Here is a 47,722-nt window from a genome sequence, read left to right as displayed (position 1 = left end):
ATCGTCCCTGCCGGCTGGGCGCGGGAGTTGATCAAGCACGGCCCCGACAACGACCCGGCCACGCGAGCCGGGCAGGTGGCGGGCGGCGACCCGGCCACACGTGCCGGGCATGAGGTCAGCGACCCGGCCACACGCGTCGGGCGGGAGGCCGGCAATGGTCCCGAAAGGCCTCCCGGGCCATCCGGGTCAGCCGGGTTTGCCGGACGGGAAGCGGTCGGCGGTAGGACTGTAGGCGACTGCCGGGAAGCAGCCGGTGCCGGGCAAGGGGCCGGCAACTGGCCACCCGGGTTTGCCGGGCTTGGTGTGGAAACAACCGTGGACGGCCCGGACGTCGGTGGTCCTTCAGGCCTCCAGTCCGATTTCTATGTCTGGATCCGGCGGCTTTACACGGCGCCGGGAACCAATGAGCTGCTGGCCACTGATTCCAGGGCCAGGTTGTTCCCGCAGGGGATGCGCAGGTTCATCCAGACCCGTGATGACACGTGCCGCACACCTTACTGCGACGCGCCCATCCGCCACTACGACCATGTCCTGGCCTGGCACTCCGGTGGAAAGACCACCCTGGCCAACGGCGCAGGGCTGTGCGAAGCCTGCAACCACACCAAAGAAAACCCCGGCTGGAACACCACCCCAAGCGATCAGGGACCACGAAGTCTGGAGGTCAGGACCCCCACTGGACACCGCTACCAATCCGCAGCCCCACCACTCCCCGGAACCGGCAACCCAGCAACGGAACACGCTGACGGGTCACCTGTTAACGGGTCCGTTGTGGCGGGAGACCCGGGAGGGCTGCTGGTCGACGGGAACCTTAGGGCGGGAGACCCGGACGGGCGGCTGGTCGACGGGAACCTGGGGGCGGGAGACCCGGAGGGGCAGACAGGAGACCCGGAAAGCCGACCCGAAGCCAGGTTTGGGAAGCAAGCCCGGCCGCGGGCAACAGCATCGGCGACGGCTCGCTAGAGGGAATACCTGACGATCGGAACCACAGGGTCCTTCCGGCCCACCTGAGTCATACCCAACACCTCCGCCGCGGGTCGCGAACAGCCCTGTCGTGGGCCGCGAACAGCCCTGTCGTGGGCCGCAAACAGCGTTGCCGTGGACCGCAAACAGCCAAGCCGAGGCATCCAAAGAAGCCCACCAAAACGCCCGCCAAAAAACTTCTCAAAAAACTTCGTACCCCGCGTAACCCTTTGGCGTCCCCCAACGATTACCTCTTTGAAAGGGCCGAGCTGGAATTTGTCCCCCATCATGTTCCAGCTCGGCTCTTCTTTCGTCTCGAGGCGGTTTCCGGATTCAACGGAGATTCCGGGGGACATGCAGGGTGTCCTTTGGGCCGCCCGGCAGAACAGATAACCTAGGTGAGGTTGTGCGCCCATCGACGGCGGACAGCTTGGCTGAAAGCCGCGGACCTGCCACCGATCGAAAGTCTCTTCTGTGACCGACGCATTGACCGATGAAGCGCTGCACGCGCTGAAGGGCAATAACGCGGAACTGTTCAGCGCCGTTTACCAGGCCTACGCGGGCCAGGTCCTCGGTTACTTGACGGCCAAGGGTGTACCCGATCCCGAAGCCGTCACCCAGGACGTGTTCCTGGCCGTCCTGCCCAGGCTTGATGATCTCAGCGGTGGCGTCAGCGGGCTGCGGACTTTCGTCTTTTCGGTGGCGCACGCCCGCATGGTTGACGAGCATCGGAAGCAAAGCCGGGCTCCTGAGCAGCACGAGTTCGAGGCTGACCGGGACACCCGCGCTTCGGAGTCTGCCGAATCGGCGGCCATGGAACTGCTGGGCCCCGGCGAGATCCTGAAGCTTCTGGACGGCTTGGGAGAGGACCATCGGGAGGTCCTTGCCCTCCGAATTGTCGCGGGACTGACGGTGGAACAGGTTGCCGACATCATGGGGAAATCGGCCGGAGCAGTCAAGCAGCTGCAACGGCGGGCATTGATCACGCTCCGTGAGCACTCGGTGGTAAAGGAATACGTGTCGTCATGACATATAAGGATGTGGAACGCAGGGCTGTGGTTGACGAGCTCCTGCTTGACGCCGACCTGGACGGCGACTCCGATCTTCGGACAACACTGCTTTCCGTGGGCTCGTACGCCAGCCTTCCGGCTCCCACCCCCAACGCCGAACTCGCAGCGATGTTGGCCGGTCCTCACGACGAATTGAGCAAGCGGCGCTGGAAGCGCAAGCACCGTGCCGCCGTCGTCAGCGTTGCAGTGGCGGCTGCCATGGGACTTGGCGTCAGCGGCGTGGCGGCGGCGAGCTCCGGGTTCACGCGGCATCCGGCCTTCATCGACGAACTGTTCGGGAACCTGGCACCGCATGCAACGGCCGGTCCGACGGCGCTGCCCACCCCTGATGCCCCGAAGGTGGCCACGGAGGAGGGCCGTCAGGTGGACCCGGCGGCGATTCCGGCTCCGGCGATCACGGGAGACCCGGTGCCCACAACGGTGCCCGCCCCGGTGATTTCAGCTCAAAGCACTCCGGCAGCAGACCCGGCGGCGCAAGCGCCTGCAGCCCAGCCGGCAGCCCCACATACCGAGGCGACCCGGGGCCCGGCGGCCAAGCCCGCCGAGACCAAGCCAAGCGACCCGGCTGCCAAGCCCGGTCCGGTCAAGCCCAGCAAACCGGCCAAGCCGGAGCAGGACCCACAGGACAAAAAGCAAGGCAACGGCCACACGAAAGCCAACGCCGACGGACAAAGTCAGGACGGCGACGAACTTGCCGGCCGTTTGCCCTCGTTCATGGACAAACTGAAAGAGTGGTTCACGCCGTCAACGCGCTGATCCGCGGACGCGCCGCGCTCGACAGGTAGGCTGGAGCGATGATGCAGGTCAACGACCCGGCCGTCGTCGAGCGGTTGATGCGGACAAAAGGCACCTGGGCCATTGTGGGCCTCAGCAACAACGAGTGGCGCTCGGCCTACGATGTCGCGCTCTACGTTCGGGACAAGATGGGCATGGAAATCATCCCCGTGAATCTCAAGGGCGAGGAAGTCCACGGCGAAAAGGGCTATCAGACCCTCGCCGAGATCCCTGCCGAAAAGCACCCTATCGACGTCGTGGATTGCTTCGTCAATTCCGAGCGCGTCGGCGCGGTCATAGACCAAGCGATTGCGGTGGGCGCCAAGGCCGTCTGGCTTCAGTTGGGCGTGTTCGACGACGCCGCTTGCCAACGCGCGCGGGATGCCGGACTCGATGTGGTAGTCAACTCCTGCCCGGCGCGCGAAGGCTGGCACTACGGCTTGTAAAGAGCGCGCCGATTCTCCTGCTAATCTGCGACTGAATCATTCCTTAGTCCATGGGGGACAGCCGTGTGTGAGCAGCATTCTGCGGTGCAATTTTCTGCGCCCAGCAGGCGGGCCATGTTGGGGGTACTTGGCGCATCGGTGGTCGCCGGACTGACGGCATGCAGCGTCGGCGAAAGTACGACGACGGGGCTGCCGCCGGCTACGCCAACTGCCTCGCCCGACCTGCCCGCCGGCAACGGCGCCCTGGCCGCGGGTGGCGAGATCCCGACGTCGTCCGCTCCATCGCCGACGGCGACACCGACACCGTCTGCCACCAAGCGGATCCGCCGCACGTTCATCCCGGACTACAAGTTGCCGCCCATCGTGGGCGGTCTCGCCCCGGTGATCACCAAGATTCCCACGCAGCATCCTGTGGTGTTCCTGACCATCGACGACGGCAACATCAAGACGCCGGAGTCGGTGAAGCTCATGGCCGAGTATGACTACCCGGCGTCGCTGTTCCTCACCAGGGACACGATCGCCGACAACCCGGCGTTCTTCAAAGCCTTCCAAGCCCAGGGCAGCCTGGTGGAAAACCACACGGTAAGCCACAACATCAACATGGTGCGGCAGTGGGGCTACCAGCAGCAGCTCAATGACATGGTGGGGATGCAGGACTACGCCGCGGAGCAGTACGGCCGCAAGCCCACGCTGTTCCGTCCGCCGGGTGGAGCGTATTCCAGCGTGATGCGCCAGGCCGTCGCGGCCGCGGGCATGAAGGCGATCGTCACCTGGGAAGCCAAAGCGAACGCCGGCAAGATGGACTATCAGGTGGGGAACTCGCTGCGGCCAGGCGACATTGTGCTCATGCATTTCCGGGCCGAATTCGCCGCCGACCTCGCCGCGTTCCGTGCAGCCCAGCTCGCCGCGGGCTTGGAAGTGGTGCTGCTGGAGGACTTCCTGGGCGTCGCCTAAGGGTGCGCATAGGCGGACTAGTACCCTCGAACCATGGACGTTCCCAGCCTTCGCGAGATTTGCCTCAGCTTTCCCGGTGCGTTCGAGGACTTCCCGTTCGGGCCCGAAACGTCGGTATTCAAGGTACGGTCGGCCGTTGCGGGCGGTGCCCGGCACGAGGCCAAGATGTTTGCGCTTTCGGCCATGAATCCGGACGACTGGTCCGTGAGCCTGAAGTGCGAACCAGCGCTGGCGGAGCAGCTGCGGGCAGCCCACCCTGAGATCACGGGTGCGTGGCACATGAACAAGACGCACTGGAACGGCGTCCGCCTGGATGGTGGCCTGCCGGATGACATGATCCGGGACATGGTTGAGGATTCCTATGACCTGGTGGTTGCGATGCTCAGCCGCAAGCAGCAGGAACAGCTTGGTTGGGCACGGCTGGCCAGCCCTCGAAGGGACTCCAGCGCCGGGTAAAACGCCCTGTTCAAGCACTCCCCACGCCGCCATGTTGGGTCTAGATTGAGAGTGCACACCGGCAAAACCTGGTTCTTACATTTGATCACGCTTTGACAAATCTTGATTGAAACTGCCAAGAAATATTGATTTTCGATCATTCGTGGTGAAGTATGTCACACGAAGGTTGGCGTCCCAGAGCGCCAGCCCCAGACTGTCCCACCCTCCGGCCCCAGCTGGATCAGGTGGACATAACGAGTCACTAAAGGGGTATTGAAATGACCATTCAGCACCAGTCCCTTGGCCGCCGCGGATTCCTGCGCGGAGCACTTGCTGCAGCTGTGCTCGTCCCCATGGGCGGGACCATCGCGTCGTGTGCAGCCGGCGGTGGCGGAACCTCCACCGGACCCACGGGTACCGTCTCGGACACCAACCCGTTTGGCATGGCGGACAAAGCCACCGTTGACGCCGTGATCTTCAAGGGCGGCTACGGGATCGACTATGTCGAGTTCGCCGGCAAGGCCTTCGAAAAGGCGCATGACGGCTCAACCGCCAAGATTGCCCCGTCCACGGATATCGCCCAGGAACTCCAGCCGCGCTTCGTCGGTGGCAACCCGCCGGACCTGATCGACAACTCCGGTGCCAAGGCCATCGGCTTCAGCACCATCCTGGCCCAGCTTGAGGACCTCAACAGCGTGGTGGAGGCCAAGAACCTGGAGGGCAAGGTCATCAAGGACACCCTTTACACCGGTGTCCTGGCACCAGGGACCTTCGATGGCAAGCTTGCTGCCCTGAACTACGTCCTTACCGTTTTCGCCGTGTGGTACTCGGACGCCCTCCTCAAGGACAACGGCTGGACCGTTCCGAAGACCTGGGATGAGATGTACACCCTCGGCGAGCAGGCCAAGGCCAAGGGCAAGTACTTGTTCGTCTGGGGCAAGGAAGCCGCCACGTACTACCAGGAAATGGCCATCGCGTCGGCCATCAAGGAAGGCGGCGACGAGGTCCGCCTGTCACTGGAGAACCTGAAGGCAGACTGCTGGTCGCACCCCGCCATCCAGTCCGTGTTCACCGCACTGGACAAGATCGTCAAGGCCGGCTTCTTCAAGCCGGGCGGTTCCGGAACACAGTTCACGGCAGCCCAGGCGCAGTGGAGCAACGCCCAGGAAGCCGTGTTCTACCCGTCCGGTTCCTGGATCGAGAACGAAATGAAGGACCAGACCAAGGCAGGCTTCAACATGACGGGTGCGCCCGTGCCGTCGGTCAGCGCCAGCCCGAAGATGCCGTACGCCTCCCTCCACAGCGCAGCCGGCGAGCCGTTTGTTGTTCCGTCCCAAGGCAAGAACGTGGCCGGTGGCAAGGAATTGCTGCGCGTCATGCTGTCCAAGGACGCCGCAACCAACTTCGCCAAGACCAAGCTGGCCCCCACCATCGTCAAGGACACCGTTCCCGAAGACGGCTTCGGCTCCACGGCACTCGTTTCGCAGACCAAGCTGCTCAAGGACGCCGGGGACAACATCTACACCTGGAACTTCATTGACCTCTACGGCACCAACAAGGACCAGCTGGTTGTGTGGAACACGTTCCTTGACGGCAAGTCGGACGTGGCGACGCTGACCTCGGCGCTGCAGAACATCACGGACAAGGTCCGCAACGACAGCTCGGTCAAGAAGATTGAAGTGAAGTGACAGCAGTGAAAACGCAAGCGAGCCGGAACGATGACGGCACGGCCGCCGTCGTTCCGGCCACGGCTCCACCACTAATGGTCAAGCGGCGCCGCAAGCCGCTGACGTGGGACAAAGCCAGCTTCTTCCTGGTGTTCCTCGGACTGCCGCTGGTCATTTATCTCGTGTTCGTGATTTGGCCCTTTATCCAGGCCTTCGGCTACTCATTGACCGACTGGTCCGGCTTCTCGCCCAACCAGAACTTCATCGGCCTGGATAACTACGCCAAGATCTTTACCGACGACATCTTCATGAAGGCCATGGGCAACAACATCCTCCTGGTCATCTTCCTGCCGATCATCACGATCATCCTGAGCCTGGTCCTGGCCACGCTGGTGACTGTGGGCGGGAGCAGCAAAGGTCAGATCAAGGGCCTGCGGAACTCCAGCTTCTACCGGGTGGTTTCCTTCTTCCCGTACACCATCCCGGCGATCGCCATCGGCATCATGTGGGGGCAGATCTACGATCCCTCCGGCGGACTGCTCAACGGCATCCTCAGGGGTATCGGCCTGGAGCAGTTCAAGGACTTCGCTTGGCTGGGCAATAAGGACACGGCGATGATCGCCACGATGTTCGTGATTGTCTGGGGCTTCGTTGGCTTCTACATGGTGCTGTTCGTAGCCGGCATCAAGGGCATTCCGGCCGAACTCTTCGAGGCTGCCAGGATCGATGGGGCCGGCCGGTTCCGCACCGCAGTCTCCATCACCATCCCGCTGATCCGGGACAACATCCAGACCGCCTACATCTACATGGGCATCCTGGCCTTGGACGCATTCGTCTACATGGCCGCGCTCAACTCGGGCGGCGGCCCGGACAACTCCACGCTGGTCATGTCCCAGCAACTGTTCTTCACGGCCTTCAGCAAGGGCCAATTCGGCTTGGCCAGTGCCATGGGCGTCGTCCTGGCAGTGACCACGCTGATCTTCTCCGGCCTGGTGTTCGTTGTTAATAGGCTCACCGGCGGCGATAAGGATGTGAGCAACTGATGACTACCAAGGTCGCACCTCCGGAAATGAAGTCCTTGCACTTCCAACCGCGCACCCCCGCCACCACGCCCGGCGACAAAGTAGTTGGCGCCATCTCGCACACGGCGCTGACCATCTGGTCGCTCATCGTGATCCTGCCGCTCTTGTGGACGTTCATGTCCTCGTTCAAGACGTCCAGCGAGATCTTCGCCTCCCCGTTCGCCTTGCCGTCCCAGTGGCGTTTCGACAACTACGTCAAGGCGTGGAGCGAGGCCGGAATTGGCAGCTACTTCCTCAATTCCGTGATCGTGGTGGGTTGTGCGCTGGTGATCGTCATGGTGCTTGGCGCCATGTGTGCCTACGTCCTGGCCCGCTACACCTTCCCGGGCAGCAAGGCTATCTACTACCTGATGCTCGCCGGCCTGACGTTCCCGATCTTCCTGGCCATGGTTCCGTTGTTCTTTGTGATGCGGAACATCGGGCTGCTCAACACCCTGCCCGGCCTGATCCTGGTGTACGTCGGCTTCGCGCTGCCGTTCACGGTGTTCTTCCTGTTCTCCTTCTTCAAGTCGCTTCCCCACGAAATCACGGAGGCCGCGGCGTTGGACGGAGCAGGGGAGTGGCGGACGTTCTTCCAGGTCATGCTGCCGATGGCCAAGCCGGGCCTCGCCTCGGTTGCCATCTTCAACTTCCTGGGCCTCTGGAACCAGTTCCTCATCCCGGTGTCCATCAATGCAGCCGGTCCACGGGTGCTGTCTCAAGGCCTCGCCGCCTTCGCCGGCCAGATGGGCTACGCCGTGGACTTCGGAGCCTTGTTCGCGGCCGTGACAGTCACCGTGGTGCCGGTGCTGATTGTCTACATCATCTTCCAGCGCCAGCTGCAGGGCTCTGTTTCACAGGGAACCATGAAGTAAGACGGGGAACCATGAAGTAGCGCAAGCCAGCTAAAAACGCCCGACGGCGGTTCGCACCTTGGGTGCGGACCGCCGTCGGGCGTTACTTCTGACAGGATGGAAGGAAACCTACCGTCCACCGAAAGGCCGAAGCCCGTGATCTTCATCGTCGTTAAATTCAACGTCAAGCCCGACTGGTCGGAACGTTGGCTGGACCTGGTGGCCGACTTCACCGAGGCCACCCGCGCCGAGCCCGGCAACCTGTGGTTCGACTGGTCCCGCAGCGTGGACAATCCCAACGAGTTCGTCCTGGTCGAAGCGTTCCAGGATGACGCCGCAGAGGCCCACGTCACGAGCGATCACTTCAAGAAGGCCATGGCTGACATGCCCCAGGCCCTCGCCGAGACGCCGCACATCATCAGCCGCCAGCTCGAAGGCAGTGGCTGGGACCGGATGGGCGAGCTGACCATCGAGGCATAGGCGTACCGCCACCAGGTGGCAGCTAGTCCTCGCTGTGGAGTTCCCTCTGCCGCGCGCTGAGCAGCTCAAGCTCAGGCCGGGACGCCACGAACCGTTCAACGGCGTCGAGCACTTCCCTCAGGTGCGCGTGATCCGAGGCGACCATCGCTGCACCCACCATGGCGCGGCGGTGTTGGTCCTGCAGGCCCGTTTCCGAAGCCGAGACGTCGAAGCGCCGCTTCAGCTCGGCGACCAAGGGCCTGATCAGGGAGCGCTTTTCCTTCAGGCTGTGCACGTCGCCCAGGAGCACATCGAATTCGATCCAACCGATCCACATGGTTCAAGTATCCCGTGGCCGGCACCGGCTATCTTGATCCAATCTTGAGGAAATGCCGCAGGGAGGTTGAGCCAACGGGATCACACTGAAACCACGGATCACCCAGGGGGGAGATGAGTGGACATGGGCAATATTGCTGGCCGGTGCAACACGTGGGCAGGTGCTGCTTTGACAGGAACCCCGTCATGGTAGAAATTGGCGTGGGACCAACTGGCAGGAGCTAACCATGGTGCTCGACGCTTTCTCGGTGAGGGTAGCCCTCGGTGTGGTCACCCTGACCCTCTTTGTGCTGTTCTTCACCTCGTACCGACGCACCAAATCGCCATATGCGGGCTGGTGGGGCATTGCCTTGCTGGAATACATGCTCGGCAACGCGGCCTTCCTGCTCAACGGCACTCTCCACCAAACCTGGGCGAACCCCTTGGGTAACGTCCTGGTGGTGGCCGGTTCCTACAGCGTTTGGGCGGGAGCCCGCACGTTGCGGGACAAGAAAGCAGCTCCCTGGCAGCTTGCCATCGCACCTTTGATTACGGCCGTGGCCTCCGCCCTGGAGAATCCCGCCACCAACGTGTGGTCCGGAGGCTTTGTGTACCTGGGCATGATGACTATTGGCATTGCGTTGGCCGCCAAGGATCTCTGGTTCATCAAGGCCTCGCTCTCGCAAGTGCACAAGGGTTTGTCCATCGCGGCAGGCTTGCTGGCCGTCTACTATCTGGGCCGGTGGGCCGTGTATGCGGTGGAGGGGCCCGCCAGCCCAATGTTCCAAACCTACTTCGGTCCGGCACTGTCGGGCCTGGTATCGCTGGTGCTGCTGGTCACCGTGTCCTTCAGCATGACGGCACTCAGCAGCGACCAACTGATCAAGGGACTCCGTGAACGCGCCAGCAGGGACCACCTGACGGGGCTCCTCAACCGCGGCACGTTCCTGGACCTGGCCGGCACCGAACTAAACCGCCTGCGGGGCACCGACTCGAGTGCCGCCGTCGTGCTGGCCGATCTTGACCACTTCAAGGCGGTCAACGATGAACACGGCCACCGCGCCGGCGATGCCGCCCTCAAGGCGTTCGCCGAGGCCTGCCGCGCCAGTGTTCGTTCCACGGATCTTGTGGGCCGCTACGGCGGGGAAGAGTTCGTCCTCTTCCTGCCCGGTGCCACGCAGGAGCGTGCGGAAAACGTGGCGGTGGAGATCAGCCGCCGCATGTCCACCATGGAAGTGCCCGGAGGCGGCACCTTCCCAACAGTCAGCTACGGGGTCACATCCAGCACTCCGGCCACCGCGGACCTCACCTTCATGATCGAAGTTGCGGATGCGGCACTCTACAGCGCCAAGGCGCAAGGACGAAACAGGATTGTCGGAGCAGACCGCCTCGGGGCGGCCACTATCGCTGATGAGGCACGATCATGACCATCAATGGACTGACCACCAGGATCCAGATCCAGCACACCCAGGAGCTGAACGCGTTCCGGCAGGACATCACCAGCCCGCCCTACCAGGCCGGCACCGCCACGGCGCTGAACACTGCCCGCCGGTCGGTCCGGATGAATCCGGTCCAGTCGGTGGAGGACGGTAATGCGAGCCTGACCATCGTGGCCGACGTCCAAGGCCTCGCGTGGTTCACGGCGGACAAGGGCCTGCAGGGGAGCTGCATCACCCTTTCCATCGCGGGACACCGCCGCGCCACCGGCACGCGTCTTTCCTTGCCGCTGGCCGAATGCGACGCCTGGATCGAGGCCATCCTCGGCGGCCCCTGGATCACCCACGTGTACCGCTCGGGAGCGAGTCCGGAACCGGGTGGGAAACTGGATGTTGCGTCCTACCGGCTCTTCCTGGACGAGCGCAGCAACCCCGTTGCCAAACCGAAGTCCGTGGTAGACGACAGCTTGCGCCGCTTGGAATTGTCTTGAACGCCAAGGGCGAGCTTCACCCGGCCCGCCAGTCCGAGGGACGCGAGCCGCGTACGGACCCGTTGACCGGGCTCGGCGACCGGTTTGCCTTGGAGAGCGCCCTGGTGGAGGTACAAAAGGCCGAGGGCGGCTTGCCCGCAGCCTTGCTGTTGCTGGACCTTGATGGCTTCAAAGCCCTGAAGAAATCGGTGGGCCATGCGGCCGCGGACCAGGTCCTGATGACCGTCGCCATGCGCCTCCGCGAAACGGCGGGGGAGAACGACGTCGTCACTCGCCTGGGTGGCGACGAATTCGCCGTGCTGTTGCGCGCCACCCCTCTTGCCAGGGCTACCGCCGCTGGGAACCGCATCCTGGCAGCGCTGGAACCCGAGATCGACCTCGGGACCGAAAGCGTCCAGTGCAGGGCCAGCGTGGGGCTGCGGATGGTTGAACCGCACCACTCACCCAGCGAAGTGCTCCTTGAAGCGGACATGGCCATGGAGGAATCCAAAGCCGAGGGCCGGAACAAGGTCAAGAACTTCGATCCCGCCACACTTCTGGCCCGCCAACTCCAGCGGCAAATCGTGGGGGACTTGGCCCACGCCATCGACTCCGACCAGTTGGTGTTGTACTACCAGCCGATAGTTGAACTGGCTACCGGACGCCTCCAAGGCAGCGAAGCCCTTGTCCGCTGGAACCACCCCGAGCACGGGCTCATCATGCCGGACCGCTTCATTCCCATCGCCGAGTCCTCCGGCCTGATCGCGAAGCTGGGCCGCTGGGTACTGCGGACCTCCGTTGCCCAGTTGGCCGTGTGGAGGCAGGATCCGGAGACCGCTCAGCACGATTTCACCATGCGCATCAACGTTTCCGCACCGGACCTGCAAAGCCTGGAATTCGTGGACGACGTGCGCGAAGCCTTGTCCGGGGCCGGGCTTCCCCCGGAGTCGCTTGTCCTGGAACTCACGGAGAGCGCCATCATCCAGAACAACGAACTCGACCGGTACACGCTCATGAGCCTGCACCGCCTGGGCGTGGGCCTGGAGATCGACGATTTCGGCACGGGGTATTCCTCCATGGGGTACCTCCGGAAACTGCCTGTGGACCACGTGAAGGTGGACCGGGAGTTCGTCCGGGACCTGGGGAAGGACGACACCCAGTTGACGTTCCTCGCCGCCATCCAGCAGGTGATCCGGTCCTGCGGGCTGGACGGGATCTGGGAAGGGATCGAGACGGCAGAGCAGGCCGAGGCCCTGCGGAGCATCGGATGCACCAGCGGCCAAGGCTACTATTTTGGCCGTCCCGTGCCGGGGCCCGAGTTCACGGAGAACCTGAAGCGGCAGCAGACCTGGCCTGCCTGAACCTTGGCCCGGAGAACCTTGGCCCGGAACGCCGCGATAAACCCTGGCCCGGAACGCGCAAGGCCCCGGCACTCTGCGAGTGCCGGGGCCTTGCGACGTTAGCCGCTACTAGCCAAAGTACTTCGGCAGCGTGCCTTCGTGTGCTTCGCGGAGGGCGTCCAGCGAGAGTTTGTCAACGCCGTTGATCTCCAGCTTTCCGCCGGCGGCGTCAACAACGCCGATCCGGAGGTGGGCGAAGCCGCGGGCCGTGCACATGTCCTTGAAGCGGACTTCCTCGGAGCGCGGCACGGAAACAATCGCACGGGCCTGGGACTCGGAGAACAGGGCCGTGAACAGGTCCACGCCGTCGCGTTCCATGAGTTCCTCGAGGGCAATGCGGGCACCTACGCCGTAGCGCAGCGAGGACTCCACGAGCGCAGCCGCGAGGCCACCTTCGGAGAGGTCGTGCGCGGCGTCAACCATGCCATCGCGGGAAGCGTTGATGAGGATCTCACCAAGTTCGCGCTCTGCTGCCAGGTCCACCTTCGGCGGCTGTCCACCGAGGTGTCCGCGCAGGTTGGACCACTCGGAGCCATCCAGTTCAGCTGCGGTAGTGCCGAGCAGGTAGATTGCCTGCCCGTCCTCGCGCCAGCCCGACGGCGTGCGGCGGGCGACGTCGTCGAGCTTGCCCAGGACTGCCACCACGGGGGAGGGGTGGATGGGCGTGGTGCCGGTCTGGTTGTACAGGGACACGTTGCCGCCGGTCACAGGAACGCCCAGTTCCATGCAGGCGTCAGACAAGCCGCGGATGGCCTCGGCGAGCTGCCACATGACATCCGGGTCCTCGGGGGAACCGAAGTTCAGGCAGTCGCTGACGGCCATGGGAACGGCGCCGGAGGTGGCGACGTTGCGGTAGGCCTCGGCCAGCGCGAGCTGTGCACCCTGGTACGGGTCCAGGTAGGTGTAGCGGCCGTTGGCGTCGGTGGCCAGGGCAACGCCCAGGCCGGTCTCTTCGTCAACGCGGACCACGCCGGCGTCGTCCGGGAAGGCCATGGCAGTGTTGCCGCCAACGTAGCGGTCGTACTGCTTGGTGATCCAGGACTTGCTGCACATGTTCGGGGAAGCAACCAGCTCGGTCACGGCTGCAGCCAGTTCGGACGGGGCCGACGGGCGGCCTGCATCTTCCACGGAACCGGTGAAGGAGTTGGCCTGGACGGAATCCTGCCACTCCGGGCGGGCGTACGGGCGGTCGTAGACCGGGCCGTCGTGCGCGACGGTGCGGGGATCGACGTCGACGATTACCTCGCCTTCCCAGGTGATGATGAGTCGACCGGTATCGGTCACTTCACCCAGCCACGAGTACTCCACGGCCCACTTGTCCATCACAGCCTCGAACGCTTCCACGTTCTCCGGGGTGACGATTGCCATCATGCGTTCCTGCGACTCGGACATGAGGATCTCGCCCGGGGTCAGCGTGGGGTCGCGCAGCAGCACCGAGGTCAGCTCAACCTGCATGCCGCCGTCGCCGTTGGAAGCGAGCTCGGACGTTGCACAGGAGATGCCTGCGGCGCCGAGGTCCTGGATGCCTTCAACCAGGGAGCCCTTGAAGAGCTCGAGGCAGCACTCGATGAGCACCTTCTCGGCGAAGGGGTCGCCCACCTGTACGGCGGGGCGCTTGGAAGGCTTGGTGTCGTCGAAGGACTCCGAGGCCAGCACCGAAGCGCCGCCGATGCCGTCGCCACCCGTGCGGGCACCGAACAGGACAACCTTGTTGCCCTTGCCGGAAGCGTTGGCCAGGCGGATGTCCTCGTGGCGCATGACGCCAACGGCCAGTGCGTTTACCAGCGGGTTGCCCTGGTAGACGGAGTCGAAGACCATTTCGCCGCCGATGTTCGGCAGGCCAAGGCAGTTGCCGTAGCCGCCGATGCCGGCAACGGCGCCGTGCATGACGCGGGCGGTGTCAGGGTGGTCGATCGCGCCGAAGCGCAGCGGGTCCATCACGGCAACCGGGCGGGCGCCCATGGAGATGATGTCGCGGACGATGCCGCCGATGCCGGTAGCGGCACCCTGGTACGGCTCAACGAACGACGGCGAGTTGTGGGACTCGATCTTGAACGTCACGGCCCAGCCGTCGCCCAGGTTGGTGACGCCGGCGTTCTCGCCGATGCCCACCAGCATGTCCTTCTTCATCTCCTCGGTGACCTTGTCGCCGAACTGGCGCAGGTGGTTCTTGGAGGACTTGTAGGAGCAGTGCTCGCTCCACATCACGGAGTACATGGCCAGCTCGGCGCCGGTGGGGCGCCGGCCCAGGACCTTGACGATCTCGTCGAATTCGTTCTGCTTCAGGCCCAGCTCGGCCCACGGAAGTTCCGTGTCCGGGGTCTTGGCGGCGTGCTCAACGGTATCGATGTTGAACTTCTTGGTGGTTTCCGTGGTCACTTGTCGCCTCCCACAATCTTGGTCAAAACGGAGGTGAAGAAACCGAGGCCATCGGTGCCGTCGTTGGTTGACGGGCCGAAGCCTGCCTCAACGGCGTGCTCGGGGTGCGGCATGAGGCCCACCACGTTGCCGGCGGCGTTGGAGATGCCGGCGATGTCGCGGCGGGAGCCGTTCGGGTTGAAGCCCACGTAGCGGAACACCACGCGGCCCTCGGCCTCCAGGGCATCGAGGGTCTTCTCGTCGGCAATGTACTGGCCGTCCTGGTTCTTCAGGGGCACAGTGATTTCCTGGCCGTCCTGGTAGTCCACGGTCCACGCAGTGTTGGCGTTCTCCACGCGCAGCACCTGGTCGCGGCAGATGAACTTCAGGTGGTCGTTCTTGATCATGGAACCGGGCAACAGGTGCGACTCGGTCAGGATCTGGAAACCGTTGCAGATGCCCAGGACGGGCAGCTTGGCGTCGGAGTTCGCGGCGTCGATGATCTTGGACATCAGTGGCGCGAAGCGGGAAATGGCGCCTGCACGGAGGTAGTCGCCGTAGGAGAAACCGCCGGGGACCACCACGGCGTCAACGTCGCCGAGTTCGGTGTCCGCGTGCCAGAGCGGAACCGCCGTGGCGCCTGCAAGCCGTACCGCGCGGGCGGCGTCGCGGTCGTCCAGGGTGCCGGGGAAGGTAACGACGCCGATCTTGGCGCCGGCCAAGCGGGGCTCTGCGGCGACGGCCACAGCCTCGCCAATCAGGGGGAGTGACGTCATCTCAGGCCTCGACGACCTCGACGTTGACAACATCCTCGATCACCGGGTTGGAGAGCAGCGTCTCAGCAGCCTCACGTGCCTGTGCCAGGATTGCGTCGGTCACCTCGCCGTCGACCGTCAGTTCGAAGCGCTTGCCCTGGCGGACTGCGCTGAAGCTGTTGAAGCCGAGGCGGGGCAGTGCACCCACGATGGCCTTCCCCTGGGGGTCCAGAATCTCGGGCTTGGGCATGACGTCAACGACGATCCGGGGCATCCGGTAACTCCTGTGCGTGAGTTGGGTGAACCTTTAAATAAGGCTGCCGCGGAGGATGCCGTCTCACGCCGTTCAGCCGCGTTCGAACTATGTCCCGAAAACGGTGTCCTGAAACGGTGTGGGGGCGCTCCGCGAGCTTGCACGTCTATCCTACCGGGAGGAGCGCACATACCCTATTCAGCGCGTTTGTGCGAGGAGCCCCCGCCGATTCGGGGGAAATTCCCTGCGATCAGGGCCCGACGGCGGTCTGGCAGCAGGTGCGTGGCGTCACTAGGATTGCGGCATGGCTGAGAAACCGAAGTCGATGGTGCTGGGCGTGATGGCCGTAGCTGTTTTCGCCGGGCTGGGGCGCATGGTCGTCCAGAAAATCAAGGCGGACAGGGCTGCCCGCGAAAACCGGTCCACGGGTCCGCTGGACAAGGAAACGCTGGAGAAGATCAGCCGCGCGGTCAGGACCCCTGGCCAATTCCTGCGGGCTCCAGGCAAATGAACGGATTAGGGAACGTACAAATGCGCTAATCAAACGGGTTAAACCCCCGGAATCAGGCGTAGTTTGGGTAGTACACCCGGGGTTCAGCCCCTTGGCCCACACCAGGAGGAACAATGACCGAACATGTTGCCGAAGTATCCGCCTGCAGCGTCGGAACGTGCGGGTTCAACCACAACGGTTGCACTGCCTTTGGAATCACCATCGGCGGCACCCAGGACCACGCATCCTGCGCCACGTTCATCGACACCACCACCATGGGTGGACTGCCCAAGGTCCTTGCGCATGTTGGTGCCTGCCAGCGTTCGGAGTGCGTCCACAACAACAACTTGATGTGCGAAGCCCACGATGTGAAGGTTGGCCCCGGCGCCGATTCCGCTGACTGCCTCACGTACGAGCACGCCTGATACCCACTCGCGAAAAGCGGGCACGTCCTTGACGGACGTGCCCGCTTTTTCGCGTGCCTAGCCGGCTACCAGGTTGGTCAGTTCCCGGCCTTCCTTGAGGGCTGCAAGGTTGGACAGGACCAATGCCGATGAGCCCTTGGGGCGGTTGCCGGCGACGTGGGGCGTGATGATCAGGTTGGGTGCTGACCAGAGGTCCGAGTCGGCCGGGAGTGGCTCAACCTTGGTGACGTCCAGCGCCGCCGCGCGCAGGCTGCCGTTACGCAGTGCCGTCAGCAGGGCATCCTCGTCCACGGTGGCGCCGCGGCCCACGTTGACGAACACTGCCGTCCTCGGAAGGGCATTGAGCACCTCGGCGTTGAGTGAGCTTTCGGTTTCCGGAGTCGCCGGCAGGATGGAGACCAGCACGTCCGTGGTCTTCAGTACCTCGGGGAGTTCGGAGGTGGCGACCACCGGGAACCCATACCGCTCGCCGACGGAATTCGCGACGCCCGTGACCTTGGCACCCAACGCGGCCAGCAGGGGAGCGAGCCGGCCGGCGATGGAGCCGAACCCCCAAATGGTGACCTTGGCGCCGTCGAGCGTGTAGAGCTGCTCGGTATCCGGCGACGACTGGGCCACGTTGTAATCGCGGTTCCAGGTGGCGGCTTTTTGCGACTCGACCAGCACGTCCAGGCGCCGGACCGCAGCCAGGACCAAGGCCAGGGCGTGTTCGGCCACGGGGCCGTCGTGGAGTGAGCGCCCGGAGGTAATGGCCACGTTCTCTGCGAAGCCTGCGGCGAGGACGGAGTCCGGGCCCGCGGCGAGTGTTTGGACGAGCTTGAGGTTTCCGAGTCGCTGCGCTGCGTCGCGCAGGTTGTCTGCGGTGTTCTGCCAGACCACCAGGACTTCGGCGTCCGTGTGCTCGTCAGGAATCGGCTGGTCGACCTGGTACGTGGCGACCGTTTCCCCTGATGCGCTCAGGTCCAGGGCGATGGTGTGGGGGACGAGGATTTTCACTGCGCAGCTCCATTACTGAGGGTTTGCCGGTATGTGTTCGACGTTAGTGCCTGCAGGCAGACGGACGCATTCCACCGGTTCATCTCTGGCAATGTGACGACCAACACTCTATGGTTGTAGGACGTTCGACGTGGCACGTAACACCAATGGTCATGTTGGATCGATCCCGCCGTTTCGAAAGGACACTGGATTTGAGATCCCCCGCACTCTCGTTCGCCCGTTTATCCTCCGTAGGTGCCGTGGGCTGTGCCTTGGCCGTCAGCCTGGTGGCTGGCTTGGGCTTGCCTGCCAATGCCGCCCCCATTCCTGCCAACGACCCCACGCTGGCCCCCGGAAGTTTCAGCGAAACCAACCTCGCTGCCGACCGCACCACGGCCAACTTCTTCTACCGGATCCCCGCCCTCACGTACCTGGCCAATAACGTGGTCCTCGCTGCGTGGGACGGCCGGCCGGGGTCGGCAGCGGACGCCCCCAACCCCAACTCGATCGTGCAGCGCCGCAGCACCGATGGCGGCAAAACGTGGGGCCCGGTTCAGGTCATTGCCGCCGGACACGTTGGCGATGCGAGCGGCCCGAAGTACGGCTACAGCGACCCTTCCTACATCTACGACGCCGAGGCCAACAAAGTCTTCGCCTTCTTTGTCTATTCGAAGGACCAGGGCTTCGGCGGCAGCCAGTTCGGCAACGACGACGCTGACAGGAACGTCATTTCCTCCGCCGTCATCGAGTCCTCTGACGGTGGCGTCACTTGGGGCCAGCCGCGGCTGATTACCAACGTCACCAAGCCCGGCACCAGCAAGACCAGCCCCGTGGCCGGGGATGTCCGCTCCAACTTCGCGTCCTCCGGCGCGGGCATCCAGCTCAAGTACGGGCAGCACAAGGGCAGGCTCATCCAGCAATACGCGGGCGATGTGCGCCAGGCCGACGGGACCAACAAGATCCAGGCCTACAGCGTCTACTCCGACGATCACGGGGCAACCTGGCACAAAGGCGCCAACGTGGGCGACCGGATGGACGAAAACAAGACCGTTGAGCTCTCCGACGGACGCGTCCTGCTGAACTCCCGCGACAACGCCAACCAGGGCTACCGCAAGGTGGCCATCTCAACGGATGGCGGCGCCACGTACGGTCCCGTCACCCAGGACACTGAGCTGCCGGACCCCGCCAACAACGGCGCCATCTCGCGGATGTTCCCCAACGCCGCCCAGGGTTCGGCCGACGCGAAGAAGCTCATCTTCACCAACGCCAACTCCAAGACCGGACGCGAGAACGTTTCCGCCCGGGTGTCCTGCGACGACGGCGCCACGTGGCCTGGCGTGCGCACCATCCGTTCGGGTTTCTCGGCCTACTCCACGGTGAGCCGCCTGGCGGACGGAAAGTTCGGCGTGCTCTACGAGGGCAACTACACCGACAGTATGCCGTTCGCCACGTTCGATGACGCGTGGTTGAACTACGCCTGCGCTCCGCTCTCCGTTCCCGCGGTCACCACTGCTCCGGGCACCACGCAGCAGGTTCCCGTGACTGTGACCAACCAGGAAGCGGAGGTCCTGTCCGGGGCGAGCGCAACGGTTTACACGCCGTCGGGATGGTCCGCCACCACGGTGCCCGTGCCCGCGGTTGCTCCAGGAGCCTCGGTGACCGTTAATGTCGCCCTCACCGCGCCTGCCAACGCCAGTGGACCGCAGAACTTGAACGCGGCCTTCACGACGGCGGATGGCCGGGTTTCGCAGTACACCTTCACCGCCACGGTGCCTGTGGCACCGCAGGTGGGACTCGCGATCACCGGTTCGGCGCCGGCCCGGGACGTCGTCGCCAGCCCGTACCAAGTGGGCGAGACGTTGAGCTACACGTTGAACGTCAAGAGCACGGCCAACGTCACCGCCAACGCGGTGCCCGTGTCCGGGACTTTCGACTCCGGGTTCCTGCCGCCTTCGGCTCCCAACTGCCGGTACAACAACCTCGCCGCAGGAGCCAGTTACACCTGCACCACGGCCAAGCACGTCATGACTGCGGCCGACATCCAGAGGGGCTACTTCGTGCCCGAAGCCAGCTTCAGCATCACGTCAAGCACGACGCCGTCACTCACCAAAACCGTGCCGTTTACCGGCGCTGCGGTGGCCTTGCGCGACGGGCTGCTGGCGGCCGACATCAGCGGGGCGCGTGCCGACGTCGGGCGTGACCTGGCGACCCAGCCCTACGCTGCCGGTGACCTGGTCCCGTACACGTTCACGGTGAAGAACACGAGTGTGCTCGCGGCGAAGGTAGTACCCACGGCCGGCAATTTCAGTCCGTTCCTGCCCGACGGTGCGGGCAACTGCCGGTACTCGTCGTTGGCTGCCGGGCAGAGCTACCAGTGCGCTACTCCTCGCCACACCGTGACAGCGGCCGAGGCTGAGCAGGGCTTCTTTGTTCCAGTCACTTCGTGGGAGGTCAGCGCTGCCGGTCAGTCCACCAAGACCTACCAGATCAGCGGTGGCGAGGTGGATCTGAAGGTCCGCGACGCTGCGTTGTCGGCAACCGTCGCTGCTGAGTGGACGGACGCGAACGGCGACCGCTTTGCCAGTGCGGGCGACCCCGTGACGTACACGTACACGGTGGGCAATGCCGGGAACGTGGCAGTGGCCGGGGTGGAAGCTCCCGTGGCCGGGATTTCGCTTGCTTCCCTGTCTGCCGGAGACAGCGTGACTGCCACGCGTGAGCATGTGCTGACGGCTGCTGACGTGGCTGCGGGGTCCTTGCCCGCTCTGTCCTTCGAAGTGACGGCGCGAAACGGTGCCAAGGAGGTTGTTGCGGCGGCGGAAGGTGATGCACTGGTTTTGAAGGTGCAGCCCGCGCAGCCGTCGCTTGAACCGCGACTGACCGTCCAGGACTTTGATGGCCAGACCCCGCCTTTCGACCTCGGTACGGAGTTCAAGTACCGCAACGGCCAGAAGGTGGTTTTGAAAGGGCTGGAGTACGGGCAGTGGTACTACGTATATCTCAATAAGAACAGCTACCGCCTGGGTTGGATTTTCCCAACAACGGATAACACCGTGGAATTCATTCTTCCTTCCGATGTGAAGAATGGCCGGGATGATGTGGTGGTGCTGGACAAGGACGGCAAGCAGGTCTCCTTTGATCGGCTGCAAGTGACGCCGAAGGGCTGAACCCGCTTTGCGGGGAGGTCGTCGGTATCTGAACGGGCGGCCTCCCCTCACGCTGCGGTTCTTAGTTCGTCACATGGCTTGCCGCGCGGCGTGTGACAAGACAAATTTCCCGAAATGTGCTGTATGTCATAATTCCCCGTCGCTATGTACTCTGTGACTCGGTTGGTTGCGTCGTTTTGACAGGACCTGTCAAAAAAGCAACCATCTCCAGTTGACAGGTCCGGGCGAAGGCGCCGGGTCCTCCCCAGTGAAAGGTGCAGTCACTCGTGAAATCACAAGGAATGAGCTTCGTCAGAAGCGGGGGGCTTCGGAAGGCAGCGGCCTTGGCCGTGGGCGTTCCGTTGCTGCTCTCTTCGGTGGCGTTGCCGGCCCAGGCCGCTCCATCAACGGAGAACGCGCCAGGGAATGTTGCGTCGGTGGCCAAGAAGAACCTTGACCCCAACGCTTACAAGGACGGCCGCTACATGGTGGTCCTGGCAGAGAAGCCGGCAGCCACTTACGACGGCGGCACTGCAGGGCTTGCGCCAACCAAGCCGGAGGAGGGCAAGAAGCTTGACGCGGACAGCGCCCCGGTCAAGCAGTACCAATCGCACCTTCAGCAGAAGCAAAAGGAAGTGGCGCAGCAGGAAAACGTCACCATCCAGCGTGAATTCACCACCGCTGTGAACGGCTTCAGCGCCAACCTCACGGCGGACCAGGCCATCAACCTGGCGAAGGACCCGAAAGTGCTGCTGGTCTCCCCGGACACGCAGAACGCCCCGGACTACTCAACTACCGACTTCCTGAAGCTCAGTGGAGCCAACGGCACGTGGAACACCCAGTACGGCGGCATCGACAACGCCGGCAAGGGCACCGTTGTTGGCGTGATCGACACCGGCTACACCCCGTCCAACCCGTTCTTCGCCGGTGAACCAGTGGGCCCACTGGTGGGCAACCCGCAAGTAGGCGTTCCCTACCGCACGGGTGACGGCAAGATCGCCATGCTGAAAGCCGATGGCGACACCTTCGTGGGCGAATGCCAGGCAGGAACAGGAACCGGCGCCGATTACGACGGCACCGCCTGCAACTCCAAGGTCCTCAGCACCCACTACTTCGCGGACGCCTTCCTTGAAACCGTTCCGCCGGAAAACCGAGCCCCCGAAGAAGTCATCTCGCCCGTGGACGTCGACAGCCACGGAACCCACACCGCAAGCACCGCGGCGGGCAACGCCAACGTGGAAGCAACCGTGGACGGCCGCAGCTTCGGTACCACCAGCGGCATTGCACCGGCCGCGAAGCTCTCCATCTACAAGGTCTGCTGGGAAGACACGGATCCCGCTACCGGCGGCTGCTATGGATCGGCGTCCATTGACGCGATCGAGCAGGCCATCCTGGACGGTGTGGATGTGCTGAACTACTCCATCTCCGGTTCCACCACCTCCACCACGGACCCGGTTTCCCTGGCCTTCCTGTCCGCGGCTTCAGCCGGCATCTTCGTGGCAACCTCCGCCGGCAACTCCGGCCCAACCCCGAGCACCGTAAACCACGGAGCTCCGTGGCTGACCACTGTTGCCGCTACGTCGTTCTCCCAGGAACTGCAGGGAACCGTCGAATTCTCCGATGGCAGCAAGTTCCGCGGAGCGAGCATCATGAACAAAGAGGTGAGCGGGGCCGGCGTCGTGCTTTCCACCAATGCCGCAAGCGGCAACGGCAACGCAGCCCTCTGCGCTCCGGATTCGCTTGATCCTGCCAAGGTGACCGGCAAGGTGGTTGTTTGTGACCGCGGCGTTGTGGACCGCACCGCCAAGAGCGCCGAAGTACAGCGCGCCGGTGGCGTCGGCATGATCCTGGTGAACCTGACCGACTCCTCGCTGGACACGGACAAGCACGTCATTCCCACCGTCCACGTGAACCCGCCGGCTACGCAGGCCATCAAGGACAAGGTCACGGCCAACCCGGCCATCACCGTCTCCCTGCGCAACCGCGACACCACCGGCCTGCCGCTCGAAGCCCAGCCGCAGATCGCCGGATTCTCTTCCCGCGGCCCGCTGCTCGCCACCGACTCCGACCTCCTGAAGCCGGACGTTTCCGCCCCCGGCGTTGCCATCCTTGCGGGTGTTTCCCCGATCGGAACCGGCGGCGACAACTTCGGCTTCCTTTCCGGCACGTCCATGGCCTCCCCGCACGTGGCAGGTTTCGGCGCTCTGATCCTGTCCAAGAACCCCACATGGTCGCCCGCCACGGTGAAGTCGGCCATGATGACCACGGCCGGCCAGGTGAAGCTCGCCAATGGCGCCCCGAACACGGACGTCTTCGCCACCGGCGCCGGCCAAGTTGATCCCGCCAAGGTTCTGTCTCCGGGCCTGGTGTACGACAACACCACCGAGGACTACCTCAAGTTCGTCCAGGGCACCGGCATGGACCTGGGCATCCCGGGCCTCGGCACCACGGCCGCCCGCGACGTCAATGTGCCGTCATTCGCGCTGGGCAACCTCGCAGGCAAGATCGAGGTCACCCGCACGGTGACCGCGCTGACTCCGGGTCTCTACCGGGCTTCGGTCAACGTTCCCGGTGTGGACGTCAAGGTCACCCCGTCCGTGCTCAACTTCAGCCGGGCAGGCGAGAAGCGGACCTTCAAGGTGCAGTTCGAGAACAAGAACGCCGCACTGGGCAAGTTCGCCATGGGTTCGCTGAGCTGGCAGGGCGCCAACAAGACGGTAACCTCTCCGATCGCCGTCCGTCCGCAATCCGTGATCGCGGACAAGGCCCTGACCTTCACGGGAACCGGCCGCAACGGCTCCGGAACCATCAACATCACCTCCGGCACCAACCTGCCGGTGGGTGTCACCGTTGATGGGCTGTCCAAGGCCGACTCCTCGGCCATTGAACTGGTTCCGGGTCCGTTCGCCGGTGAAACCAACGCCTCGAACTTCGTGAAGAAGGTGACCGTGGGTGCGGGCAGTGCCCTGGCCAAGTTCTCGGTGATTTCCTCCGACCAGGCTGCGGACTTCGACATGCTGGTCCTCACGCCGTCCGGCCAGCAATTGCCGGCCGCTACGGCCTCGGCCAGCGAGTCGCTGTCGGTGCCGAACCCGGCCCCCGGCGATTACTACATCTTCGCCAACCTCTACGCGAGCCCCAACAACCAGCCCACCAAGGCCTCCGTTGACGCCGCGGTCCTGGGGGCCAACGAAGGCAACGCCTCGGTGACGCCGAATCCCATCAAGCTGGCCAACGGCAAGAAGGGCACCATCTCCCTGAATTGGAAGAACCTGGCGCCGGGCTCGTACATCGGCAGGCTGACCTTTGCGGGAACCAGTGAGCCGAGCTTCGTCACGGTGGTGGTGAGCCCGGGCGGAACCGCTGTTGTTCCGGACAACGAGGATCCGAAGAAGGACAAGAAGAACCGCGGCAAGATCCGTGGTGACGAACAGACCCAGGAGAACAACGCCGGCTAACTCCGGACTCCTGACGAACAGCAGTGGCCGGTGGGAAATCCCATCGGCCACTGCTGTGTTCAGGCGTCTGCCGGTTCCGGGACAGATGATCGTTGACATCACCTGGAGGGGATGCGCTTGGCTCCACCTGCCTTGACGGCGTCGCAGGATGTCAGCAGTTGGAGGGACTCTGCGGCAGCCGTGCCCGGATCCGCGGTGTACATGAGGATGCGGTGGCCGGATTCATCGGGCGGGGTCAGGACTTCAAAGTTGAGTTCAATATCGCCCACTTCCGGGTGGTGCATGTATTTCAGGCCGGACATGCAGTTCTTCACGGGGTGCCGCGCCCAAAGACTGGCAAACTCTGGGCTTTTCAAGGTCAGTTCCCCTACCAACGAAGCAAGCTCCGGATCGTCGGTTGCCTGCCCTGCCACCATTCGAAGCGACGACACGGCCCGGGTGGCCTCCTCCTGCCAACGGGTGTAGAGCTCGCGGGTGTGCTGGTCCAGGAACAGCAGCCGCGTCATGTTGGGCCGCGTGGAAGGCGTGTCCGGGGAAGTGAATTCAAGATGGCCGGCAACGAGCCTGTGGCCGATGTGGTTCCAAGCCAGGACCTCGCTGCGGCGTCCAAGGACGACGGCGGGCGTGGTCGCCATCGACTGGATGAGCCGGAGCGTGCCTGGCCTGACCTTGTCCGGTTTGGACAGGGTCCGCCTCTTGGTTGTTCCCGGCCGCGCCAGGTTGAAGAGGTGTGCGCGCTCATCGGTATTCAGGTTCAGCGCCCGGGCAATGGCGTCGATCACGGCCTCGGAGGCGTTGTTGCTGAGTCCTTGCTCCAGCCGCGTGTAGTAGGTGTTGCTGACGCCGGCCAGCATGGCCAGCTCTTCCCTGCGCAGTCCTGGAACACGGCGAATGCCGTAGTTCAGCAGGCCAACGTCCTCTGGTTGTAAGGCAGCTCTTCGGACGCGAAGGAACTCCCCAAGTTCACTCGGATTACTCATGGGCCCCATTCTGCCGGTCTTGTGCAGTCGTGTCCTGTCACTGCCAGGGGTAGGCAGAAGGGGGTGTGGTTGATTCCGTCGGCTTGGATGAACGTGGAGTTGTGAAGATGCCGCCCGCGGGCGGCTGTAACTCCCAGAGAAGGAACTCTCCATGACAACTCAACCGGATGTCAGCACGGAACCCGGCGTTCCGCCCTTGAGCGAGGAAGCCCAGGCGCCGGCCCGTGCGCCTGAACGAATGAACGGGCGTCAGCGGCTGGCGCTCATTGTGCTGCTCGCGGCGAGCTTTACGCTCGCAGTCGACTTCTCCATCCTCAACGTTGCCCTGCCGGCGATTGGTGCCGACGTCGGCTTCAGCCTCGAGAACCTGCAGTGGATCGCGACGGCGTTCGCGCTGTGCGCCGCGGGTTTGACGCTCCTGTTTGGCCGCGTCGCTGATATTGCAGGCCGTCGAAGGATGTTCATCATCGGTATGGCGTTGCTGGGTGTAGCGTCGCTGGCCGGTGGCCTGGCTGCGGGTCCTGTACTGCTGCTCATCGCCCGCGTCGGCCAAGGCATTGCGACGGCGATCGTCGTTCCGGCGGCGCTGTCCTTGCTCCTTGCTTCCTTCCCGGAGGGTCCGTTGCGTGACAAGGCCCTGGGGCTGAATGGTTCGCTGATGGCCGCGGGCTTCACTACCGGTGCCATCCTGGGCGGGCTCCTGACGGACCTGCTCAGCTGGCGCTGGGCCTTCTTCATCAATGTTCCCGTGGCTGTTGCAGTCCTCATCATTGCCCCCATTGTCCTTGGCGAGAGCAAACCGGCCACGAAGCTCAAACTCGATGTTCCGGGCGCGATCACGGTGACCCTGGGCCTCCTGGCACTTGTTTTCGGCCTGACGAACGCCGCCGAGCATTCCTGGGCCGATCCCCTGACGTTGGGTCCGCTGGCAGCAGCCGTGCTGCTGTTCGTGGTCTTCGTTGCAGTTGAACGCCGGGCAGCGTCACCATTGGTTCCGCTGGAGATCCTTAAGCGCTCCACGGTCGCGTGGGGAAACATCGCGGGCATCCTTGCGTTCGTCACGGAGACATCCCTGGTTTTTCTGCTCACGCTGTACCTGCAGCAGGTTCTCGGCTACACGCCGCTGGGTGCAGGCCTGGCCTTCGCAGTTCTCGGCCTCGGAACGGTACTGGGTGGTGTCCTTGGTCCCAAGGTCATCGGCAGGATCGGCAACAAGAGGGCTGTCGTCTACGGATTCATCGTCCAGGCCATCGCCACCGGTGCCCTTGTCCTGCTCAGCGCACAGCCCGCGTCGATTGCCCTGCTGCTGGTCGCCACGTTCGTTGGTGGCGTGGCCAACCTCGTGGTCATTGTCGGTTTCATGGTCACCGCAACCTCCGGCCTGCCTGATGCAGAGCAAGGCCTTGCCACCGGGCTGGCAACCATGAGCCAGCAGATCGGCATCACCATGGGTATTCCGATCATGAGCGCCATCTTCACGGCACAGCTCCTTGCCATCGGGAACAGCGCCGCTCCGTCCGTGCTCAGCGGCGTCACCACGGCGATTTGGGTGAATGCGGGTCTGTGCGGAGCCACGGCCTCAGCAGTGGCACTGTTCCTCCGTCGCCCTGTTTCCCGCGTTGATTTAGGTTGCGCCGGACGCGCCACCCGTATTGCCGAGTAAGGGGGCCATGGTTTTCCAGCGGGCGATCTCGCAGCCGTCGGTCCGGCTGAAGGAACTGTTGACCGGCCGGCCACGGAATGAGCCCGTCACCAGCGCCGTCTGCGGGCCGCCGTACTGTTGCGTGCAGATCCGGTCCGGGCGGGGGACGGGAAAGAAGATTTCCTCGCCGAATTGCTCGACGGCGGCAAGCGCCGCGTGCGCGTCCGGCAGGTTCGAATCGAGCGAACCTTCGTCCGGTGACAGGACGCCGTCCACGGACCGCAACCGGAACTCCCGTGGCTCAGCGCCTGGTGCCTCTGTCAGCGTGACCGTCAGGTCGACGTCGTACTCGGTCTTTTCGGTGGAAACCATGCTTGCCTTTCGCTGGTGGTGGCGGGTGCTTCAGGCGGGCAACGCGTCCAGCAGCGGCCCTACAGCCTCAAGCACGCGGGTCCGCAGCTCCTGGGATTCGGCCGCGAAAGCCCGCTGGTACTCAACGTACTCGGCCTTGCCCTGCGGTGTCTCGATCCTGATGGGCGGGTAGCCCCATTCTTCGAGGTCGTAGGGGGAAGCCTTCATGTCCATGGCACGGATCCGCCATGACAACTCGAAGCAATCCATGACGAGCTCGCTGGGCAGCGCGGGCGTGAGCTTGTAGGCCCACTTGTAGAGGTCCATGTTGGCGTGCAGGCAACCGGGCTGCTCCATGAACCGCTGGTTCCCGCGGGTGGGAGCCTGCTCGTTGAGCGGGACGGCGTCCGGCGTGTAGAAGCGGAAAGCGTCGAAGTGCGTGCACCGGATGCGGTTCTGTTCCACCACGGCATCGGTGCCTTCGCCGCCGAGCCGCAGCTGCAGGTATTCGTGCCGGAGCTCGAACTTCTCCTGCCGGTACACCATGGCCCACTCGTGCAGCCCGAAGCAGCCGAACTGGGCCGGGCGCATGGCAGTGCCCCGCAGGATGATTCCCGCGAAGCGAACGGCTTCGGCGCGCTGGCATGCGAAGCCGTCGCGGTCAAAGGCGACGGCGGGCGTTCCGGGAGCCAGTCCGACGGCGGCGAGCTGGCCGTCGTCGAGCCGGTGGTAGAACTTCCATTCGGCCCGTTCCAGGGCGCGCTCGCCCGTGAGGATCACGCCGTCGCCGGGATGCCAGCGCAACAACTGGCCGGGCTTCTGGGTGTAATACGTGAAAAGGAAGTCCTCCACGGGGTGTTTCCGCCCGGCCGAACGACGCGCCAGGTAGGGGTCCGCATACTGTGCCACCCGGGCATGATGGGCAGCCTCCAGCCCGAGCCATTGCTCCTGCGGGAGGTGCTGCGGGCTAGGCTGCTCCACCGCTGGCACCAAGGAGGACGCTTGCAGCATCCCACTGCGCAATCTGGCAGCCGTCAGTCCGGCTGAACTTCCTGTTCACCTCAGTGCCGTCCACGGAGCCCGTGACCGTGGCAGTTTCCGGGCCACCGAACTGCATGGTGCAGTTTTGGTCGGCCGGAACAGGTGCAGTCAGGAGGGTGGGGTAAGTCTTCAGCGCCTCGCAGGCTGCCGCCGCGGTGGGGTGCTTGCTTTCAGCCGCCGGTACGCCGCCCGCGCAAACCAAGGTGTAATTCTGTGGCGTGGCCTCGGGGGAAGCCAGGAAGGTGATGGAGAGTTCGGCGTTGCCCTGGCCCGGTGTTGCCGGGGGAAGGCTGGGGTTCGGTTCGCTGGGTCCGACGCTCGTGGGCACCTGCGTGGGGGTGCCGCTGGAGGAAGCGGACGACGACGGTGCTGGCGTGGCGCTGGTAGTGGCACTTGATGTTGGGGTGCTGGTGCTTGTGCTGTTGTCGGGGGCGGGTGTCCCCGTGCAGGCGGTCAGCCCGGCGATGGCCAGGACTGCAAGTGCGGACCGAACGATTGGCAGGCGCATGATGCTATTTTACGACGCTAAGTTTCGTTGGGTGGCGGCGATCAGTCCGGTCATTGCTTGGTGAAGCTCGGCTACTTCCTCACGGCTGAGGTTCAGGCGCTCGCGGATGGTGGCGGGCACGGCCGTTGCCTGCGCCCGGAGCGCGGCACCCTTCTCCGTGAGTTTGATGGCCAAGGCGCGTTCGTTGCCCGGAACGCGCTCGCGGGTGACCAGTTCGGCTTCTTCCAGCCTTCGGAGGAGCGGGGAGAGGGTGGCGGGCTCGTGCAGGAGGGCGTCGCTGATGTCCTTGAGGGTCCGCGGACTCCGCTCCCAGAGGGCCAGCATCACGAGGTATTGCGGGTGGGTCAGCCCCATCCGCTCCAGGACAGGCTTGTAGATGCCCACGACGCTGCGCGATGCCACCGTGAGGGCGAAGCAGAGTTGGCGTTCCAGGAGGAGGTCGTCGGTCTCTTCGGTTGCGTCGGTGACTGCTGTCATGGCTTCCCTCCCAGGGCCGGGTCTGTTGATTAGTTAGTGTACTAATTATTAGCGTACTATGAAGGTGTTGATCGGTCGAAAAGTCTAACTGAAGGAGTCGATCGCCAGTGGCCCAGGAAACCTTCGCCCGGAAGTTCATGCGCGCAACGGGCAAGCTGCGGGTAATCTTCGGTCCGGCGCACAGCAGCTCCCTCGACCACGAGATGACCGAGGAGAACCGTCGCCTCCTGGCACAACGGCAAGCCGAGACGCAGCAGTGGGAAACCATTCGACGGCCGGACGGCAGCACATACGTGGTGCCCCTGAATCCGGAGGACAAGTCGCTTCGCTGACAGGCATCCCGGTTTCGGATCCAGCGCCTTTTCCTGCCGCCGGGCGTAAAATTGGCTCACTGGTACGGCGCTCACCGGACCTGCCGTTTTTCATTTTCCTGTGGAGGGGAGGTGGAAGATATGGGACGCAAGTTGGAAGGCTTCCAGCATGTGACCGAGAGGCTGCAGTTCGTTTTCGGCCCCGCGACGCACGGGGACACGGACTCGCCTGTGGTGCACAAGCACGATGATTTTGAGACTGCCTCCGAGGAAGACCTCAAGCACTTCGATGTCGAAACGGATTCCGAAGGGCACCACTACGCGGTCCGGAACGATGACCCCGGGCCAACGAGTACCGATTACAGCATGAAATGACCAGAAGGGAGGTTCCGGTTCGCGCGGACCGGAACCTCTCCTTTCGCGTTTCCATCAGCATGCTTATTATTAGATGGCAGGGTCATGAACCGGCTGGGACAAGGGGGCCACGCATGAGTTTTCAGGATGACGCCGCGGCCGGTGCCGCGGGTATGCCGGCAGAAACGGGACCAGCCCCCAGTGAAGCGCCACGGCGAGCTGTGCCTCCCAACGCTGTGGGATCGAACGGCGTGGAATCCCGGCGGCCGACCCGCACGGCCGCTGTGTGGGCGGCGGTGGCAGTGGGGCTGGTGGTGCTGGTCCTGCTGATTGTCTTTTTCGTACAGAACCAAGACCGGGTGACCGTGCGGTTCTTCGGGCTGGAAGGATCCTTGGCCCTCGGGACCACCCTGTTCATCGCCGCAGTGGGCGGTGGAGTCCTGGTGGCCCTCGCTGGTGGCGCGCGGATCCTCCAGTTGAGGATTGCCAATCACCGCCGGCAGCGGGCGGTTGGGGCTCCTGGCCGGCCCGTCGGGGGTCCCGGCGGGACCGTGGACGGCCCGGGCTCGGGGGCCTGATCGATTAAACGCGGAAGGACCGGAGCAGGTGCTCCGGTCCTTCCGCAGTTAAATCCCGACGGCGGCACTCCCTGACGACGATCAGACCGCCCGGGTGGTGGGTCGTCTTAGCCTTCGCAGTCAGTGCAGTAGGCGACGCCATCCTTTTCGCGCGCAATCTGCGAACGGTGGCGGACCAGGAAGCACGAGTTGCAGGTGAACTCGTCGCTTGCCTGCGGGATGACCTGGATGACGAGTTCCTCGGCGACGATTTCGCCGCCGGGGCCGTTGGCGTCAAGGCCATCGGTCTCGTCGAGTTCCAGCACAACGCTCTTGGCTGTAGGGGCGCTGGCGGACTGGAGCGCCTGGAGGGACTGCTCCTGGTTTTCTTTGACGTCTGTGCGGAGTTCGTCGTAATCGGCTGCCACTTGTTTTCTTGCCTCTTCAGATAGGGGAGTTACGGCTATGCAACGTACAGCATGCCATGAAAATTCCATACCATACCGTAAAGAAGCTACATGTGGGGAAAACCACGGTAATGAAGGTCCCCAAAGTGGCAGCGGTCACGGCGGATTCAGCGCAGTTCGATCTCCAATTCCTGGAAGTCGTCAGCCGAGTGGCGACCCACCAGCAGGGTGAACGTGCCCGGCTCAAACTGCCAGCCGCCGTCGTAATGGGCGAAAGCCTTGGCTGGAATCCTCACCTCGACGCTGTCCGTGCCGGCCGGGGCCAGATGCGTCCCTGCGTATCCTGCCAGCCAGCGGACTGGGCGTTCCACGGAGGAATCCTTGCGGGCCAGGTACACCTGGACCACTTCGCGGCCGGTGCGGGTGCCCGTGTTCTTCACCGGGACGTGCACCACCACATCCTTGCCGGCGGGGACGCACTGCGGAGCGTGGGCCTTGCCGAGTTCGATCGTGGTGTAGCCCAGGCCGAAACCGAACGGCAACGCAGGAGCGGCACCACCCTCTGCCTGCTGCTTGAGCCAGGCGCGGTAGCCCACGTGGATGCCCTCGGAGTAGACCACTTTTCCGTCCACTGGGGTGGTGTTGAGGACGGGCACGTCTTCCAGTGCGGCGGGCCAGGTGGTAGGGAGGCGGCCGCCGGGCTCCTCGTTGCCCAGCAGGATGTCCGCGATGGCGTGGCCGAACTCCTGGCCGCCGAACCAGCCCAGGAGCACGGCGCTCACATCGTCCAGCCACGGCATGAGGACCGGTGAACCCGAGTTCACCACCACCACAGTGCGTGGATTGGCGGCGGCAACGGCTGCCACGAGCTCATTCTGGTGTCCGGGGAGGTCAAGGTTCTTCCGGTCGAAGCCCTCGGATTCGATGGCTGCGTTGGTGCCCACCACCACCACGGCCACGTCCGCAGCCTTGGCGGAAGCAGCTGCGGCATCAATCTCGGCCTGCGGGTCCTCCACCACGGTTTCCTCACCCAGGAGGATGGCCGTGAACGGGATGACCTGCTGCTTCGGCAACTGGTACTCGGCCTCGATCCGGACCACCTCGCCGGCAGCTGCCTGGATGGCGTGGACCGTCTTGGGCGGATCGAACAGGGCGGCGCCGAGGACATCGGTATCGTCCTCAAGCTCGCTGTTGAACACTTCCTCGCCGTTCAAGGCAAAGCTGATCTGGCCCACCGTCCCGATTCCCAAGTGGTGGATACCCGAGCTCTCCGCAGTCCAGTCGGTCTCCATGCGGATGGTTGCGGCGCCTTCGGGGATGCCGATGCCGAACCAAATGAGGTGCGTAGCCAGCCGGTCCTCGCCCGAAATCACCGCGCCATCCGCGTCCAGGAAGGTGACCCGGATGCCCGGAACGTTGGAAACCGGATTGTGGATTGCCGTGCGGGGGAAGGCCTGGAGGCCTTCGGCTACCTTGGCGCCACGCGAGTAGGTGACCTGGACGCCGTCGGGCAGTCCTTTCCTGAGCCCTTCCAAAGGTGAGACGGTGTCCTTGGGCATGACCGTGGCGCTGCCGCCACCCTGCGTGCGGGCTTCATCCGCATTGTGGCCAATGACGGCCACGCTCGTGAGCTGCGTGGAGTCCAGCGGGAGGATGCCCTGGTTACGGACCAGCACGGCGCCGCGCGTTGCTACTTCACGTGCGACGGCGGCACCGTTCAGTTCGGCTGGCGGCGTGGTGACAGCGGGCGTGAAGCCTTCGAGGGAGCCCACGCGTGCCGCCAGGCGCAGGATGCGGGTGACCTTTTCCAGGATGGCTTCGCGGCTGACCTTTCCCGCGTTGATGGCGGCCAGGAGCTTGGGGCCCCAGTGGCCTACGGGGCCGGGCATTTCCAGGTCCTGGTGGGCGTTCGCGGCCTCAACCGAGCGGACGCCGGTCCAGTCGGAAACAACGACGCCGTCGAATCCCCATTCTGTGGAGAGCGGGGTCTCGAGAAGCTTGTTCTCGCTGGCGGTGGTTCCGTTGATGGAGTTGTAGGAGCTCATCACCAGCCACGAACGGGCCTCGGTGATGGCGTCCTCGAAGGCCGCGAGGTACAGCTCGCGAAGGGGACGCTCGTCCACCACGGAGTCGGCCGTGAAGCGGTCCGTTTCGGCCTCGTTGGCGATGTAGTGCTTGGGTGTGGCGCCTACACCCATGGACTGCACGCCTTCCACATATCCGGCGGCGATGGTGGCCGTAAGCCGGGGGTCCTCGCTCATGCATTCAAAGTGGCGTCCGCCCAGTGGGGAGCGGTGCAGGTTGATGGTGGGGCCCAGAACGGCGTGCACACCCTTGCGGCGGGCTTCCTGGCCCAGGACCTGGCCGTAGCGGCGGGCTGTTTCGACGCTCCACGTGGCGGACAGCGCCGAGGATGAGGGCAGGGAAATGGAGTCGTGACGCTCATCGAAGTCCTCGCCGCGGACACCCGCGGGACCATCGGACATCACGATGCGGCTCAGGCCAATCTCCGGGATGGCGTGGGTGGACCACACATCGGCTCCGGTCAGCAACTGCACCTGCTGTTCAAGGGACAGACTCTGCGCCAATTCGCGGATGCGCGCCTCGGCATCGGGCGAACCGGCGGTCGGGGTGGTCACTGCCGGGGAGAGGGCGGGGTTCATGACTTGACTCCTTTGTGCTTCGTGGACCTCTGCTTTCACTGTACCCGTCAAAACCGAGTCTGACTAGATTTTTATGAGAGGACGGTGAAATACACTGAACCAATGTCAACTTCGAAGACGCGCGGCCAGTATGCAAAAGGTGCGGAGCGTCGGGAACAGATCATCCAGACTGCCACCGATGTTTTTGCCACCGAGGGGTTCGAAGGGACCGCGCTCAAACGCGTCGCAGAGTTGGTCGGAGTCCGGGAAGCCACGCTGTTCCACTACTTCAAGGGCAAGCAGGAGTTGCTCACTGCTGTCCTGGCCGAGAGGGACCGCCGCTCCGTTGCCGTGAGCGGAGAGTCCGAGGTGGGGGTCCGTCTCATGGCCCCCATCGCTGAACGGAACCGTCGCGAGCCCGGATTGACGACGCTCTACGCCGTCGCTTCCGCCACCGCCAACGATCCCGGGCATGACTCCCACGGCTACTTCAAGGAGCGCTACCAGAACGTGGTTCGCGAGGTCAGCGAGGACATTGCCCGACGCCAGCGGGACGGCGAGGTCAGGGTGGACGTGGATTCCCTGACGCTTGCCCGGCTGGTCATCGCCGCCTTCGACGGGCTGCAGCTCCAGTGGCTCTATGACAAGGACGTGGACATGGCGGAGGGGCTCCGGAAGCTGGTAGACGTGCTGCTGGCCCCTGACGGGTCCGCCTAGCACTCCTCCCGGCCGTGCCGCCACCACCGACTTTGAACGGGGCAAACCAGGAGAGGCCTGAAAACGCGGCGTGTCCAGCGGGGCCGGTCCCAAAGTGGGTCGTGGCGGTACGCCTCTGGGGTGGCAAACCCGCTACAAAACGCCGAAGGACCGGAGCGCTTGCTCCGGTCCTTCGAGCGCACGACGGCGGCAGTCGCCGTCGTGCGTTTGCGTTGCTTTCGCTGGGGTCAGCGGCCGGTGCCGCCGTAGACGGTAGCTTCCGCTTCGCCGTCGAGCTCAAAGGCGTTGTGGATGGCGATGACAGCTGCGTCCAGCTTGTCGGCACTGGTGACCACGGAGATGCGGATTTCCGAGGTGGAGATCATGTCGATGTTGATCCCGGCGTCGGAGAGGGCCTTGAAGAAGGTGGCCGAAACGCCCGGGTGCGAACGCATGCCGGCGCCGATCAGGGAGAGCTTGCCAACGTTCTCGTTGTACTCGATGCTTTCGAAGCCGATCTGGCCCTCGGCAGCGCGCAGTGCGGTCAGGGCGTCGGCGCCTTCGACGATCGGCAGGGTGAACGAAATGTCCGTGCGGCCCGTGCCGTGGGTGGAGACGTTCTGGACGATCATGTCGATGTTCGAGTGGGCATCGGCAATGACCTGGAAGATCGCTGCGGCCTTGCCGGGGATGTCAGGAACGCCGACTACGGTGACCTTGGCTTCGGACCGGTCGTGCGCAACGCCGGAGATGATTGGCTGCTCCAAGGCAACTCCCTCTTGAATGTTGAACTTTTCGTCGGCGCCCGGAATGACCCAGGTGCCTTCGTGGTGGCTGAATGAAGAACGGACGTGCAGCGGCACACCGAAGCGGCGTGCGTATTCGACGCAGCGCAGGTGCAGGATCTTGGCACCGGAAGCGGCAAGTTCAAGCATTTCCTCGCTGGAGATGCGGTCGATCTTCTGTGCCGAGGACACAACGCGGGGATCAGCGGTGTAAATGCCGTCAACGTCCGTGTAGATCTCGCACACATCAGCCTCGAGGGCAGCTGCCAAAGCGACGGCAGTGGTGTCCGAACCGCCGCGGCCCAGGGTGGTGATCTCATTGGTGCTGCGGCTCATGCCCTGGAAGCCGGCCACGATCGCAATGTGGCCCTTGTCCAAGGCGGTGCGGATGCGGTGCGGGTCCACGTCGATGATCCGGGCCTTGCCGTGGATACCGTCGGTGATCATGCCGGCCTGCGAGCCCGTGAAGGACTGGGCAGAGGCACCGAACTTATTAATGGCCATGGCAAGCAGTGCCATGGAAATGCGCTCACCGGCAGACAACAGCATGTCCATTTCGCGGGCGGGCGCAGAATCAGTGACCTGCGCTGCGAGGTCCAGGAGCTCGTCGGTGGTGTCGCCCATGGCGGAAACAACAACCACAACCTCGTTGCCGGCTTTCTGTGCGTCCACGACGCGCTGGGCCACACGCTTGATGCCATCAGCGTCGGCGACCGAGGAACCGCCGAACTTCTGAACGATCAGCTGCTTGGTAATGGCAGCCCCGTCAGGGAGCTCTTCGATTTTCACTTCGGTAGTGGGCATAGTCATGCGCGCACCCTCACTGCATCAATAGGGTTCGAACGCGGCACGCACCAATTTGCGCACGCCCGCGTAGCTTATTTGGAAAGTTTATCGCCGCGGACTGTCCGCATAGGAATTGTGACCAAATGGCGGTTAAGCTGGGCGTTTCGGCAAGGCAACACCCGGCGTACCATCCACTTTATGACGCTAGCGAGCACCCGTGGGCAAGGTTCCTGAGGAGCCGGTGGCCCGCCCCGGGCAGGACTCCACGCAGGGCAGCGATTCCGATTATGAACTGATCGGTGGCAGCGGCGTGATCGACGACCGTTTCCCGCACCGCGAAGACGTGGTCGATGACGAGCCGAGCCCTCCCAGGCCCGGTCCCATGGCCGTGATGCTTGACGCGGCCTGGACTGCGTGGGGTGAAGCTCGGGCATCATTCGGGTCGGCGTGGTTCTGGCTGGCCTGCGGACTCGGAATCCTGGCCTCCTGGGGCCTCGCGGCGGGCCTCATCGCTTTCGGGGAGTCCAATGCTTGGTTTTCGACGCCGGTTGCCGCAGCTGTGTACCTGGTCATGGGCGCGTGGCTGGCCATTGCCGCAGCTGTCCTGGGCGCGGTGTGGGGCTTTCGACGCGCAGCGTCGCGCTTCCTCATCGCACTCATGGTGGGACTCCTGCGCGGTGCTGCGTTCGCCGTGCCGGCCGGGATCGTCCTTGCCCTGGTGGGCGCCGGCAGCGGTGGGCCGATCGCGATGGCGGGTGCCGCCGTCGTGGTCGCCGCCGTGGAAGTGGCGCTGTTCGGGCTCATGGGGGCGGGCCTCAGGGCATGCTTTGCCAGTGTGGCTCCCGGGGCCATTCTGCTGGGATTGCTGCTGGTGTTCTTTGGCGCCGGCAACTTTGTGCTCACCGTCCTGCTGCTCCCGTCCACCATGTCAGTGGAGCAGGCTTCCGTTCCGGTGAACGTGGAACGCGACGATGCCGGCCGGATCACTGCCTACGAGTGCGTGGGACAGTTGCACTCGGTGGAGGTTGCGCACACGGACAGGGTGGCGTGGATCGCCGCCAGCAACCCGGCCATGGTTTTCGGAAGCGTGGCGGCCGGATCAATGACGCAAGACAACGAACTCGCCTGGGTACTGTCTGGTCTGCAGTGGGCAGCCGACGGCCCCCAGCGCGACGTGCCGTGCCTTGGCGGCGAATCCAGCGACGGGCTGCCGCCCACCCTGCCCGTTGCCGTCACGGGACTGGCGCTCCAAAGCGCGGTGGCTGCGTCAGTGTATGTGCCAGGACGGTTGGCGCAGTCCAGGCGTCCGCCGTCAGCGGGGGTTTAAAGCCGTCTATGCCAAAGCGTTGCGGCGACCCTCGAACGCGCGGCCGAGTGTTACCTCATCGGCGTACTCAAGGTCTCCGCCCACGGGCAGGCCGGACGCAAGCCGGGTCACGGCGATCCCGATCGTCTTCAACATGCGGGCCAAGTACGTTGCCGTGGCCTCGCCTTCAAGGTTGGGGTCCGTGGCAATGATGATCTCCTGGATGGCGCCATCATTAAGGCGGGTCAGGAGCTCGCGGATCCTCAACTGTTCAGGGCCCACGCCCGCGATCGGATTAATCGCGCCGCCCAGCACGTGGTACCGGCCGCGGAAGGTGCGGGTACGCTCGACGGCCAGGACATCCTTGGACTCTTCCACCACGCAGATCACCGAGGGATCCCGGCGCGGATCGCGGCAGATGTTGCACGTCTCCTGCTCGGTCACGTTGAAGCAGACCGAGCAGAACTTCACCCGCTCCTTGACCGTGGTGATGGCAGCCACCAGCCGCTTCATGTCCTCGGGGTCTGCCTCAAGGATGTGGAACGCCAGGCGCTGCGCCGATTTGGGGCCCACGCCGGGAAGCCGGCCGAGCTCGTCAATCAGCTCTTGAACTGCACCTTCGTACACAATTTCCTCGTTCGTTTAGTTGCTTGCGGGCTGAGTGCACCGTCAGCGCTGGTGGAGGGGCGAGCCGTCCAAGGCCCGTTCCTCGATCAGCTTTCCGCCCAGAATACGCTCCACGGCGGCCCGCCCAAACACCCGTGATTCCTCGATGGTTTCGTCTTCCGGGCTCGGGATGTCCTCAGCCGTGGGTTCTTGCTGGACCTGCGTGCGGGCGGGCGCCTGGACACGACCCATCTGGGCTTCCGGGCTGTTGGTCAGCCGCTGATACAGGCTCTGCTTGACCGGCCTTCCCGACGGCGCACCCTCCTCCAGCGTCGCGACGGAGCCTCGCGCTTCCTGGGGCACAGCTGACGCTGCTGTTGAGGGCCATGCGGCGGGGGCTGGGGCTTGTGCGCCGGCAGTTCCGGGCCAGTCCGACGCCGGTGCGACGTCCCAGCCGGACGGTCCGGTCTGTTCGCCACTGGTTGGGCGGCCGTACTCCGCGGTGTCCGGGACCTGCGCGGCTGCCGGTTCGTAGTCCGGGACGCTGGCCGGTGCTGCTTCCTCGGCCGGCTGGGTGGACTTGGCGCCGACGTTGGATTCCGTGCCGACCACCCACGTGCCCGGGGCGTGCTCGACGGCCCGGGACCACGGGTCCTGGGAGGTGTCCGGTGGGGTGGTGGTGCTGTTGGGGCCTGTGGTTTTGCTGGTATCAGCGCCGCCGTGGTTGGTGGTTCCGGCGCCAGGGGTGCTTGGCCGGTTTGGCGCCGGGACAGGGTTTGCCTGACCAGCGTGTGACTGACCGGTGTGTGACTGACCGGCGTTTGCCTGGCGGGTGTTGGTTGCTGCGGACTGTTTCGTCGTGGGGGAGCCGTAGCGCGGGGACGGCTCCCAATCCATCGGCGGTTCCTCGTCCAGGGGCGGGGCATCCTCATCCAGAGGGGGACCCCAATCGTCGTCGGGGTAGGAGTAATCGCCTGCCGACTCCGGGATGGAGGGCTGTGCCGTGGGCGCCTGTGTGGTTTCGTGCGAACCGGGGGTGTTCGGCCCGCCGGAGGAGGCTGGTGCGGCCTCCTCCGCGGCGTTACCCGTGTGGGCTGTGCCATGGTCGCTTGAGGGTGGGCCACTGACGCTTGAGGGTTGGGCGCTGCTTGCCGGAGTGGCGGTGGTGCGCGTGTCCGGGGCAGCCTGGCGGCCGGCATCGGCAAAGCCGATGTGGCTGGGCACGGCGGGGCTGGGGTTGGCAGGGCTGGGCACGGCGGGGCTGGGCGCGGCGGGGCTGGGCGCGGCGGGGCTGGGCTCGGCAGTGGCGGCGGGGCCGGGGTTGGTCGTGCCGGTGTGGTTCGGCTCTGCAGCGGGGTCGGGGTTGGGCGCGTGGATGCCGCCCGGCTCAGGCAGGTTGCTGCCGCCGCGTGCGGGAGGCTTGCTGCCAGTTGGGGTGCCTGCGCCTGCCGGCGCCAGACCCCAGGCCGTATCTACGGCCGAGACGGCGCTGGGCGTCGACGGTGCAGTGGGAGGCGTCGGCGCAGGTGCTTGTGCCGGCGCAGGTGCTTGTCCCGGCGCAGACGCCGGCCCCGGAGCAGGCGGAGCCGGGGTTTCCCGGCTAGTAGGCGCTTTTGGGTTTGGCTCAGAGCTCGCTGAGCTGTTGCCGCCAGCGACTGCCACGATCTGGCAGTCGATGCCGATGGTTTTATGGATCGCCTGTCGAAGGTTCTCCGAATGGTCGGCACGGCCGAAGGCTCCCGCGAGGCCGCCTGTGGTGAAGGCGAGCGTCAGGACCTGGCCGTCGAACTGGGCAACCTGGGCATTGGGTTCCACGAGGGCCCACGTGCTGCGCTTGATCTTGGTCAAGGTTTGCAGGACTTCAGGCCACGCACGACGAAGAGCCTCGACGTCCCCGGCACCGGTGGGTGCGTTTGCGGGTGGCGGTGTTTGTGCCGTTGGTGGGGTGGCGGTGCGGGACTGATCAGCTGGTGGTGTTGAGCCTGCACCGGGGGTGTTGCTGCCGTGGGGGTACCCGCCCTGCACGGCCGCACCTGCGGTTTCCTGCGTGGGGCGCGCCGTAGACGCCGTCCGGTCTTCCACGGGCCAGTCGTTGGTGGATACCCGGGGAGCGGTGAGCGGGGAACGGGATTCCGAGTTGGCTGGCTGTGCCGGGGCCGACGGCGCTGCGGATTGCTGTGCCGGTGCCGGCTGCTCCGCCGGGGCCGATGGGGCTTGAGTGGACGGACCCGGCTGCTGTGCAGCCTGGGCCTGAGAAGCCTGCGCCTGGGAAGCGGGGCGCGCTGACGGCGCAGGCGCTGCCTGCTGCGGTTCAGGTGCCGCTGGCAGGACGCCGGACCCAGCGTTGCCTGCCGACGCGGCGGAAGCAGCCCCAACAGCGGGTGCCGTGGCGGCGGGAGCGGGAGTCCCGGCGTCGCCCGCGTAGTTAAGGCGACGTTCCACGCGGTCGATGCGCGCGGCAATTCCCCGCTCCGTCTGCTCGGAACTGGGCAACAGGATGCGGGCGCAGAGCAGTTCCAGGTGCAAGCGCGGGGAGGTGGCGCCGGTCATCTCGGTAAGGGCGGTGTTGGTGACGTCCGCGGCCCGGGAGAGCTCGGCGGCGCCCAGGTTGGTTGCCTGGTTGCGCATGCGGGCGATCTGGTCCTCGGGCATGCCACGGAGGATTGCCTGGGCGCTCTCCGGCATGGCCTGGACGATGATGAGATCGCGGAACCGCTCCAGCAGGTCCTCGACGAAGCGCCGGGGATCATGGCCGGTTTGGATCACGCGGTCCACGGCGCGGAACACTGTTGCCGCGTCTGCGGCGGCGACGGCATCAACGACGTCGTCCAGCAGCGAAGCGTGGGTGTAACCGAGGAGGGCCACCGCGAGTTCGTAGTCAAGGCCGTTGGGTCCGGCGCCGGCCATGAGCTGGTCCAGGACGGACAACGAGTCACGGACGGAACCGCCGCCGGCCCGGATCACGAGCGACAGGACACCCGGGGCCACCGGGACGTTCTCCTGGTGGCACAACAGTTCCAGGTACTTCATGAGCGGCTCGGGCGGCACCAAACGGAACGGGTAGTGGTGCGTCCGGGAGCGGATGGTCCCGATGACCTTGTCAGGTTCCGTAGTGGCGAAGATGAACTTGATGTGTTCCGGCGGCTCTTCGACGATCTTGAGCAAAGCGTTGAACCCGGCGGACGTGACCATGTGGGCCTCGTCGATGATGAAGATCTTGTAGCGGTCGCGGACCGGGGCGAACGTAGCGCGCTCGCGGAGATCCCGGGCGTCGTCCACGCCACCGTGGCTGGCGGCGTCGATCTCGATGACGTCCAGGGAACCCGATCCGCCGCGGGCCAGCTCAACGCAGCTGGGGCATGTGCCGCAGGGGGTATCGGTGGGACCCTCGGCGCAGTTCAGGCAACGGGCCAGGATGCGCGCGGAGGTGGTCTTGCCGCAGCCGCGGGGACCGGAGAAGAGGTAGGCGTGGTTGACGCGGTTCTTGCGCAGCGCCGTCATCAACGGCTCCGTGACGTGTTCCTGCCCAATAACGTCCGCGAACGAGTCCGGGCGGTAGCGTCGGTACAGGGCAGTTGTAACAGTCACAGGGGAAACCTACCTATAGGGACTGACATTTAAATAAGAGACCCCTCATGCACCCGCCAGAGCCCATCTACCCTTGCTACCTTCCGGTCCTGGGGGAGTTCAACAGGATGACGCCACATGAGGGGCCGTCGACAAGCTTACCCGAACTTACTTCGGGGTTCGAATCGGCTGGTGAGGGGTGTGGAAAACGCCCGACGGTGGGTGGCGGCGTGCCGCTGTACCGGCTAGTTCCGGACGTCCCGGGCCACGAACTTCCAGCCGGCCAGCAGAAGCAAACCGACCGTCCAGGCAGCAGTTGCAGTGGCCGCCACGGGAAGCCCGAGGGCAGCGTTCGGGAACGAACCGGTGACCAAACCGGCGTCGAACAATTGGACTCCGGCGATGGTTGGCAGGTACGCAAGGGCGGGCCCCAGAAGGAGCAGCATCAGCGAGAGCTGGGACAGGACGATCAGCAGGAACAGGGGGATCAAGCCCTGCCTCAGCAGGATGCCCAGCGAGAAGCCGATCAACGCCGACGCATCCCAGAACGCGATGGCGCCCAGCCAGCGGAAAACCAACTCTGCCGGAAAGCCGCCGTCCAACACGGACAATTCACCGATGGCCGCCTGCGACAACAAGCTCAACAAGGGGATGGTCACCAAACCGAGTCCGGTGGTGAACAGCATCAAAGCCGCACACTTGGCTCCGTACAGGCGCCAACGTTGGGGGACTGCCACCATGCTGGAACGCAACTGCCCTGAGACGAACTCGCTGCTCGCTGAAATGACTCCGATGACGATGATCCCGATGAGGCCAAGCGCCACCCAGTCGAAGCCGACGGTCGCCGGGCTTGCGCCAGGTGCCAGGTCCGGATCGTGGCGCCGGAGCCCTTCCGCCACCGGCCCCGCTTGTGACCACCCAATGAGGACGACGACGGCGAAAGTCACCAGGGCGCTGATCCACACCGCCCGCAGCGTGATGAGTTTCGTCAGTTCCGAGACCAGGAGCCGGGGACGGCTCCTGGCGATGGCGGGCGCACTCACGATGCACGTCCCAGCGCTGGGTTGCCGGTCAGCCCGAAGTACGCCGACTCGAGGTCCGGGTAGCCCGCAACCAGGTCTGGAACACTGCCCGAACGCACAATACGGCCCTGGGAGATGACCACTACGTGATCTGCCATGTGCTCCACCTCGTTGATGAGGTGGCTCGAGAGCAGGACGGTCTTGCCCGCCTCGGCGAGGCTGCGCAGGAGCATGCGGATCCAGCGGATGCCGTCAGGATCCAGACCGTTGGTTGGCTCGTCGAGGACCACGATCCGGGGATCGCCCAGAAGGGCCGCTGCGATTCCAAGCCGCTGGCCCATCCCCAGGGAGTACTTGCCAACGCGTTTCCCGGCCGCGTCCTTAAGGCCTACCAATTCAAGGACCTCAGGGATGCGCGAGGTGGGGATGCCGTTGGACTGGGCCATCCAGGTGAGATGGGCGCGTGCGGTGCGGCCCTTGTGCGCGCCGGAGCCATCGAACTGTGCACCGATGGTCCACAGGGGCGAGGCGAAGTCCCGGTAGGGCTTTCCCTCGATCAGCGCCGATCCGCTGTCCTCGCGGTCCAGCCCCAGGAGCAGCCGGAACGTGGTGGACTTTCCCGCGCCGTTGGGTCCAAGGAAAGCCGTTACCTTTCCCGGCTCGGCCGTCAGCGTGACATCTTCTATGCCGGCCGATTTCCCGTAACGCTTGCACAGGTTCTTGATTTCAATCACTGGATTCTTCTCCCTTGGTTCTCAACTTCGGACCGGTTGGCGGATGAACAGCACCACGGCACCACCCATTGCGGCCGCCACCCAGGCAAGCAGGACCAGCCCACCTCCCACCGGCCCCAGGGCATCAACGGGCACTGGAGGCTGTTGGTAGAGTTGCGCGCCGGCTTGGTCCGGAAGAAACTTCGCTGCGGGGGTGATGGGAAGCAGATACGTGGACACGATCAGGGCCAAAGCCAGGACCGCGCTCATCGCTGCCAGGCCGCTGCGGAGGATGACGGACAGGGCATAAGTGAAGAGGGCAATGAGGATCCAGTAGAGGACCACACCCAGGAGGACGTCGGGCGCTATCCGCGCAACCTCGGTGGAACAGTCCACGGCAACGCACCGGACCGCCGTTGATCCCACCACGCTGGGGATTGCCGTCAGCAGTACGCCCCCGGAAACAACCAAGGCCTTGGCAGCGAAAACCGCGGAGCGTTGCGGAACGGCAATGAGGGTGCTGCGGAGCGAGCCGGAGTCCAGCTCCTGGTGCACTGTCCACGCGCCCAACAGAATGACGCCTATCTGGCCGAAATGAAGGATTGTGAGGAATGCGCTCCCCGCGTCCAATCCACCGGTCTCTTCGGGTTTTCCCGCCGCCAGTGCCGAGGCAACCAACGCGGTGGTGATCCATGAAAAGCCGATACTCAGCAGGACGGTTCCAGCTGCCGTATAAAGGAACAACGGCAGCGTCAGGAGTTTGGTGCTTTCCGCCCTGACAGCGCGCGCAAGCGTCACGGTCCACTTTTGGTCACGGACTGGCATGTCCCCGGCTGCCTCAACCAACGGCGTCGTGCGCGTAAGGCAGCGCCCCGCCGTCGGCCTCTATCCCGCCGTCGGACTCCCTGTTGAGGAACTGTTTGGCGGCCAGTTCCCGGTACAAGGGTGAGTTCCGGACCAGCTCCGCGTGCGTACCCGAGGCGGCCACCCTGCCCCGGTCCAGGACCAGGATCATGTCAGCGCCCTGCACGGTGGCCAACCGGTGGGCAACGATCACCAGGGTGCACCCGGGCGCGCGCCCGGCAATGAGTTCCTGGACCCGGTCCTCGCTGACGCCGTCAAGGTTGGATGTTGATTCGTCCAGGATCAGCATCGCGGGGTTTCCCAGGAGTGCCCGGGCCACCGCGATTCTCTGGCGCTCGCCGCCGGACAGCAGGACGGCTCCCTCTCCGATTCCGGCGTCGAGCCCGTGCCCTGACCGCCGGAGCACGGACCCCAGGTTCAAGTGCTCAAGGATGGACACCATGTCCGCATCAGTGGCGTTTGGATTGCCGATGCTGAGGTTGTCACGCAGCGTTCCCGCAAGCGCCGGTGCGTCCTGTTCAACGTAGGCAATCCGCGAGCGGACTGCTGAGCGGGTGATGGTTTCGACGTCGGCGCCTCCGAAGAAGATGCGGCCCGCCGAAGCGTCGTAGAAGCGGGCAATGAGGTTCAGGATGGTGCTCTTGCCGGCTCCGGAGGGGCCGACAATGGCCACTGTTTGCCCGGATTCCACCCGGAACGAGACATCGCTGAGCGTAGCCTGCCGGTCCGGCTCTCCGCCGTCGTGGTCGGTGTATTCAAAACCCACGCCCTCAAACACCAGGCTCGAGTCGCCAATGTTGTTGGAAGGCCCACGCTTTGGTTGGTCGTTCTCCACGGGAAGCCGGAGGATTTCGTTGATCCGGGCCACTCCGCCCAGGGCCTCGCCAATGGCGGTGACGGTACCGAAGAGCTGACCGAGCGGCACGATCAGGAGGAACAGGAAGAGGATAAAGGACACCAGGTCGGCCACGGTCAGTGCTCCGGACGCCACCCTCCAGCCTCCCACGCCGATGACGGCGAGGAACGTTGCCTGTGTGGAGATGGACGAGATGGGCGAAACGAGTGCGGTTGTGGCCGCAACCTTGAGCCCGACCTTCCACACTCCTGTGGCGTCGTCCTCCACGCGGCGCGCTTCGTGCGTCGTGGCGTTGGCGGCACGGACCGTCCGGGTCGCCCTGATGGCGCGATCCATTGAGGCTGCAAGCATGCCGAGGGAGTTCTGCACACCCAGGCTGGCACGTTCAATATGGGATGTCACCCAGGCCACGGCAATGACCGCGGCAACGGCGGCGCCCACGGCAATGAGCAGCAGGATCGGGTCCAGGAAAAACATGGAAACCAGTGCACCAATGACAGTGAAGATGCCGGCGAAGGACTCGACGAAACCTTGGCTGAGCATGTTGCGGACCACAGTGGTGTCCGTCGTAACCCGAGCTACGAGGTCTCCCACGCGGCGTTGGTCAAGTGTGGCCACGGGCAAGTGGAGGATGTGCTGGATCAGGCCGTGCCTTGACCTCCTGATGGCCGTCTCCGCGGTGCGCTGGATCAGGTATTGGTTGACCCCGCCCAGGATTCCGCCGACGACGACGAGCCCGCCTACCAGCCACGGCAACAGTTCCAAGGGCCGCGATCCGGTGACACGGTCGATCACCTCGCGCACCAGCAACGGTTGTGCGAGGGACAGACCGGACCCGGCGAGGCTCAGGACGATGATGACCGCCAGCAATCTGCGCTGGACGGCGACGTGGCGGAACAATTCGGCCAGCCCTGCCCGCCGGGAACCCATAGCCTGGGTTTCGATGGTCATGAGGCAGTTCCTGGTTGGCTGACGGAGAGCACCGGGATATAGCTGCTGATGGCCGAAGGCTCGTCGACGGGCTCCCCGTCCACCTCTACCCACGCGTGTGCGGTGAACGGTTCAAGCCGGTAGCCGGTCTTCCACGCCGGGGAGTGGCCCTCCAAACGGCAAAGGAGGAACACGGCGATGGAACGCTGCAGGCAACCCTCGCCCGCACACCGGGAGCTGACCGCGCACACGGCAGCCCGGATGCGGCGCGCCTGGGCGTGGCTGCTTGGACGGGAGCGGTGCACTACGGTCCGGAAGGCTGACTCGAGCAGCGCCGGGGGAAGCAGGGTCATGGGCCACGCCAAAGCAACAACAGCCCGTGTCCGCAGCAATGCCAGTCCCCGGGGCATGATGGCACGTTGGGGGACGATGGGCAGGCTCATGGACGCACCCGCCGGATGATTCCGTGCTGCTCCAGCTCTGCCAGGAGTGCATGAATATCCTCGCGCACTCGTTCGTGGTCCACCTTGTAGGCCTCTGCGATGGACGTGATGAGGGTGTTGACCGGCCGGCCCAGCCGGATGCCTTCCATCACCTCTCCCGCCGTTGCGTTTCCGCGCCAGTACGAGCCGCCGCGTGCGTCGAAAACCGTCAGGCCGTCGTCGTCGAGGTTGAACGTCAGCTTGGGCGCGGGTTCAAAAACATCCGTAGCGGCGATCACCTTGGTGGCTTTCCTCATATGAGTCTCCTTATCCATCGCTCCACACCAGCCAGGTGCTCCAGTTCATACAGTTCGTCCGTGCCGATGACCGGCATGCTGAGCGCACTCCGTACGGCAGTCGGGTCAACGTGTCCCATGTCCACCAGGCAGCTGTCATCGAACAGCCTGGACAGTTCGCGGCGCCTTGCCTTGAACTCCTGGAAGAGGTCCGAGCTGTATTCGCCTTTGTCTTCGCGGGTGAAGATCCAGCGGGGTACCACTCCGTTGGTGGCGCGGGCCAGAAGCGGTTTGCTTTCCACTACGCCCAGGATCGCTTCGACAGGCAGGTTGTGGACCAGCCGTATGACGTGGTCGTCCAGGAAGGGCGCTTCCCATGCGACCCCCAACTGGCTGTACGCATGGTTGACTTGGCGGGCGATCTCGCCTTGGAACATCAAGGATTCGGTCATTTGGTGCCTGAAGCGTTCAGCGTGGTGGGGTCTTGCTCCCCGTTCCAGGCCTTCGCGTACTTTGTATGCCACCGCCTCACGGGCTTCCTTGGTGGCGAACCGTGACAGGCCGAACCCCGGAGCCCACGAGAAGGCTTCGCCGGGTCCGTCAACCGGATTGCCTGGATTCCCGGCGCGCCGCAGCACCTCCGTGTCGAATCCGACTTTTGAGGCGACTGCCCGGCCGAGCGCAAGGGCCGGCCATCGTTGCATTTTGCCGAGCCGTCGCAGGACGCGGACGCCGGCTCTCCAGGAGGACGTGGAGAGAAGTCCAAGGGCCATGGCGGGAAGGGGATCGAACAATTCGTCTCCGCCAATCCCGGTCAAATGGGCGCGCACACCGCGTCGGGCGGCATCCGCGAACAACGCGCCCAGGTGGTGGGAGTTTGCAGCCCAACCGGGAGGACCGTCGTCGAGGGCGCCCATGGCGGGGTCGGGTTCGCCGAAGGCGGCAGAGGTGGACGTCAGCGATTCCAGTTCAATGAGTCGCCCCCGCAAGACGTCGGCTGCCCTCCGGGCGAACTCGGAATCGCGGTTCTGCGGATCGTCGGTGCCCGCGTGGTAGAAGATGCTTCCTTCCTGCAGCGCGTCCAGGAAGAAGGCCAGGCTTGTGGAGTCCATGCCCCCTGACACATCGGCGCTCACCGTTCCGTAACTGGCCAGCCGTCCGGCGATGGACTCCTTGAGTGCACCGGACATGGCATGTGCCGCGTCCGACAGGTCGGCGAAAGGTTCACCCGCCACTGGTGCGAGGTCCACCGACTTGGCGCGGCCATCGCTGAATGTCAGGGCGAAGCCGGGCTGTACGGCGTGAACACCTTCCCAAAAGGGCAAGTGGCGGAGGAAGCCAGGCAGGTTGGAGCACAGAGCCAACCGAACGCGGTTTTGGTCCAGCTTCCTTTTGGCGATACGACGCAGGGCGCCTTGGGATGTTGATCCGACGGGGGTTCC

45 protein-coding genes and 1 other RNA gene (1 of these 46 running past the window's edge) are annotated in these 47,722 nt (G+C 64.6%); 23 read left to right on the top strand and 23 right to left on the bottom strand.

From position 1 onward, the window contains the following. The 10 genes from ACIPY3_RS17815 to ACIPY3_RS17770 form a co-directional block, all read left to right on the top strand. The coding region (locus ACIPY3_RS17815; protein ID WP_400336291.1) for an HNH endonuclease at positions 1–960 on the top strand (960 nt) is incomplete at its 5' end. 474 nt (positions 961–1,434) lie between these two features. Further along, complete coding sequence (locus tag ACIPY3_RS17810; protein WP_400336290.1) at positions 1,435–1,989, top strand: RNA polymerase sigma factor; 555 nt, start codon at positions 1,435–1,437, stop codon at positions 1,987–1,989. Continuing rightward, complete coding sequence (locus ACIPY3_RS17805) at positions 1,986–2,786, top strand: hypothetical protein (RefSeq protein ID WP_400336288.1); 801 nt, start codon at positions 1,986–1,988, stop codon at positions 2,784–2,786. Before ACIPY3_RS17810 ends, ACIPY3_RS17805 begins: the two co-directional genes overlap by 4 nt. Positions 2,787–2,824: 38 nt before the next feature. Then, positions 2,825–3,250: a CoA-binding protein gene (locus ACIPY3_RS17800; RefSeq protein ID WP_400336286.1), complete on the top strand. Its 426-nt coding sequence runs from the start codon at positions 2,825–2,827 to the stop codon at positions 3,248–3,250. A gap of 114 nt (positions 3,251–3,364) precedes the next feature. Continuing rightward, positions 3,365–4,204, top strand: coding sequence for a polysaccharide deacetylase family protein (locus ACIPY3_RS17795; RefSeq protein ID WP_400336284.1), 840 nt, complete (start codon positions 3,365–3,367; stop codon positions 4,202–4,204). A 33-nt stretch (positions 4,205–4,237) separates the two neighbouring features. Then, positions 4,238–4,660: an MmcQ/YjbR family DNA-binding protein gene (locus ACIPY3_RS17790; RefSeq protein WP_400336283.1), complete on the top strand. Its 423-nt coding sequence runs from the start codon at positions 4,238–4,240 to the stop codon at positions 4,658–4,660. Positions 4,661–4,917: 257 nt separating this feature from the next. Next, entirely contained in the window at positions 4,918–6,327 is a 1,410-nt protein-coding gene (gene ngcE / locus ACIPY3_RS17785; RefSeq protein WP_400336281.1) for an N-acetylglucosamine/diacetylchitobiose ABC transporter substrate-binding protein, read from the top strand. Continuing rightward, complete coding sequence (locus ACIPY3_RS17780) at positions 6,324–7,349, top strand: carbohydrate ABC transporter permease (RefSeq protein WP_400336279.1); 1,026 nt, start codon at positions 6,324–6,326, stop codon at positions 7,347–7,349. Before ngcE ends, ACIPY3_RS17780 begins: the two co-directional genes overlap by 4 nt. Then, entirely contained in the window at positions 7,349–8,242 is an 894-nt protein-coding gene (locus tag ACIPY3_RS17775) for a carbohydrate ABC transporter permease (protein WP_400336277.1), read from the top strand. The genes ACIPY3_RS17780 and ACIPY3_RS17775 overlap by 1 nt, the downstream gene beginning before the upstream one ends. A 135-nt stretch (positions 8,243–8,377) precedes the next feature. Further along, complete coding sequence (locus ACIPY3_RS17770; protein ID WP_400336275.1) at positions 8,378–8,701, top strand: putative quinol monooxygenase; 324 nt, start codon at positions 8,378–8,380, stop codon at positions 8,699–8,701. A 22-nt stretch (positions 8,702–8,723) separates the two neighbouring features. Here ACIPY3_RS17770 and ACIPY3_RS17765 read toward each other — a convergent pair whose 3' ends face one another. After that, positions 8,724–9,017 carry a DUF503 domain-containing protein gene (locus tag ACIPY3_RS17765; RefSeq protein WP_400336273.1) on the bottom strand — a complete coding sequence of 98 codons (294 nt, stop codon included), beginning with the start codon at positions 9,015–9,017 and terminating at the stop codon, positions 8,724–8,726. Between the two features lie 226 nt (positions 9,018–9,243). Here ACIPY3_RS17765 and ACIPY3_RS17760 point away from each other — a divergent pair, with 226 nt between their 5' ends. Genes ACIPY3_RS17760 through ACIPY3_RS17750 form a run of 3 tightly spaced genes read left to right on the top strand, consistent with a single transcriptional unit; the run spans position 9,244 to position 12,262 of the window. Continuing rightward, the gene (locus ACIPY3_RS17760; RefSeq protein WP_400336271.1) at positions 9,244–10,422 is read left to right on the top strand and encodes a GGDEF domain-containing protein; all 1,179 of its coding nucleotides are present in this window, start codon (positions 9,244–9,246) and stop codon (positions 10,420–10,422) included. Then, positions 10,419–10,922, top strand: a complete 504-nt coding sequence (locus tag ACIPY3_RS17755) for a hypothetical protein (RefSeq protein ID WP_400336270.1) — start codon at positions 10,419–10,421, stop codon at positions 10,920–10,922. The genes ACIPY3_RS17760 and ACIPY3_RS17755 overlap by 4 nt, the downstream gene beginning before the upstream one ends. Next, complete coding sequence (locus ACIPY3_RS17750) at positions 10,919–12,262, top strand: putative bifunctional diguanylate cyclase/phosphodiesterase (RefSeq protein WP_400336268.1); 1,344 nt, start codon at positions 10,919–10,921, stop codon at positions 12,260–12,262. The genes ACIPY3_RS17755 and ACIPY3_RS17750 overlap by 4 nt, the downstream gene beginning before the upstream one ends. 108 nt (positions 12,263–12,370) lie before the next feature. Here the strand turns inward: ACIPY3_RS17750 and purL are convergent, their stop codons facing one another. From purL to purS, 3 genes are read right to left on the bottom strand one after another with little or no spacing between them, the layout of a single operon-like run. Then, positions 12,371–14,680 (bottom strand): phosphoribosylformylglycinamidine synthase subunit PurL, encoded by a 2,310-nt coding sequence (gene purL, locus ACIPY3_RS17745; RefSeq protein WP_400336266.1) that lies wholly within the window; start codon positions 14,678–14,680, stop codon positions 12,371–12,373. Beyond that, positions 14,677–15,435 carry a phosphoribosylformylglycinamidine synthase subunit PurQ gene (gene purQ / locus ACIPY3_RS17740; RefSeq protein WP_397326441.1) on the bottom strand — a complete coding sequence of 253 codons (759 nt, stop codon included), beginning with the start codon at positions 15,433–15,435 and terminating at the stop codon, positions 14,677–14,679. The genes purL and purQ overlap by 4 nt, the downstream gene beginning before the upstream one ends. 1 nt (position 15,436) lies before the next feature. After that, positions 15,437–15,688, bottom strand: coding sequence for a phosphoribosylformylglycinamidine synthase subunit PurS (gene purS, locus ACIPY3_RS17735; RefSeq protein WP_011773385.1), 252 nt, complete (start codon positions 15,686–15,688; stop codon positions 15,437–15,439). Between the two features lie 283 nt (positions 15,689–15,971). On the opposite strand from purS, the gene ACIPY3_RS17730 reads away from it, so the two are divergent. Next, positions 15,972–16,178 carry a hypothetical protein gene (locus tag ACIPY3_RS17730; RefSeq protein ID WP_400336265.1) on the top strand — a complete coding sequence of 69 codons (207 nt, stop codon included), beginning with the start codon at positions 15,972–15,974 and terminating at the stop codon, positions 16,176–16,178. A gap of 113 nt (positions 16,179–16,291) precedes the next feature. Continuing rightward, entirely contained in the window at positions 16,292–16,582 is a 291-nt protein-coding gene (locus tag ACIPY3_RS17725; RefSeq protein WP_400270962.1) for a DUF1540 domain-containing protein, read from the top strand. A 57-nt stretch (positions 16,583–16,639) separates the two neighbouring features. Here the strand turns inward: ACIPY3_RS17725 and ACIPY3_RS17720 are convergent, their stop codons facing one another. Continuing rightward, a complete protein-coding gene (locus ACIPY3_RS17720) occupies positions 16,640–17,578 on the bottom strand; it encodes an NAD(P)-dependent oxidoreductase (RefSeq protein WP_400336263.1) in 939 nt (312 codons plus the stop codon). A gap of 152 nt (positions 17,579–17,730) precedes the next feature. Here ACIPY3_RS17720 and ACIPY3_RS17715 point away from each other — a divergent pair, with 152 nt between their 5' ends. Beyond that, the gene (locus tag ACIPY3_RS17715; RefSeq protein WP_400336261.1) at positions 17,731–20,724 is read left to right on the top strand and encodes an exo-alpha-sialidase; all 2,994 of its coding nucleotides are present in this window, start codon (positions 17,731–17,733) and stop codon (positions 20,722–20,724) included. A gap of 281 nt (positions 20,725–21,005) precedes the next feature. After that, positions 21,006–24,161: a S8 family serine peptidase gene (locus tag ACIPY3_RS17710; RefSeq protein ID WP_400336260.1), complete on the top strand. Its 3,156-nt coding sequence runs from the start codon at positions 21,006–21,008 to the stop codon at positions 24,159–24,161. Positions 24,162–24,259: 98 nt separating this feature from the next. Here ACIPY3_RS17710 and ACIPY3_RS17705 read toward each other — a convergent pair whose 3' ends face one another. Then, on the bottom strand, positions 24,260–25,141 hold the full coding sequence (locus tag ACIPY3_RS17705) for a helix-turn-helix transcriptional regulator (RefSeq protein ID WP_400336258.1): 882 nt from the start codon (positions 25,139–25,141) through the stop codon (positions 24,260–24,262). A gap of 238 nt (positions 25,142–25,379) precedes the next feature. Between ACIPY3_RS17705 and ACIPY3_RS17700 the strand changes: the two genes are divergently transcribed. After that, entirely contained in the window at positions 25,380–26,804 is a 1,425-nt protein-coding gene (locus tag ACIPY3_RS17700) for an MFS transporter (RefSeq protein WP_400336297.1), read from the top strand. Here ACIPY3_RS17700 and ACIPY3_RS17695 read toward each other — a convergent pair. The 4 genes from ACIPY3_RS17695 to ACIPY3_RS17680 are packed head-to-tail and all read right to left on the bottom strand — an operon-like array spanning position 26,766 to position 29,160. Continuing rightward, the gene (locus ACIPY3_RS17695) at positions 26,766–27,155 is read right to left on the bottom strand and encodes a serine protease inhibitor (RefSeq protein WP_400336257.1); all 390 of its coding nucleotides are present in this window, start codon (positions 27,153–27,155) and stop codon (positions 26,766–26,768) included. The genes ACIPY3_RS17700 and ACIPY3_RS17695 overlap by 39 nt on opposite strands. A 30-nt stretch (positions 27,156–27,185) precedes the next feature. Further along, positions 27,186–28,145, bottom strand: coding sequence for a 3-methyladenine DNA glycosylase (locus tag ACIPY3_RS17690; RefSeq protein WP_400336255.1), 960 nt, complete (start codon positions 28,143–28,145; stop codon positions 27,186–27,188). After that, positions 28,102–28,683: a serine protease inhibitor gene (locus tag ACIPY3_RS17685; RefSeq protein ID WP_400336254.1), complete on the bottom strand. Its 582-nt coding sequence runs from the start codon at positions 28,681–28,683 to the stop codon at positions 28,102–28,104. Before ACIPY3_RS17685 ends, ACIPY3_RS17690 begins: the two co-directional genes overlap by 44 nt. Before the next feature lie 9 nt (positions 28,684–28,692). Further along, positions 28,693–29,160, bottom strand: coding sequence for a MarR family winged helix-turn-helix transcriptional regulator (locus ACIPY3_RS17680; RefSeq protein WP_400336253.1), 468 nt, complete (start codon positions 29,158–29,160; stop codon positions 28,693–28,695). A 107-nt stretch (positions 29,161–29,267) separates the two neighbouring features. Between ACIPY3_RS17680 and ACIPY3_RS17675 the strand changes: the two genes are divergently transcribed. The 3 genes from ACIPY3_RS17675 (at position 29,268) to ACIPY3_RS17665 (ending at position 30,403) form a co-directional block, all read left to right on the top strand. After that, positions 29,268–29,492 (top strand): hypothetical protein, encoded by a 225-nt coding sequence (locus tag ACIPY3_RS17675; RefSeq protein WP_400336251.1) that lies wholly within the window; start codon positions 29,268–29,270, stop codon positions 29,490–29,492. A 120-nt stretch (positions 29,493–29,612) separates the two neighbouring features. Continuing rightward, on the top strand, positions 29,613–29,846 hold the full coding sequence (locus ACIPY3_RS17670; protein ID WP_400336249.1) for a hypothetical protein: 234 nt from the start codon (positions 29,613–29,615) through the stop codon (positions 29,844–29,846). A 113-nt stretch (positions 29,847–29,959) separates the two neighbouring features. Next, positions 29,960–30,403: a lipopolysaccharide assembly LapA domain-containing protein gene (locus tag ACIPY3_RS17665; protein ID WP_400336247.1), complete on the top strand. Its 444-nt coding sequence runs from the start codon at positions 29,960–29,962 to the stop codon at positions 30,401–30,403. 107 nt (positions 30,404–30,510) lie between these two features. Here ACIPY3_RS17665 and ACIPY3_RS17660 read toward each other — a convergent pair whose 3' ends face one another. Together ACIPY3_RS17660 and ACIPY3_RS17655 are read right to left on the bottom strand one after the other, a co-directional pair. After that, positions 30,511–30,810: a DUF4193 domain-containing protein gene (locus tag ACIPY3_RS17660; protein WP_211713967.1), complete on the bottom strand. Its 300-nt coding sequence runs from the start codon at positions 30,808–30,810 to the stop codon at positions 30,511–30,513. A 146-nt stretch (positions 30,811–30,956) separates the two neighbouring features. Further along, a complete protein-coding gene (locus ACIPY3_RS17655; protein ID WP_400336246.1) occupies positions 30,957–33,452 on the bottom strand; it encodes a beta-glucosidase in 2,496 nt (831 codons plus the stop codon). A gap of 102 nt (positions 33,453–33,554) precedes the next feature. Between ACIPY3_RS17655 and ACIPY3_RS17650 the strand changes: the two genes are divergently transcribed. Further along, the gene (locus ACIPY3_RS17650) at positions 33,555–34,148 is read left to right on the top strand and encodes a TetR/AcrR family transcriptional regulator (RefSeq protein ID WP_400336244.1); all 594 of its coding nucleotides are present in this window, start codon (positions 33,555–33,557) and stop codon (positions 34,146–34,148) included. A 227-nt stretch (positions 34,149–34,375) separates the two neighbouring features. On the opposite strand, the gene ACIPY3_RS17645 is transcribed toward ACIPY3_RS17650, so the two are convergent. Next, positions 34,376–35,722 (bottom strand): aspartate kinase, encoded by a 1,347-nt coding sequence (locus tag ACIPY3_RS17645; protein ID WP_397323637.1) that lies wholly within the window; start codon positions 35,720–35,722, stop codon positions 34,376–34,378. A gap of 193 nt (positions 35,723–35,915) precedes the next feature. Here ACIPY3_RS17645 and ACIPY3_RS17640 point away from each other — a divergent pair, with 193 nt between their 5' ends. Further along, positions 35,916–37,025 (top strand): hypothetical protein, encoded by a 1,110-nt coding sequence (locus ACIPY3_RS17640; RefSeq protein WP_400336242.1) that lies wholly within the window; start codon positions 35,916–35,918, stop codon positions 37,023–37,025. Positions 37,026–37,031: 6 nt separating this feature from the next. Here ACIPY3_RS17640 and recR read toward each other — a convergent pair whose 3' ends face one another. The 10 genes from recR to ACIPY3_RS17590 form a co-directional block, all read right to left on the bottom strand. Continuing rightward, positions 37,032–37,631 carry a recombination mediator RecR gene (gene recR / locus ACIPY3_RS17635; protein WP_387434538.1) on the bottom strand — a complete coding sequence of 200 codons (600 nt, stop codon included), beginning with the start codon at positions 37,629–37,631 and terminating at the stop codon, positions 37,032–37,034. Between the two features lie 42 nt (positions 37,632–37,673). Further along, a complete protein-coding gene (locus ACIPY3_RS17630; RefSeq protein ID WP_400336241.1) occupies positions 37,674–41,198 on the bottom strand; it encodes a DNA polymerase III subunit gamma and tau in 3,525 nt (1,174 codons plus the stop codon). 33 nt (positions 41,199–41,231) lie between these two features. Continuing rightward, positions 41,232–41,328: signal recognition particle sRNA small type (ffs, locus tag ACIPY3_RS17625), an RNA gene on the bottom strand. 94 nt (positions 41,329–41,422) lie between these two features. Then, complete coding sequence (locus tag ACIPY3_RS17620) at positions 41,423–42,220, bottom strand: hypothetical protein (RefSeq protein ID WP_400336239.1); 798 nt, start codon at positions 42,218–42,220, stop codon at positions 41,423–41,425. Further along, the gene (locus ACIPY3_RS17615; RefSeq protein WP_400336237.1) at positions 42,217–42,933 is read right to left on the bottom strand and encodes an ABC transporter ATP-binding protein; all 717 of its coding nucleotides are present in this window, start codon (positions 42,931–42,933) and stop codon (positions 42,217–42,219) included. Before ACIPY3_RS17615 ends, ACIPY3_RS17620 begins: the two co-directional genes overlap by 4 nt. 21 nt (positions 42,934–42,954) lie before the next feature. Beyond that, positions 42,955–43,710, bottom strand: coding sequence for a hypothetical protein (locus tag ACIPY3_RS17610; RefSeq protein WP_400336235.1), 756 nt, complete (start codon positions 43,708–43,710; stop codon positions 42,955–42,957). Between the two features lie 40 nt (positions 43,711–43,750). Further along, positions 43,751–45,583, bottom strand: a complete 1,833-nt coding sequence (locus ACIPY3_RS17605; protein ID WP_400336234.1) for an ABC transporter ATP-binding protein — start codon at positions 45,581–45,583, stop codon at positions 43,751–43,753. Further along, a complete protein-coding gene (locus ACIPY3_RS17600; protein ID WP_400336232.1) occupies positions 45,580–46,005 on the bottom strand; it encodes a lasso peptide biosynthesis B2 protein in 426 nt (141 codons plus the stop codon). The genes ACIPY3_RS17605 and ACIPY3_RS17600 overlap by 4 nt, the downstream gene beginning before the upstream one ends. After that, positions 46,002–46,301: an HPr-rel-A system PqqD family peptide chaperone gene (locus ACIPY3_RS17595; protein ID WP_400336230.1), complete on the bottom strand. Its 300-nt coding sequence runs from the start codon at positions 46,299–46,301 to the stop codon at positions 46,002–46,004. Before ACIPY3_RS17595 ends, ACIPY3_RS17600 begins: the two co-directional genes overlap by 4 nt. Further along, a protein-coding gene (locus tag ACIPY3_RS17590; RefSeq protein ID WP_400336228.1) for an asparagine synthase-related protein crosses the window boundary here: on the bottom strand, positions 46,298–47,722 show its 3' portion. The gene runs 216 nt beyond the window's last position; 1,425 of the gene's 1,641 nt are visible here — the last part of the coding sequence; its start codon lies off the right edge, out of view — the gene reads right to left on this strand; the stop codon is at positions 46,298–46,300. The genes ACIPY3_RS17595 and ACIPY3_RS17590 overlap by 4 nt, the downstream gene beginning before the upstream one ends.

It is taken from the genome of Paenarthrobacter sp. NPDC089714 (genome assembly GCF_044748905.1).
Classification (GTDB): domain Bacteria; phylum Actinomycetota; class Actinomycetes; order Actinomycetales; family Micrococcaceae; genus Arthrobacter.
Note: the sequence above shows the minus strand (reverse complement) of the source record. Positions and strands in the feature narration are given on the sequence as shown.

What these genes read in the sequence shown, in the direction of transcription:
- ACIPY3_RS17600 (WP_400336232.1), bottom strand. Translation starts at nt 46,005, where the DNA reads ATGAGCCTGCCCATCGTCCCCCAACGTGCCATCATGCCCCGGGGACTG.
- ACIPY3_RS17665 (WP_400336247.1), top strand. Translation starts at nt 29,960, where the DNA reads ATGAGTTTTCAGGATGACGCCGCGGCCGGTGCCGCGGGTATGCCGGCA.
- ACIPY3_RS17690 (WP_400336255.1), bottom strand. Translation starts at nt 28,145, where the DNA reads ATGCTGCAAGCGTCCTCCTTGGTGCCAGCGGTGGAGCAGCCTAGCCCG.
- ACIPY3_RS17800 (WP_400336286.1), top strand. Translation starts at nt 2,825, where the DNA reads ATGATGCAGGTCAACGACCCGGCCGTCGTCGAGCGGTTGATGCGGACA.
- ACIPY3_RS17710 (WP_400336260.1), top strand. Translation starts at nt 21,006, where the DNA reads ATGAGCTTCGTCAGAAGCGGGGGGCTTCGGAAGGCAGCGGCCTTGGCC.
- ACIPY3_RS17775 (WP_400336277.1), top strand. Translation starts at nt 7,349, where the DNA reads ATGACTACCAAGGTCGCACCTCCGGAAATGAAGTCCTTGCACTTCCAA.
- purS (WP_011773385.1), bottom strand. Translation starts at nt 15,688, where the DNA reads ATGCCCCGGATCGTCGTTGACGTCATGCCCAAGCCCGAGATTCTGGAC.
- ACIPY3_RS17755 (WP_400336270.1), top strand. Translation starts at nt 10,419, where the DNA reads ATGACCATCAATGGACTGACCACCAGGATCCAGATCCAGCACACCCAG.
- ACIPY3_RS17715 (WP_400336261.1), top strand. Translation starts at nt 17,731, where the DNA reads ATGTTGGATCGATCCCGCCGTTTCGAAAGGACACTGGATTTGAGATCC.
- ACIPY3_RS17695 (WP_400336257.1), bottom strand. Translation starts at nt 27,155, where the DNA reads ATGGTTTCCACCGAAAAGACCGAGTACGACGTCGACCTGACGGTCACG.
- ACIPY3_RS17650 (WP_400336244.1), top strand. Translation starts at nt 33,555, where the DNA reads ATGTCAACTTCGAAGACGCGCGGCCAGTATGCAAAAGGTGCGGAGCGT.
- ACIPY3_RS17760 (WP_400336271.1), top strand. Translation starts at nt 9,244, where the DNA reads ATGGTGCTCGACGCTTTCTCGGTGAGGGTAGCCCTCGGTGTGGTCACC.
- ACIPY3_RS17705 (WP_400336258.1), bottom strand. Translation starts at nt 25,141, where the DNA reads ATGAGTAATCCGAGTGAACTTGGGGAGTTCCTTCGCGTCCGAAGAGCT.
- ACIPY3_RS17605 (WP_400336234.1), bottom strand. Translation starts at nt 45,583, where the DNA reads ATGACCATCGAAACCCAGGCTATGGGTTCCCGGCGGGCAGGGCTGGCC.
- ACIPY3_RS17725 (WP_400270962.1), top strand. Translation starts at nt 16,292, where the DNA reads ATGACCGAACATGTTGCCGAAGTATCCGCCTGCAGCGTCGGAACGTGC.
- ACIPY3_RS17595 (WP_400336230.1), bottom strand. Translation starts at nt 46,301, where the DNA reads ATGAGGAAAGCCACCAAGGTGATCGCCGCTACGGATGTTTTTGAACCC.
- ACIPY3_RS17680 (WP_400336253.1), bottom strand. Translation starts at nt 29,160, where the DNA reads ATGACAGCAGTCACCGACGCAACCGAAGAGACCGACGACCTCCTCCTG.
- ACIPY3_RS17790 (WP_400336283.1), top strand. Translation starts at nt 4,238, where the DNA reads ATGGACGTTCCCAGCCTTCGCGAGATTTGCCTCAGCTTTCCCGGTGCG.
- ACIPY3_RS17730 (WP_400336265.1), top strand. Translation starts at nt 15,972, where the DNA reads ATGGCTGAGAAACCGAAGTCGATGGTGCTGGGCGTGATGGCCGTAGCT.
- ngcE (WP_400336281.1), top strand. Translation starts at nt 4,918, where the DNA reads ATGACCATTCAGCACCAGTCCCTTGGCCGCCGCGGATTCCTGCGCGGA.
- purQ (WP_397326441.1), bottom strand. Translation starts at nt 15,435, where the DNA reads ATGACGTCACTCCCCCTGATTGGCGAGGCTGTGGCCGTCGCCGCAGAG.
- ACIPY3_RS17645 (WP_397323637.1), bottom strand. Translation starts at nt 35,722, where the DNA reads ATGACTATGCCCACTACCGAAGTGAAAATCGAAGAGCTCCCTGACGGG.
- ACIPY3_RS17670 (WP_400336249.1), top strand. Translation starts at nt 29,613, where the DNA reads ATGGGACGCAAGTTGGAAGGCTTCCAGCATGTGACCGAGAGGCTGCAG.
- ACIPY3_RS17655 (WP_400336246.1), bottom strand. Translation starts at nt 33,452, where the DNA reads ATGAACCCCGCCCTCTCCCCGGCAGTGACCACCCCGACCGCCGGTTCG.
- ACIPY3_RS17765 (WP_400336273.1), bottom strand. Translation starts at nt 9,017, where the DNA reads ATGTGGATCGGTTGGATCGAATTCGATGTGCTCCTGGGCGACGTGCAC.
- ACIPY3_RS17805 (WP_400336288.1), top strand. Translation starts at nt 1,986, where the DNA reads ATGACATATAAGGATGTGGAACGCAGGGCTGTGGTTGACGAGCTCCTG.
- ACIPY3_RS17795 (WP_400336284.1), top strand. Translation starts at nt 3,365, where the DNA reads ATGTTGGGGGTACTTGGCGCATCGGTGGTCGCCGGACTGACGGCATGC.
- ACIPY3_RS17700 (WP_400336297.1), top strand. Translation starts at nt 25,380, where the DNA reads ATGAACGGGCGTCAGCGGCTGGCGCTCATTGTGCTGCTCGCGGCGAGC.
- ACIPY3_RS17685 (WP_400336254.1), bottom strand. Translation starts at nt 28,683, where the DNA reads ATGCGCCTGCCAATCGTTCGGTCCGCACTTGCAGTCCTGGCCATCGCC.